Genomic DNA, 51,818 nt, shown 5'->3' with positions numbered 1-51,818 from the left:
ATCATATAATGAAGAATAGGGACTAAACTGAATTTGTTGCTGTTGAATTAACATCTAAAAAGCCTTATGATTACACCCAAAAGATACAAAAAAAAGAGTAGAAAACTTTTATCTTCTACTCCTTTAATTAACAATTATTCCTGAAAAGGACTTTTTCAGTGCCCTCATTTATTTAGTGAGGCTTTTTTTGCTCAAAATCCTAAAATCTGTATGTTAAATTTTTTAAGGGACAAAGTATTTAATTTGTTAAAAAAAAATTTAAATTAAATGGTAATTTAATCTTACAAAAATAACTATTAACAAAAAACTAAAATATTTTTTTTATCGCTTCAATCCGCAGTAAGTCAATAAACAGTGACTGTTCCTGATGTTAGGAAACCATCTTTTTTATGTAAAAAAATTTGTTTTATATATTTGCTTTTATATATTTATCGCACAGAAATAAAGGATAATGTTAAAAAACCGTATTCTTTATGTTAAAACCAAGTGCTTATTTTTAAGAATTCTACCCAAAATTAATATGAAGGCCAAAACTTTACAATTCAAGACTTTTGATGATAATACACTTTGGAATAACTTGAAAGATGGAGATGAAAAATCATTCTCAATTTTATTTGAGAAATATTATACAGATTTAGTTCGTTACGGAAATTCACTTTCACCATTTGCAGAGAAAGTACAAGATTGTGTACAGGACGTCTTTACAGACATCTGGGTTTATCGTAACGGATTGCAAAATTCGGTTGTAGTAAAAGCTTATTTATTATCAAGTGTACGTAAGCGAATTGCAAGATTGCACGAACGTGATCGTATTTTTCGTAAAGCGACTAGTACAGATACAATAGCATTCCTTTTAGAATTTTCAGTAGAAAATGACCTTGTAGATGATGATTATGCAACGAGAGAGAAAGTTGTTCATTTGAATAAATTATTAAATGATTTGCCATCGCGCCAAAAGGAGGCTTTGTATTTACGCTACCATCAAGGTTTGACAGTAGAACAAATTGCCGAAATGTTAGAAGTTAATTATCAATCAGCAAGCAACCTCTTACACCGGGGTCTGCTTACATTACGTAAGGAATGGAAGGGGAGTTTTTCGTTAATTTTTCTACTATCTTTAACTGCATGTTAAATTTGTTTTAAAAAAAATAAAAAAAAATCACAATTTAGTGAGTATATAATAAGAAAAGTGTCCTCTATGTTTTTGTAACCTTATTTTTAAATGCAAAAACGTAACAAATATACCGAAATTGAAGATTTTTTATCTGACGAATCATTCCAGTCATGGGTTTTATTTAAAACTGATGAGAATGGTTGGGAAGAATGGACTTTAGAAAGTCGCCAACGTGCTAAGTTGGTAGAAGACGCAAGATTATTATTGTTGGCTATGAAAGTGCCAGATTCAAATTTGACTGCGTCTGATATCCACAATGCGTTACAAACTACATGGATTAAAATTGAAGAGAAAGAAAATCAAAACAGTTCAATTCAGGATTCCAAAATAAATTTTTTTAGAAAATATTTCCTTAGTGGTGCTGCAGCTATTTTAGTTTTTGGCCTGATATCAGTTTGGTTTTATCAAAATCAAATTAGTCCCAAAAGTAATGTAATTACGTATAAAGAACTTATAGATGAAAATAGCGAAGGATTAGTTGAGCAGACTAATAATTCAAATAAACCACAAATCATCACATTGTCTGACGGCAGTTCTGTTTTATTACAACCAAATAGTAAATTAAGTTATCCTAAAATCTTTACCGGAAACGAAAGAAAGGTGTATTTATCCGGCGAAGGTTTCTTTGAAATTAGTAAAAATCCTAAAAAGCCTTTTTTTGTTTATGCAAACGAAATCGTTACAAAGGTAGTTGGAACTAGTTTTAGAGTTAAAGCTTATTCTGATCAGCCTGATGTAGAAGTTCTTGTGCGCACCGGTAAAGTTAGGGTAAAATCTAATGATTTATTAGCTAAATCTAATCAGAAAGAAGTGGTTTTACTACCCAATCAGGCACTTCGTTTTTTACGAAGTGATTTGAGTTTTAACAAAATCACAAACATTACCCAAGATGTCGCCTTGACTCGTAATGTTGGTAATATTGAGCAGTTGAGTTTCGAATTTACTGATATTCCTGTATCTCAGATTTTTCAAACAATTGAACAGGCTTATCTGGTAGATATTGATTATCCTAAAAATAAATTAAAAGATTGTCACCTTACCACTTCGCTTAGTGATCAGCCATTGACAGAAAAACTAAAAATTGTCTGTAATAGCATAGGCAATAATACCAGTTTTGAAATGAATGGCAACCAGATTATTATAACATCTGAAGGATGTAACTAATCCTGCTATATAACTGTAATTATATAGATTGGATTTTAATTTCGAAAAAAAAACAACCAAAAACACTCTCAACTAAAAAAGACTATATGCCTATGTAAAAGATGATAATGCAGAAAAAAAAAGTGCCGAAATGCTGTAACATTATCGACACTTAAATTGAATTGAGTTACTCTCTGTAAAGAGTAATTCATAATGTTTCTTAAAATACACTCGAATCAGTATTAATCAAAACAATCCAAAATTATGAAAAAACCAGTTGTTAAACAACGATTACTCCATCGAATCATGAAAATAACACTATTTCAGTTTGTCTTGGCGCTTGTATTTTCAAGTGTTGCCATGGCAAATAATGTAAATGGGCAAAAAAAATTAGATACAAAGGTTACTATTAATGTTGATAATTTAACATTAGACAATGCGCTATCTAAGTTGGAGAAGTCTGCCCACGTAAAATTTTCTTATAACTCAAGGTTGCCTCAGCTTGCTCAAAAGGTAAGTATAGATGCAGATCAGGAAGTGCTGTCAAGCATTCTTAACCGAATTTTAATACCTTTTAATATAACCTATACTGAAGTAAGCAATCAAATTGTTTTACAAAAAAATACCGCTGATTCTTTTACAAGTTCAGACGCCAGTAATTCACTGTTTGCAATATTAACTGCAGGTCCAATTATCAAAGGTGTGGTTACAGATGCTAATGGTAGCCCATTACCAGGAGCTACGGTTTCTGTAAAAGGTACAAAAAATGCAGTTCTTACTGATTTTGATGGTAGGTTTACTATCGAAGTACCTTCTAATAGTGATAAACTTGTAATTTCTTATGTTGGAATGGAGTCCAAAGAAATTGGAATATCGAACACTAGTCCAACTATTGTCTTAAATGATGAAGGACAAAATTTAAAAGAAGTTGTAGTAACTACAGGTTACGAAAAAACATCTAAGAGAACCTTTACTGGAGCTATCAGCAAAATTTCTGGTGCAGAATTAAAAGTTGATGGTGTAGTAGATGTAAGCAGAATGATCGAGGGTAAAGCTGCCGGTGTAACTGTGCAAAATGTAACAGGTACTTTTGGTACAGCTCCTAAAATTACAGTGCGTGGATCTTCATCTATTTTTGGGGACACAAAACCTTTATGGGTTATTGATGGAGTTGTTCAGGAAGATATCATAAATGTTTCATTTGCTGATTTGGCTTCTGGAAATTCATCAACATTATTAAGTTCATCTGTAGCGGGTTTAAATGCTAACGATATCCAAAGTATTGAAATTCTTAAAGACGCATCAGCAACATCTATCTATGGTTCAAGATCGTTAAACGGAGTTGTGGTTGTTACAACTAAACAAGGACGTAGAGATTCACCATTAAAAGTGAGTTATTCACTTGAAAACACAGTGAGAACAGTACCAAGTTATACACAATATGACATCTTGAACTCTCAGGAATCTATGAGTGTTTTTCAGGAAATGAAACAAAAAGGATATCTTGATTTAAGTTCTTCTTACACAGGAAGATTTGGAGGAGCATATAATATCCTTGCAAAAGAGATCAACCGTTATAATGAAACAAATGGTCAGTACGGTGTTAGAAATGAACAATCAAATATTAATCAGTTCTTAAAAAAATACGAACTAGCTAATACAGATTGGTTTAGTGTTTTATTTAGACCTTCGATTACTCAAAATCACTCTTTAAGCTTTTCTGGTGGTGGAAAAAATAATACATTTTATGCTTCTTTAGGTTATTATACAGATCCAGGATGGACTATTGCTGATAACGTAAAGCAGTTAACATCAAATATTAAAGGAACATTTTTTATAAATGATAGATTGAACATTACGTTATCTACGATGGGATCTATTCGTGACCAAGAAGCTCCTGGAGCTTATGATAGTAAAAAAGATGTTGTATTTGGAAAAACAGCCAGAGATTTTGATATTAATCCGTTCAACTATGTTTTAAGTACTAGCAGAACATTAAGACCTTATGATGATAATGGTAATCTGGAATATTATCAAAACAACTGGGCACCAATGAACATTGTGAATGAATTAGAAAATAACACTTTAGGAATTAAAGTAAATGATATTCGTTTTCAGGTAGATTTAGATTATAAAATCAATAAACATTTAACTTATAACCTTACCGGTTCTGCGCGTTATGCAAATACATCAAGAGAGCACAAGATTTTAGAAGGCTCGAATGTAGTAGCAGCATACAATGCAGGCGTTGGAGATAACGTAAATACACAAATACAAAAAGATAATGTATTCTTGTATCAGGATCCTACGGATTTAACTATACCAAAAGTTTCCGTATTGCCAAGTGGTGGTTTTCTAAGAAAATACACTAATGATATGACTTCTTATAACGTTAGAAATAGTGTTACTTATAGAAATATTTTTAAAGAAAAACATGAAGTAGAAGGTTTCTTTGGTACAGAATTAAGATCAGTGGATCGAAACAATGATAATTTTACAGCTGTAGGTATTCAATATGATAAAGGACTTACTTCTTTTATTGATCCTAAAATGATCGAGAAAATTGTAAATGGAGGTGATTCATATTACGAATTTGGCGCAGAAAGAGAAAGGACTGTTGGTTTCTTTGGTAAAGTTGGATATACTTATGATCGTCGTTATACAGCTTCGTTGACTGGTCGTTATGATGGATCTAACAGACAAGGAGATACAGGGTCTTCAAGATGGTTGCCTACTTACACAGTTAGTGGAAAATGGAACGTTGCTGAAGAAAAATTCATGAAAAACGTTGAATCAATCAATACTTTAGCTTTGAGAGCTTCTTATGGACTTACAGCAACAGCTGGACCTGCAACAAATTCATTAGCAATTTATAAAAGTTTTATTACAGACCGTTTTAATCTTTCAGATAGAGAAAATGCGATAAAAATCGAAGATTTACAAAACAAAGATTTGACTTGGGAAAAACAATATGAAACTAATATTGGTTTAGATCTTGGAATGTTTAATAACAGAGTGCAGTTAACTACAGACGTTTACAGCCGTAAGGCATTTGACTTAATTGACTATGTAATTACGTCTGGTGTTGGCGGACAATCTGTCAAACAAGGTAACAATGCTGATATGGAAACTAAAGGTATTGAGTTGGGGTTTACTACTCAAAATATTGTAACTAATAACTTTAAGTGGTCAACAACATTAAACTTTTCTGTTTACAATCAAAAAATCACAAAATTAGCAAACAAACCTTCAGTTTATGATCTGGTAGATTCCAATGGAGGTAATACAGTAGGACACCCTAGAAATTCAATATATTCTTATCAGTTTACCGGATTGAATAATCAAGGATTACCTACTTTTATTTTACAGGACGGAGCAGAAAATAATATTACAAAAGCTAATTTTCAAGATACTAAAGACGTTGCAAATTACTTAAAATATGAAGGATCTATTGAACCTAATAAATCAGTTGGTTTAGCCAATACATTTTCTTATAAAAGCTGGTCGTTATATGTATTTATTGTTGGATCCGGAGGAAATAAAGTTCGTCTAAATCCTGTTTACAGTAACGAGTATAACGATTTGACAGTTTTTACAAAAGAATTTAAAAATAGGTGGATAAGTCCAGGAGATGAAAATAGTACAAATGTTCCTGTTATTGCAGATAAATTATTAAATAGAAATTATGGGGAAAGCGATTTACAAATAGCTTATAATACTTATAATTATTCTGATGTAAGAGTTGCTGATGGTGATTTTTTGCGATTAAAGAATATTTCGCTTAGTTGGGAATTTCCTAAAGATTTTAAAAGAAAGTTAGGTGTTAGTGCATTCACCTTAAAAGGTTCAGCAGTAAATCCCTGGTTGATTTATTCAGATAAAAGATTACACGGCCAGGACCCTGAGTTTCGTAATACAGGAGGAGTTGCATTTCCAATAACTTCTCAATATACATTTACTTTAAATGTTTCATTCTAATATAGTTAATTATGAAAAATATAAAAATAGCACTTTCATTAGTATTACTTGTTAGTATTAGTAGTTGTGATGAATTTCTTTCAGAAGTGCCAGATAACAGAACACAAATAAATACACCAGAAAAGATCTCAGAATTATTAGTAACCGCTTATCCTAACAGGACGTATATGGCGATTGCAGAAACAATGTCTGATAATGTATTCGATAGTGCATTACCAGGGTCAGACTTGGACAATAAACAAAGTTACAACTGGGAAATGCAGACTCAATTTGCAGAAGATACAGAGGCAGCATTTTGGAATTCTTCCTATAAGGCTATAGCAGCTGCAAATCAAGCCTTAGAAGCTATCGATCAATTGGGTAACCTAACTAGTTTGAATCCTCAAAAGGGAGAGGCATTAATAGCAAGAGCTTATTCTCATTTTATGTTGGTTCAATTATGGGCAAATAGATACAACCCTGCGACAGCTGCTACGGATTTAGGGGTTCCGTATATAACAGAGCCGGAAGGAGCTTTATTAGTAAAATACAAACGAAACACAGTTAAGGAAGTATTTGATTTTATCGAGAAAGACATTAATGAAGGATTGAAATATGTTACTAGTAATTATAAAGAACCAAAGTACCATTTTAATGTAGAGGCTACAAAAGCTTTTGCCAGTCGTTTTTATTTAGTAAAAGGAGATTGGGATAAGGTACTTGAGTTTTCAAATGGATTGGGCTCAAAACCGACTACTCTTAGAGATTATGCAGCTTTTAATGCAGTTGCTTTTGCTCAGATGCCTATTGAATATTCTAAGGTAGAGCAAGCAACAAATTTATTAGTAGCTTATCCGGAATCAATCTGGAGTAGAAGCTTTACAAATAGATTTACTCTGGCAGGAAACAAAGTAGATTTAATTTTAGGAAAAGAAACTAGTCTTTTTAATAAAGCCTGGTTAATACGTGCAGCAGGCCAATACAAAGGGGGGCAAACGGTTTTGGTACCTAAGCTTTATGAGTATTTTAAATATACAAATTTAACAGCAGGTGTTGGTGATCCTTATACCAGTACAGTTCTTTTAAGTAATGATGAGTTTTTCCTGAATAGAATTGAAGCACATGTAATGAAAAATCAAATTACAGAAGCGAATGCTGAATTAGAATACTTTTTAGCAACAAGAACTTCAGGATACAATCCAGCGACAGATAAGTTAACACAAGCAAAAGTGATAGAAAAATTTCCAGTAATAGCAGATGAGTTTACACCGTTTTATCCGCTAACTCCTGTACAGGCTTCTTATATAAAAGCTATTGCAGAAGCAAGAAGAAGAGATTTTTTGCATGAGGGTGTTAGGTGGTTTGATATCAAGCGTTTTAATCTTGTTGTAGAACACGATACTTTTGAGTTTGGGCAAGTATCAAGACATAATGTTTTAGTAAAAGATGACAAACGTAGAGCATTACAGATACCAGTTAGAGCTTCTGATAATGGAATCGAACTAAATCCTAGATAAAAATTTAATTTAATTTATTATGAAAATATTAAAAAGATATAAAACGATTTTAATGATTACAGGGACAATATTATTTATTTCTTGTGCACATGAAGATCAGCCTACAGAAAGTCAATTAGATTTTTCACAGTCTACTAAAACGGAATTAGACAAATGGATTGATACTGGTTTCTTGGATCCTTATAATATCAAAGTATATTATGAATGGAATCAAAATCTGGTAGATAATACTCGTTATTTATTTCCACCAACTATAGAAAAGGTAAAGCCAGCTCTTGAGATTGTTAAAACAATATGGATAGACAGTTACACGACTATAGGAGGTGCGAATTTTGTAAAGAAAATTGCACCAAGAGAATTTGTTTTAGTAGGAGGGGTAAACTTAAATACAACTGGTACAAGAACATTAGGTTTAGCAGAAGGAGGACAAAGAGTTACACTTTTTCAGGTAGATTATTTAAATAAAAATAGCAGACCGGATGTTACTGAGTTTATTCATACTATTCAGCACGAGTATGTGCACATTCTAAATCAAACTAAACCTTTTGATGAACAGGCCTGGTCTAAATTAACACCGTCAGGATATACTACCAGTTGGTATGTTGAAGAAATTGAAGATTCAAGAGAATTAGGTTTTATAACAAGTTATGCAAGATTAAATATTTATGAAGATTTTGCAGAAACCGCTTCTACAATATTAACAAGCTCTAAAGCAGAATATGCTGCAATTCTTGCAAGTATTACAGATCCTGCAGGTAAAGCAAGTATTCAAAAGAAAGAAGCTATTGTAGTACAATATTATAAAGATGCCTTTAATATGGATTTCTATGCTTTAAGAGATGAGGCACAAAAAAATACAGATGCAGTTCTTAAAAAGTAATTATAAATAATAATGAGCAATAATTAATAAAAATCAATATTATGAAAATAAAATATATATATAAGTATTTATTAGTTGCTTTTGCGGCAATACTACTAGGTTCTTGTACGAGTACAGAAGCTGATTCGAAATTTGATCAGAACCCTATAGATAGATTAAATGCTAGGGAAAAAGAATTAAATGATTTATTGCTTTCTTCCGCAGATGGGTGGAAAGCGGTTTATTATACAGATAGTACACAATTAGGAGGATTTACACATTTATTCAAATTTCTGCCTGACGGAAAAGTAGATATGGCATCAGATTTCGATGGAGATACCGGTGTTAAAAGAAGTCAGTATGATATTCAATTAGGAAGTACAGTAAGTTTAGTTTTCACAACAGCTAGTAGAATACATCTGTTATCAGAGTCAGATAATTATCCTACCGCGGCCCTTAGAGGTAAAGGATATTTGGGTGATTTCCAATTTTTCTATTACGGTCAGGAGAATGGAGATATTATTTTTAAAACAAACAGGAATTTTAAGGAATTAAGATTTGTAAAAGCGAAACCACAGGACTGGACAGATTTACCTAAAAACACTCCAATAATTGAAAAGATTACAGGAGGAATAACTAGCCCCTTGTTTAGATTGTTAGAAATTAATGATGGTAGTGCAGTGAAGTTATTCGATTTTGATTTCAATCCAAAAGCGCGTTTTGGTATTGCAACATCTTTAGATGCCTCTACAAATCAAATTTATAATCTGGCTCTTTCCTATACTCCAACAGGTGCTATTGTTAAACCAGCTTTAGTGGTAAAAGGACAAAAATTATCAAATTTTGTTTATGATAGTGTCAGCAATAATTTTATCGCTACAGGTACCGGAGGAGTTAGTGCTACTATTAGATTCTCAAATGCACCGCCAAGATTAACTGATGATTATAAAATATTACTCCCGGGTAAAATATTTACTAACTTTGGTTATTATGTTGGTGATTTTACGGAAAGCGCACCTACAAATTCACAATTATTTAAAAAGGAACTTGCTGGAATTAACGCTGCTTTACCAGCAGGCGTATCAGTATCATCTATACAGATTTATACAAATCATTCCCTTGGAAATTTCATCTATTATACATTTGTAGGAAGAGCAGCTATCTTCCATTACGTAGATGTTGTAGAAGATGCGACTGGTAAAAAAATTATCCTGAAACATAAATCTTGGTCAACAGGTACAGTTCCAGCATTTCTTAAGAATTTCGATAGTTATCTAACAGATCCTAGTGGAATCTATGTAAAAAAAGAAAGTTACAAATTAACTTATTCAAATACTGTTTACACCTTTACTGGTGCTTCAAGTTCATTTAGAATGAACACTTGGCAACTTAATTAATTATTTTTGATAAAAGGCAGTTCAATTGAATTGCCTTTTTTTAAGCTAAATCATAGAAAGAAAGTTAGACGCTTAATTTGTGAAAAAAATTAAAAATAGTAATTTAATAAAATATGATGAAGAAGGTTTTTATCCCAATAAATATTGTTGTTTTTTATGAGGCTTAGCGTTGGTAACTATTTCAGGAATATATCCGGAATACAACAGATATTATTTATAGCTTTTAATTTTAGTCTTGATTTTAATAATTACTATTGATCTAAAAAAAAAGAGAAAAGAGGACAAACTTAATAATACTGAAAATTTTAAATTTTCAATGTATAGCATATTAATTTCAGCAGTTATACTTGGAATTTTATTTTTCGCCATAAGCCAAAATTAAATATTCAATTTTACATGAAAAGAAAAAGCAACTCAAAAATGAGTTGCTTTTTTCTTTTCATGTAATTAGAGTTAAATCTTATAAAAAATCATTTTAATAGATGTTTTTTCGTATTTTTATATTGAAAATCAAATAGTTGTGTTTGGTTTTTTGTCTGAAACTCAACAGATAAAAGGATTGAGTATATAAACATCAAACAATTTAATCATTATGTTAAAAACAATTTTGAATTTTAAAGGAGTAGAGATTTTGAGTCGTAACGAGCAAAAAAATATTGCAGGTGGCGGAAACACCTTAACTTATGATTGTGAAAAGGGAGACGGTGCGGTAATGGGACAATATCTAACACCCTGTATAAATCAGCCAGTACCTAAGTGCTTTGAAACAGTAGATGGAGATGGCCCACTGTGTCCATAATTTTATAAGACATTTTTAATAATTAAACCGTTTCACAATCTGAAGCGGTTTTTTTTATCTACATTATTTTTAAAGAAACTTCCAAATTCATAATTTATACTATTGTTATTTTTTTAAAAAGGGAATTATCATATATTTGACAAGTCATTCATAGCTTTGATAAATGCAATATACTTTTCTGTTTTTTAGCAAGGAAAAAAATATAGTGGATATCGAGATTAAGCTACAAATAAATATTAAATTAATTTTGAATATGAAATTACTAGAAGGAAAAGTTGCCATTATTACAGGCGCTAGTCGTGGAATTGGAAGAGGAATTGCAGAAGTTTTTGCTAAACATGGTGCAAATGTGGCGTTTACATATAGCTCATCTGTAGAATCTGCTCAGGCTCTAGAAGCTGAGTTAAACGGTTTAGGAATAAAAGCAAAAGGATACCAGTCGAATGCCGCCGATTTTAATGAATCACAAACTTTTGTTGATGCTGTTTTAGCTGATTTTGGAACAGTTGATATTTTAATTAATAACGCAGGAATTACAAAAGATAATTTATTAATGCGTATGTCTGAAGCTGATTTTGATCAGGTTATTGATGTAAACCTGAAGTCAGTATTTAATATGACAAAAGCGATTCAGAAGACTTTCCTAAAACAACGCGCAGGTTCAATCATTAATATTAGTTCTGTTGTTGGGGTTTCCGGAAACGCAGGACAAACAAATTACGCCGCTTCTAAAGCAGGTGCAATTGGTTTTACAAAATCTGTAGCATTAGAGTTAGGTTCCCGTAATATTCGTTGCAATGCAATTGCTCCTGGATTTATTGAAACTGAAATGACTGCAAAATTACCGGAAGACGTAGTAAAAGGATGGAGAGACGGAATTCCGTTAAAACGTGGCGGAACTGTTGAAGATGTTGCAAATGCATGTCTTTTCCTAGCGTCAGATATGAGTGCTTATGTTACAGGGCAAGTGCTTAATGTTTGCGGAGGAATGCTTACTTAAAAAGTTAATTGTTTATGGCTTGTTGTTTATTGTTCTGCAACCATAAACTAAAAACTATAATCTACAAACTACATAAAATATGACTACAAACACGATTCTATTATTATTACTTTCTTTAGTAATAGCGGGTGGGTTATCGTATTTTCAATATTTTTTTAAAGCCAAAAACAAATCCAATGTGATTTGGTTTTTGGCTTTTTTACGTTTTTTAGCTATTTTCGGCCTGTTGGTTTTGTTGATAAACCCAATAATGACTAAAAATTCGCTGCAAATCACTAAAACACCTTTGGCTATTGCGGTAGATAATTCGAGTTCGATTGAAGTTTTAAAATCAGATAAAAAAGTTGCCGAATTATATCAAAAACTAATTTCGAATCCTGCACTTAAGGAAAAATTTGAAATTCAATCGTATCAATTTGATGCAGATTTTAAACCTTCGGACAAATTTGATTTCAAAGGAAAACAAACAAATCTTGACGAAGTTGCCAAAAATCTAAAAAGCATCAATAAAAACCTGATTTTCCCGACGGTTATAATTACTGACGGAAATCAAACTACAGGAAACGATTACGTATATCGCTTTGATCCTGCTAATAAAGTTTATCCTTTGGTTGTGGGAGATACAACCACTTTTCTTGATTTAAAAATCAATCAGCTTAACGTTAACAAATACGCCTTTCATAAAAATAAATTTCCGGTTGAAGTTTTTCTGCAATATTCCGGAGATAAAAATGTAAATGCCGATTTTAACATTACACAGGGAAATAATGTTGTTGCCAAAGAAAAAATTTCTTTTTCAGCCTCAAAAAAAACAGCTGCTTTAAATTTGTTATTGCCTGCAGATAAAGTAGGATTACAAATTTTTAAAGCCAGTATTTCTTCTGGTTCAAAAGAAAAGAATAGTTATAATAATGTCAAAAATTTTGCTGTTGAAATTATTGATCAAAAGTCGACCATCGCCATAGTTTCTTCTATAAATCATCCTGATATCGCAGCGTTAAAACGTTCTATTGAAGTTAATGCACAGCGTAAAGTGATATTGGCTAAACCTAATGATATTAATCAGTTACAAGAAGCTTCTGTTTTAGTTTTATATCAACCAAATTCAAGTTTTAAAGCAATTTTTGATAATAATAAATTAGCAGGAACCAATACCTTTATTATTACAGGAACCAGTACTGATTTTAATTTTTTGAACCAGCAACAGAACAGTCTGGTTTTTAAAATGAGCAATCAAAGAGAAGATTATTTATGTGAGTTTCAATCGCAATTTAATCTGTTTGCGATCGATAATATTGGTTTCGAAAATTTCCCACCATTGCAAAATTTATTCGGAACGATTACTACAAACGGAAATGTCTCCGTTTTGCTTTCTTCTAAAATCAGAAATGTCGCTACCAACGCGCCTTTATTAGCTTTTACCGAAAATCAGGGCAAAAGAACTTCTTTTCTTCTAGGAGAAAACAGCTGGAAATGGCGTTTGCAAAGTCATGTTGATAATCAGTCATTTGAAAAATACGATATTTTTATAGACAAGATAATTCAGTATTTGGTTTCGACAACTTCTAAAAAATCACTCGTAGTAACACACGAAAGTTTTTATAATTCAGGAGAAGCAATTGTGATCAATGCGCAGTACTTTAATAAAAATTATGAATTTGACGAAAAAGCCAGATTGACCATTGCAGTTACAAATGCAGAAACAAAACAAGCCAAAAACTACGATTTATTAAAAGGGAATAATTCGTTCTCAGTAAATTTAGACGGATTGTCTACAGGAAAATATAATTTTACAGTAAAAGAGTTAAACACGAACACGTTATATTCAAGTCATTTTGAGATTTTAGATTTTGATATTGAAAAACAATTTGTAAATCCTGATGTTTTAAAGCTAAAACAATTGGCGCTGCAAACAAACGGAAAAGCTTTTTTCGAAGATCAGGCCGATGATTTGATTCAGCAACTTCTGGAAAATAAAGAATATAAATCGATAGAAAAAAATGTTTCAACCAAGACTCCGCTAATTGATTGGGTTTGGTTATTGATTTTAATTGCTGCGGTATTGACTACGGAATGGTTTGTTAGGAAATATAATGGAATGTTGTGATGAAATATAATCGCATTCTCTCTAGCTTTTTGTGATCTTGTGGTTATGAATTAAAAGTATAAATTATGAAAGTTAAATTCTTATTTATTGTAGTAATTTTGATGGTTATTTTTTGTTTTTTTTCATTTTCAAAGACAAACAATACTAACCAAAGCAACCTTTTGGGAAATACGATTCAGCAACGTTTTCAACCACCTCCAGGATTTGTGAGAGAAGAGGAATCTAAAACTTCGTTTGGATCTTTTTTACGAAATCTTCCATTAAAGGCTTCAGGTTCAAGTGTTTTGTATTTTAACGGAACTGTAAAATCAAATCGAAACGTTTATGAAGCGGTTGTTGATTTACCCATTGGAAAACAAGATTTGCATCAATGTGCTGATGCTGTGATGCGTTTGCGAGCGGATTATTTTTATAGCCAAAAACAGTACGATAAAATACATTTTAATTTTACAAATGGTTTTCGAGTTGATTTTAGTAAATGGGCTGAAGGTTACAGAATTGCAATTAAAGGCAACAAAACCAGTTGGGTTAAAACTGCAAAGCCATCTGATAGTTATCAAACCTATTGGAAATATTTAGAGACGGTTTTTATGTATGCCGGAACTGCTTCGTTAGAAAAAGAACTGAAATCAATTAATGTTACAGACGTAAAAATTGGAGATGTCTTTATAAAAGGTGGCTTTCCAGGTCACGCTGTTATTGTGGTTGATATAGCCGTGAATCCAAAAAATAACCAAAAAATTATGCTATTAGCACAAAGCTATATGCCAGCACAGGAAATCCAAATATTAAAAAATCCAAATAATAGTTCGTTGAGTCCCTGGTATACTGTCGATTTTGGAACCACTCTGAAAACGCCTGAATGGACTTTTAGTTCTTCACAATTAAAACGTTTTTAAATGAAACGATTCCTTTTTTTAGTCCTTATATTCCAAAATGTTTTTTCGCAGGAAATCCCATTGAATGTTCAAAAATTAATTAAAGCATATCCAGATCAAGTTGTTGGTTATAAAGATAATAAAATTATTTTTAGTGATAAATCTAGTTTGATTTACGATGATTTTAAAAATAAAACGAATCAGGAATTGTTGGAAAATCCAGATATTGAAGATCAATTTAAGTTTGTTTATAATAAAGTAAATAAGAATTTAATTCCAAAGGAAGATGCAGGAAGAATTCGAAATGAAGCTTTTTTTAAGAAAATTTACGGAAATTCAAAATCAGAAGTTGAATCAAAAATGACTGAAATTATTTGGTGCCCAAAATTAGTCAATCAAAAAATAAAAGTCACAACAGTGAATGGAATTGATAAAATAGTAAAAAAACTCTCGGCAGAATTAGATAATAATCCAGAATTTAAAAAATATATTAATGCTATTGGAGGTACATTTAGTTGGAGAAAAATTTCAGGAACAAACCGATTGAGTACGCATAGTTATGGAATGACTATAGATATTAATGTCAAAAATTCCAATTATTGGCAATGGGATTGTAAATGTAAAAATGAAGAAGCTATTCTTTCGTATAGAAATCAAATTCCTGTAAAGCTAATTTCAATTTTTGAAAAATATGGCTTTATTTGGGGAGGAAATTGGAAACATTACGACACAATGCATTTTGAGTATCGACCTGAACTTTTTTTATAAATTTTAGAATATTTTATTTCAAAAAAATATTGTGGAGGAAAGTGGGTTACGAATTATAAATTTATGATTATGGATTTCAGGCTAAAAGTTTTCTACACCGTTGCGCTCCGCCTTAATTTTACTAAAGCAGCTCAGGAATTATATATATCGCAGCCGGCAGTTTCTAAACATATCCAGGAACTCGAGGAAACCTATAAAATCAAGCTTTTTGAACGTAATGGTTCTAAAATTGCATTAACTCCTGCCGGAGAAATTCTACTAAAACATACCAAAAACATCTTCGAAATCTATCGCAAGATCGACTTTGATATGAGTTCTTTTATCAACGAGCGTAAAGGTTTATTAAGATTGGGAGCCAGCACTACAATTTCGCAATATATTATTTCCCCAGTTTTGGCCCGCTTTCATCAAAAGCAAAAAGACATTAAAGTCAATTTACTAAACGGAAATACAGAACAAATAGAAAATGCTTTAATCAGCAAAGAAATAGAAATAGGAATTGTCGAAGGGCAATCTAAAAATCAGTTGATTAAATATATTCCGTTTTTAAAAGACGAATTGGTTTTGGTTTGTAATATCAAAAATCCTTTTGTAAAACAAAACGAAATTTCATTAGAAGATTTAAAAGCGATGAAATTTATAACCCGGGAGCGTGGTTCCGGAACACTTGAAGTTATTGAATTTGCTTTGAAACAAGTCAATGTAAAAATAACAGATTTACAAATCGAGATGCAGTTAGGATCTACAGAAAGCATAAAATCATATTTATTAAACTCTGATTGTTTTGCTTTTATGTCAATACACGCGGTAGGCAAGGAGCTTAAAAATAATGAATTAATAGTGTTAGACGTCACTAATCTTTCTATTGAACGTTATTTTTATATTATAACTTTATTGGGTAAATCAGATTCTTTATCAGAATTATTTATACAGAATATGTCTTCTTATTATAACTTAGAGTTATAGTCGATTGCAATTTGCGATTAGTGATTGCGGTGTAAAGAGCAGACCTTTGTAGAGAAATATTAAAATTATTATTTTGAAAACAAAACAACATACATCGACACATTTATTCCAGGTCAATCTTTACATACAACAAGCTATTTTTGCTTTAATAATCCTATTGTGTTTATTTTCTATTATTTCTGCACCGGTCGCTTTATTACTGGGAGTCGTAATGGTTAATGTTTTTGGTAATCCTTTTGTCGAATTCAATCATGTCGCTATTACTTATTTATTACAATTTTCAGTAGTTGGTTTAGGTTTCGGAATGAATGCTACAGCTGCAATTTCAGCAGGAAAAGAAGGTTTTTTGCTAACTGTATTCTCGATTTTTAGTACTTTACTATTAGGTACATTTTTAGGGAAATGGCTTAAAACTGATAAAAAAACATCACACTTAATTTCTTGCGGAACTGCTATTTGCGGAGGAAGTGCTATTGCCGCGATTTCACCGGTAATTAAATCAAACGAAAATCAAACATCAATTGCTTTGGGAGTTATTTTTATCCTTAATTCAATAGCATTATTCGTTTTTCCATTTATCGGACATCAACTAGATTTGTCACAAAAAGAATTTGGCTTATGGTGCGCCATTGCTATTCATGATACCAGTTCTGTTGTAGGTGCAGCTAATAAATACGGTGCCGAAGCATTGCAAATCGCAACAACTGTAAAATTAGCACGAGCATTATGGATTATTCCTATTTCTCTCATCACGGCTGCAATTTTTAAAAATAAATCCCAAAAAATCAAGATTCCTTATTTTATAGGTTTATTTATTCTTGCAATGCTTTTTAACACCTATGTTCCCGCTACTGCAGTTATTGCGCCGTTTATTGTGAATGTAGCTAAGATTGGTCTAACAATTACCTTGTTTTTAATTGGAGCTACTTTAAACATTAATACACTACGATCAGTAGGAGTGAAGCCTTTGTTACAGGGAGTTATTCTGTGGGTATTTATTGCCGGTCTGGGTTTAGCTTCAATTTTATATTTGAATTAATCAAAATACTATTTTACGTTAGAATACTTTACAATAGGTTTGCCTACAATATTATACCATTTCCCTTTAAAAGAAAAATGTCTTTCTATTGAAAAATTAAATTGTTTTTTTGTTTTAGCCATCTCACTTACTTCTTTCGGCATATCGACTTCATATTCTTCATCTCCGCCTTTTGACTTACGGTAAAATCCCGTTGTTGTAATGACAAAATCCCTGAAATATTTTTTATCCGAATCATTTACAACTTTATATGAACTTGACCAATTTGTGCCGCCTCCGGTATTTGACAGCGCATAATTGTCTACTTCCATCAAAGGCTGATACTTTCCATTAAAACCAACTATTAAATATAGATAATCGTAATACGGTGCACCAGCACCTCCATTTGAATGTACTAATGTAAAAGCGTACTGATCATCACCAATTTCGATCAATTTAGGAGAAGGAGCTCTTGAGAAAGCACCAAAAGCAGCAATTGCCGGCTGAAAAGATCTCATTTGCCAAACATTATCATTTTTTGCAAACTTGGCAACACCCACCAAACCTCCGGAAAATCTTCCTGTTTGTCCTCCGTCCCCATCATAAACGGAGTGATTAAAAAACAACAATTTAAATTGATTGCCCTTTGAATCCGTGTAATTTATATTTTCAAGAAGTCTTGTCGCAACACCTTCTTTATAGGGAAATAGTTGATCGCCTTCAGTACCATTAACATCTTTATAAGCCACCGGTTTACAGCTTTTGCATTTCCAACTCAAAAAAGTATTGTCGTCAGAAAGCTTGTATAATTTACCGGGAAACAATTTTTGCATCGTTTTAACGCCATCAAGCTGATCAGATAATTGTAAAGTTCTCTTGGTATTGAGAATAGTATCACTGACATTTTTTAATTGTATATCATCCTGAGCGGAACAAATTGAAGTAAATAATAAAAAAAGAACACTAAAACGAATCAGAGACATATATTAATATTTTTATGTAAAACAAAAACGAATTTACAAAGAAACTTTTAATATGAACTTACTGCCGATAAGGTTCGTAAAATTAAATTATAACAATATTATCTACTATTGTTTTGAATTCACTTTAAATGAAATAAATTTGCACCTCAAACAAAAAACAAATGAAAAACTTTAGAATGAAACCAAAGTTAATCGCATTTTTTGCATTAGCTATTGGATTTTTGACATTATCATGGGGAATCGTTGGCCATGAGCGTATTAATAAAGCTGCAGTAATGGCATTGCCACGTCCGCTTCAGATCTTCTTCTACAATCACATCGATTTTATTACACAAGAAGCTTCTGTTCCGGATATTCGTAAATATGCTTTAAATTATAAAGATGAAAATCCGAGACATTATTTTGACATGGAGAATTTTGGTGCTTTAGACAGTATTCCAAAAACTATGGAGCAAGCAAAGAAAAAATACGATGCTAAATTTCTGAATGACAATGGGATATTGCCTTGGTACATAGAAGATATGATGGTAAAGTTAACCAAAGCCTTTAAAGATAAAAACAGAGCAGAAATTTTATTTCTTGCTGCAGATTTAGGTCATTATATAGGAGATGCACATATGCCATTACACACTTCTGCCAATCATGACGGGCAATTAAGTGAGCAAAAAGGAATTCACTCTCTTTGGGAAAGCAGACTTCCTGAATTATTTGCTAAAAATTACAAATTAAATGTTCCTGAGGCACATTATTATGAAGATGTTCATAAAGCAACCTGGGACATGATAAACGATACACATAGTTTAGTTCAGCCGTTATTAGACATTGATAAAAAATTAAGAACTGCGACTCCTGAAAATCAAGTTTTTAAAATGGATGCAGACGGAAAAGTATTGAAAAGCAAATACAATTCAGCTGTTTTCTCTGATGAATATGCTAAGAAATTGCATAAAGATTTAAATGGAATGGTTGAAAATCAAATGAAAAAAGCCATTACTGCAACAGCGAGTTTCTGGTATACTGCGTGGGTAAATGCAGGAAAACCTGATTTAAGCGATCTGGATGCGCCAGCGGTTACACAAAGAAACAACCAGGCTCTAAAAGATGATTTAAAACTGTTTCAGCAAGGTGACTTGTTCGGAATGAAGAATCAGAACGACTAGAGAAAGTTTTCAGTCTCAGTTAATAGTTTACATATTTTAAGCAATAAAAAAGTCTCAAATTCATCTGAATTTGAGACTTTTTTATTTTTTAGACAATCTTCATCTCGACCAAAGGGAGAGATCGCACGCGGGGAAAACGCACTGTTGCCGGGCTACTTTATGTGATTTCTCCCTTGGGTCGAAATGACAACCATGAACTATATCCAGCGGAAATCGGCTTAAATCAGTGTCATCCACTTGCTATTATATTTTCTCTTATTTCTGATATTTCTTATGTTTCAACATGTCCGAAGCTGTTTGATAAAAAGAAATTGTTTCGTTGACCAAATCAGTTCTTTCAGTTTTCATTGGAATTTCGTTATAATCAATTTGATATTCGGGAGCAATACCTGGTTTTGTATTAATTTTCAAATCAAATTGCTTTACCTGCTGTTTAGGAGATAAAACTGTTAGAACATTATCTTTTATTAAACCTAAATCCTGATAAGTTGCAATAAAAGCTCTTGGTTTATAATCAGGTTTTAGTACATCCTGACCAAAAAACTTGCTTTCATAGCTAAAATGTAATAATCCAAAAAGCGTAGGCATCAAATCAATTTGCGACATTAACTGATTGTATTGTGTTGGTTTAGCGGTTGGATCATAAATAAAAGCAGGAATCCTGTATTTATCCAACGGAAGCTCTGTTTTTCCTGCACTTGAAGCACAATGATCAGCAACAATCACAAAAACAGTATTCTTGAACCAAGGTTGCTTACTTGCCATCTCGAAGAATTTTTTTAACGAATAATCAGTATATTTTACACCGCCATCACGAGATTTAATATCTCCCGGAATGTCAATTTTATTATTAGGATATGTAAAAGGCCTGTGGTTGCTTACTGTCATGATATGATTAAAGAAAGGCTTATTTTGTTTTGCCTCAACATTCATAATCTTAATTGCTTTATTGTACATATCTTCATCACAAACTCCCCAAACGTTTGAAAATGCAATTTCTTCAGGAGAAAAGCTTGATTTATCTACAATCTCATAACCATTACCAGAATAAAAATCCTGCATATTATCAAAGAAGGCATCTCCACCATACATAAATTTCACATTATAGCCTTTTTGTTTAAAAATTGCTCCTGTCGAAAACTTGTTTTTGTTGTCCTCTCTTTTTAAAACACTTTCTCCTGCAGTTGGAGGTAAGCACAAAGTTACAGCTTCAAGTCCGCGAACAGTTCTGTTTCCTGCTGCATATAAATTTGTAAATTGTAAACTTTGCTGAGCCAGACTGTCCAGAAAAGGAGTTATGTTTTGTTTATTCCCATATGCTTTCATGAACTCTGCACTGTAACTTTCTATTGTAATTAAAACAACATTTTTATGATTTTCAACAGAATCAGCAGTTATTGTTCGAGTAGTGGTTTGCCCCGAAATAGTTGGCAATTGCTGCTTTAAGAGTTCAAATGCCTCGCTATCCGGAAGCGTTTTGTAAAATTTGAAATAATCGAGTTTATTGTTCTGAAACGCCAAATAAAATTTATACAATCCATTTGCTTGTAATTCATTAACAAAAACATTCTTAGAATTTTCTGTCTTTGCCAATAGAGGTATAGCAATCAAAGACATAATAAACAAAAGAATATAGATTCCGCTAATTTTTATTTTTTCAACTAAAGATGGAATATTATCAATATAGTTTCTGGATTTTTTTAAAATAAAATAAGTGAAAATTCCAGTGATTAAAAACAAAGCAGAAAATATAGGAACAACAGGATAAGATTGCATGATGTTCCCGATCACTTCATTAGTATAAATTAAATAGTTTACTGCAATAAAATTGTATTTTACACCAAATTCATTCCAGAAGAAATATTCACTTAATCCATTTTGCAGAATTAATAAAACGTAAAGGAAAATTACGAAAGCAAATAACCAATATCTGATTTTATCCCTTAAACGCGGAAGAAAAAGTAAAAGCGCAAAAAGAGCCGTTTTGATTCCAATAAAAATTAATACAATATTAGGTAAAGCCCCGCCATATTCAGTAATTACACTTTTACCGGAAGCAACATAAACAAACAGAAGCAATAAAACACCCAAAATTATATATCCTGAAGGTTTATTGTATTTAGAATTAGATATAAAAATAAGATAAAGCCATAAAAAAACACTCGCTACTGTAAAAACAAAAAAGTCAGAAATGAGTCCTAAAACGAAAATTTTCAGACTTTCAAGTAAAGTAAAAGAACTTTGAGTTATAGGATGAAAAAATAAAACTATTCGTAATATAAAGCTTACGGCAAAATAAAATAAAGCAAGATTGTAAAAAGGCGACAGTTTCTTGTAAATATTCATCTAATTATTTTTTTTTAGCAAAATTACATCCAATAGATTAGTTCCTGATTAAGTTATACTTTAACCTTACTTAACTTTGTCTTAATGTTGTCTTAAGATAGTAATTTTTATTCTATTCTTACAAATCTAATTCATTTCTGACTTCAAAATTTTTATCTTTGAAAACCAATTTTCCAATTTTTAATCTTAATCCCAAAATTTAATGCACATTCTAATAGTTGAAGACGAGTTAGGTATTGTTCAGTTTTTACAACAAGGCCTGCAAGAAGAAGGATACCAGATTACTACTGCAAATGATGGATCAAAAGGTTTTGAATTGATTCAGAATCAACACTTTGATTTGATTTTACTGGACTGGATGCTGCCCAAGATTAATGGTTTGGATTTATGTAAAGCAATTCGGGTAAAAGATCAAACCACACCAATAATCTTTCTAACGGCAAAAGATACAGTTCAGGAAACTATAGAGGGATTAAAAGCAGGAGCAAACGATTATATCAAAAAGCCATTTAGTTTTGAAGAATTGGTAGAACGCATTAAAATTCATTTTAGGAATCAAAAAGAATCAGAACTTTTAACTCTGGGAACTATTAAGATCGATTTGTTGAAACATATTGTTTATAAGAACGATGAAGAAATTGCCCTTACGCAACGTGAGTTTGAATTGTTAAAATATTTAATTCAAAATAAAGGAAAAGTGTGTACCAGAAATCAAATTTTAAAAGATGTCTGGGAGATTAATTTTGAATATGACACCGGAGTTATCGATGTTTTTATGAATGCAATAAGAAAAAAACTCAATTTAAAAATTGAAGAAGATTACATTAAAACAATTCGCGGTATTGGTTATATCGCCAACGACATATAAATGATACAGCTTTCTTTTAAAAATAGAATTGCATTAAACTATATTATCACCACAGGATTGTTGATTGTAGTAGTTTTTTCAGTTATTTATTCTATTGTAAAACACACCGTTTACAGTCATATTGATGAAAAAATTAAAGTTGAGATTGAAAATCATCTTGAAGAAATCAAAGAAGTTGACGGAAAAGTAATTCTTATTGATGAAGAAGAATGGAAAGAACGCGAACATAATACCGTAGATGTAAACCCGGTATTTGTTGAATTTCTTGATGTGAATAAGAAAATTATCGAAAAAGCACCAAATCTAAAAACGGAAACACTCGTATTTAACGATTCAGTTAAAGATTTTGAGTTATTTGATACTATAATGGGGGATCATGCTATTAGGCAAATTCAGGTTCCACTTCATCTAAAAGGTAAAAAAATAGGTTATGTAATTGTAGCAATGTCTTTGGCAGATTCAAAAATGGTATTAAATAATTTGTTTGATATTATGTGCCTGTCTTTCTTGGGAATTTTGTTATTACTGTTCTTTATTGCCCGCTTTTTTGCTGGCAGAAGCATAAAACCAATAAATGCCATCATTAATACTTCGAAGATTATCACGAAGGACAATCTGAAAACACGGATTCCGCTGCCCAAAACCCGGGATGAATTGTACACACTCTCTAAGACTATCAATAATCTTTTAAATAGAATTGAAGATGCTATTGAACGTGAAAAACAATTTACGTCTGACGCTTCTCATGAATTAAGAACGCCTCTCACGGTTATCAAAGGTACTCTTGAAGTTTTGATTCGTAAACCGCGTGATAATAAAGAATATGAAGAGAAAATAAATTATTGTATAAAAGAAGTCGATCATCTCAATATGTTAGTAGATCAGCTATTATTAATGGCACGTTTCGAGAACCAAAGCAAAAATATAAAAACAGAATCAGTTTACTTAAACGCAGTAATTTTAGATGTTTTGCAATTGAATTTGGAGAAGATAAATACAAAAAGAATAAAGATTAAATTTGATACAAAAGAAGATTATTATATTCAGTCGGATAATTTTTTAGTAATTACGATTTTGAGAAATATTATTTCAAATGCGATTAAATACACCAATACTGACGGAGAAGTCAAAATTTCATTTGCTAAACAAAACGACAAAATAATCTGTAAAATTTCAGACAATGGAATTGGAATCGCAAAACAGGATTTAGAATCAATCTTTAATCCCTTTTTCAGATCCAATTCAACAGATCATCCTGAGATAAAAGGAAACGGACTAGGTTTGTCGATTGTAAAAAGAATTACAGAATTGCTGCATATTAAGTTTAAAATTGAGAGCGAAATAGAAGTAGGAACTACTGTTGTTTTAAGTTTTGATGAAAATATGAAAACCGTATTATAAATTTAAAGAATTCAATAAAAACAGGGTCCCAGTTTTTTTTCTAACAATAAACTATCGTTAAGTTAAATTAAAAATTGCTTTTTTATGAAATTAACTAGTATATTTGCAACCGAATCAAAGAATTATAAAATAAACCAAGTCATGATTTCTATTCAATTACATCATCATCATTTTCATTATTGCCCTCAAGCGATGTGTTAATGGTATGCGTGTAAATCATCATATTTTAAAACCCGTTTGAGTACATCAAGCGGGTTTTTTAATTCCAATTCTTTGTACTCAAACTATTAATCCAACAAAAACTAAAAAAATGAGTACGTTAAAAATTGCAATTCAAAAATCAGGTCGTTTAAACGAAGAAAGCATTCAAATTCTAAGAGATTGCGGTATTTCGATTAACAACGGAAACGATCAGCTAAAAGCAGAAGCTTCAAATTTTCCTTTAGAAGTTTTATACTTAAGAAATTCAGATATTCCACAATATTTGATTGATGGCGTTGTAGATCTGGCCATTGTAGGAGATAATCTTTTAGTAGAAAAAGGAAAACACATTGAAGTGATTCAGAAATTAGGATTTTCAAAATGCAAAGTATCTGTTGCAGTTCCTAAAACTTTCGAGTACAACTCTATTCAGGATTTAGCAGGTTTGCGCATCGCGACGTCTTACCCAAATACAGTTAACGAATATTTCAATTCTTTTGGCTTAAGTGTAGATATTCACCAAATCTCAGGGTCTGTAGAAATCGCTCCAAACATTGGTCTTGCAGATGCTATTGTAGATATTGTTTCAAGCGGAAGTACTTTATTCAAGAATAATTTAAGAGAAGTTGAAGTTATTCTAAAAAGTGAAGCTGTTTTAGCAGTGTCCCCAAAAGTTTCTCCTGAAATTCAAAAACACATTGATACTTTAAAATTTAGAATACAATCAGTTTTAAGAGCCAGAAATTCAAAATATATTTTGATGAATGTTCCAAACGCTAAAATTGATCAAATCGGAAAAATTTTGCCGGTTTTACGCAGCTTAACAGTTTTGCCATTGGCTCAGGAAGGTTGGAGCAGTGTACACTCCGTAATTGACAAAGATACTTTTTGGGATGTAATTGATAAACTAAAAGAAGCCGGAGCCGAAGGAATTTTAGTTTGTCCAATTGAGAAAATGGTTCTTTAAGAGCTTCGCTCGCTTTAGGCTATAAGCGCTATGCTTTACGCCAGGAAAAACACAAAGTTAAAAAGCTTAAAGCCTACAGCTTATAGCATAAAGCAGAAAACAATGAATAAAATAGACAATCCAAAACCAGATACCTGGTCAGAAATACTAAAAAGACCAACCAAAACTATCGATGATATCGAAGTTACGGTTAAAGAAATTTTTAAAGAAGTACAGAAAAAAGGAGATGAAGCTGTTGCAAAATATACTTCGATCTTTGACGGAATCGCTTTAGAAAACTATGAAGTTTCGGGAGAAGAGATTCAGGAAGCTGTTAATTCAATTTCTACAGAATTAAAAGACGCTATTCAATTAGCAAAAGCAAATATTTTAAAGTTTCATACTGCTCAAAAAACCGATAAAATTTCGATTGAAACCATTGAAGGAGTAAATTGCTGGCAGGAAAAAAGACCTATTCAAAAAATTGGGTTGTATATTCCAGGAGGAACTGCACCTTTATTCTCAACAGTTTTAATGTTAGCAGTTCCTGCCGAAATTGCAGGTTGCAAAGAAATCGTTTTGTGTTCACCACCGGATAAAACCGGAAAAATAAATCCCGCTATTTTATATGCTGCTAATTTATGTGGCGTTACAAAGATCTTAAAAGTAGGAGGGATTCAGGCTATTGCAGGAATGACATTTGGAACAAAATCGATCCCGAAAGTATATAAAATTTTCGGACCCGGAAACCAATTTGTAACTGTTGCAAAACAATTAGCAACGCAATTTGGAGTTGCAATAGATATGCCGGCCGGACCTTCAGAATTGTTGGTTGTGGCAGATGATACTGCTGTTCCCGCATTTGTAGCTTCAGATTTATTGTCGCAGGCAGAACACGGAACAGACAGTCAGGTCATTCTGGTTTCGACTTCTAAAAAGTTAATTGATGCTGTAGAAAAAGAAGTTCAAAGACAAATTGAAGAACTGCCAAGAAAAGATATTGCTAAAAAAGCCATCGAAAATTCAAAATTGATTTATGTTAAAAATGATCAGATCGCTCTGGATTTAATCAACGAATACGGACCGGAGCACTTTATCGTTTGTTCTGAATTTGATGATTTTTATTGTAATGGGGTTTTGAACGCAGGTTCGGTTTTTATTGGAAATTATACTCCGGAAAGTGCCGGGGATTATGCTTCAGGAACCAATCATACTTTGCCAACAAATGGTTATGCAAAGAATTACAGCGGAGTAAATCTGGATAGTTTTTTGAAATCAATGACATTTCAGAAAATATCTGAAAAAGGAATTCAGAATATAGGAAAAGCGATTGAAATTATGGCTGATGCCGAAGGTTTGCAAGCACATAAAAATGCTGTGACTTTGAGATTGGCTAGTTTAGAGAAAAGAAAATAGAATAAAGAGAATAGAGAAAAGAATATAGATTGTAGAAAAACGGTAAAAATCTTTCTAATTAAGGTTAAGTCTATGCTCTATTTTCTATAATCTATACTCTTCTAAAAATTAAGATAATGAAATTCGATATAAATAACATAATCCGGGAAAACGTAAAAACATTAAAACCGTATTCTTCGGCTCGTGATGAGTTTGAAGATTTTGATACGGCTCAAATGATTTTTTTGGATGCTAATGAAAACCCTTTTCAAAATGGAGTAAATCGTTATCCGGATCCGCAACAGGCTTCGGTTAAAGCGATTTTGGCGAAGAATAATAGCGTAAAACCAAGTCAGATTTTATTAGGAAATGGAAGTGATGAAGTTTTGGATTTACTTTTCAGAGCGTTCTGTGAGCCAAAATTTGATAATATTATTTCGCTGCCACCAACTTACGGAATGTACAGTGTTTTGGCAAATATTAATGCGGTCGAAAATAGAGAAGTTTTACTTTCGACAGATTTTCAGCCACAGGTAGAAAAGATTTTGGATACCGTCGACGAGAATACAAAAATCATCTTTTTATGCTCGCCAAATAATCCAACCGGAAATTCTTTTTCAGACGAAAGTGTAGTGAAGTTACTTCAAAACTTTAAGGGTCTGGTAGTGATTGACGAAGCTTATATTGACTTTTCAGACAAGGAAAGCTGGTTGACAGAAATTGATGAATATCCAAATTTGGTAATCACGCAGACACTTTCAAAAGCATATGGTCTGGCAGGAATTCGTTTAGGAATCTGTTATGGTTCGGATGCTGTGATTTCAGTTTTGAACAAAATTAAACCTCCCTATAATGTAAACGAATTAACGCAACAAAGAGCAACACTTCGTTTGAATGATTCAGACAAAATAAAACAGGAAATAGCTTCAATTATTGAGCAAAGGGAAGAATTACTTAAAGTTTTACTTGAAGTAAGCTTCGTTGAGAAAGTATATCCTACAGAAGCAAATTTTGTACTTGTAAAGGTCGATGACGCAAACAAAAGATACGATCAATTAATAGCAGAAGGAATTGTAATTCGTAACAGAACAACTCAGCCATTATGCGAAAATTGCCTGCGTTTTACAATTGGAATTCCAGAGGAAAATGCAGTTTTGATTAAGGAATTGAAGTTGTTGAAATAGAAGAAAGAATATAGAAGAAATATAAGAACTTTAGTAGTAGGATGAAAAATCTATTCTCTTTACTCTATTCTCTTTACTCTTTACTCTCAAAAAATAAAATATATGAAAAAAGTACTTTTTATCGATCGTGATGGAACGATTGTTTTAGAACCTGAAAATTATCAATTAGATGCTTTGGAGAAAGTAGAATTTTATCCAAAAGCATTTCAATATTTGGCTAAAATTGCCAGTGAATTAGATTACGAATTGGCGATGGTAACCAATCAGGATGGCTTGGGCACAGATAGCTTTCCGGAAGATACGTTTTGGCCAACGCAGAATTTTATTTTGAGAGCCTTTGAAAATGAAGGTGTTTTATTTGATGATATTTTTATCGACAGGTCTTTTCCGGAAGATAATGCACCAACGCGCAAGCCAAGAACCGGAATGTTAACTAAATACATTGATAATCCCGAGTATGATTTGGTTAATTCATTTGTTTTGGGAGATCGTCTGACAGACATTGAACTGGCTAAAAACTTAGGTGCAAAAGCAATTTTCATCAATGATAATGACGGAATAGGAAGCAATGAAATCTCGTCGAAACGTGAAGAATTAGGTGAAACAATTATTCTTCAAACGATGAGTTGGAAAGAAATTTATGAGTTTTTGAAATTAGAGGCACGTTCGGCTTCGATTACGCGCAAAACAAATGAGACTGATATCTTCATCGATTTAAATCTGGACGGAACTGGAAAAAGTAAAATCGAAACCGGAATTGCATTTTTTGATCATATGTTGGACCAAATTGCACGTCATGGTCAAATGGATTTAGAAATTCTGGTAAAAGGCGATCTTGAAGTTGATGAACATCACACGATTGAAGATACGGCAATTGCTTTGGGAGAAGTTTTTGCAAAAGCGTTAGGAAATAAATTAGGAATTGAGCGTTATGGTTTCTGTTTGCCTATGGATGATTGTCTGGCGCAGGTAGCAATTGATTTTGGCGGAAGAAACTGGTTAGTTTGGGAAACCGAATTTAAGCGTGAAATGGTGGGTAAAATGCCAACAGAAATGTTTTATCATTTCTTTAAATCCTTCTCTGATGGTGCAAAAGCCAACATCAACATTAAGGCAGAAGGAATAAACGAACACCACAAAATTGAAGCAATTTTTAAAGCTTTTGCAAAAGCCATAAAAGTAGCGGTGAAAAGAGATACAGAAAAAATGATTTTGCCTTCGACGAAAGGAATGCTTTAAGATCGTTAAAAATTGTTTCAAATTTCAGGTTTCAAGTTCTGCAGAGCAACGTGAAACCTGAAACCTGAAACTTGAAACCTGAAACAAAAAAAATGAAAATAGTAATTATAAATTACGGGGCAGGAAATATTCAGAGCATTATGTTTGCCATTGAAAGACTTGGTTTTAAAGCTGTTTTGAGTAATGATCCCGAAGAAATACAAGCTGCAGATAAAGTTATTTTTCCGGGAGTAGGGGAAGCAAGCTCTGCGATGAAAAAGCTAAAAGAAAGCGGTTTGGATAGCCTGATACCAGCTTTGAAACAACCTGTTTTAGGAATTTGCCTCGGAATGCAATTGATGTGTAATTCATCTGAAGAAGGAAATACTAAAGGTTTAGGTATTTTTGATGTAGATGTGATTAAATTTACCTCAAAAGTAAAAGTGCCACAAATGGGATGGAATCAGATTTACGATTTAAAATCAGATTTGTTTAAAGGAATTTCTGAGAATGAATTTATGTATTTAGTGCATAGTTTTTACGCTCCTGATTGCACTGAGAGCATTGCAACAACGAATTATGAATTAGAATATGCATCGGCTTTGCAAAAAGATAATTTTTACGGAACTCAGTTTCATCCTGAGAAAAGCGGCGCTGTTGGGGAGAAAATTCTTGAGAACTTTCTTAAATTAAACTCCAATTTTTAAAATTCCAAATTCCAATTGTAAAATCAATATCAATCAAAATGTCAATTTAGAGAAATCGTTTTTTAATAATCGGAACTCTAAAATCTAAAATATCAAAAAATGAGAATAATACCAGCTATAGATATCATCGACGGAAAATGTGTTCGTTTGTCAAAAGGCGATTATGATACTAAAATAATTTACAACGAAAATCCGCTTGAAGTGGCGAAATCATTTGAAGCACACGGAATAGAATATTTACATTTAGTAGATTTAGACGGAGCAAAATCGAGCAAAATTGTCAATTATAAAATCCTGGAACAGATTGCCACACAAACGAGCTTGCAAATTGATTTTGGTGGCGGTTTAAAATCAGATGAAGATTTGAAGATAGCTTTTGAAAGCGGTGCAAGCCAGATTACAGGCGGAAGTATTGCTGTAAAAAACAGAGCAATTTTCGAAAAATGGATTGCAGAGTATGGTTCCGAAAAGATTATCCTGGGTGCTGATGCAAAAGAGGAAAAAGTTGCAATTTCAGGTTGGCTAGAAGACTCAGATGAAGATTTGGTGCCGTTTATTCAGGAATATCAAACTAAAGGAATTCAGTATGTTATTTGTACTGATATTGCAAAAGACGGAATGCTTGAAGGCCCTAGTTTTGATTTGTATGCTAAAATTTTGAAAGAAGCTCATGGTGTAAAGTTAATCGCTTCCGGGGGAATTTCAACTTTTGATGAATTGCCAAAATTGGCGCATTTGGGCTGTGAAGGAACAATTATTGGAAAAGCGATTTACGAAGGAAGAATTACTTTAAAACAACTGGAAAACTATATAATTAGAAAATGAGATAATTAGATAATTTTACTTGTTGTGTAAAAAAATAGCTAATTATCAAATTCCAAATAACTCATTAAAAATATGATAACTTGTCATTTAAAATATATTATAGATCCTTATCAATTAGAGGCGTTTGAAGAGTATGGTAAAAGGTGGATTAAAATCGTAAATCGCTTAGGAGGACAGCATCATGGCTATTTTATGCCTTCGGAAGGAGCTAATAATATTGCATATGCATTGTTTTCTTTTCCAAGTTTAACAGCTTATGAAGATTATAGAAAACAAATGTTTTCAAAGGACGATCAGGAATGTTTAGAAGCTTTTAAAATTGCCGAAGATACAAGATGTATCGTAAGTTATGAGAGAACGTTTTTAAGTCCTGTATTTAAATAAATTAGATAATGAGAAAATTAGATAATTCTACGTATTGTGTGAAAAATTAGCTAATTCTCAAATTCTCACATTGACACATTAAAAGAAATGTTAGCAAAAAGAATCATTCCATGTTTGGATATAAAAAACGGAAGAACCGTAAAAGGCGTTAATTTTGTGGACTTACGCGATGCGGGAGATCCTGTTGAACTGGCAGAAATTTACTCGGCTGAAGGAGCTGACGAATTGGTTTTTCTTGATATTTCAGCTACCGAAGAACGTCGCAAAACGTTAGTAAATATGGTGCGAAGTGTTGCGGGAAAAATTAACATTCCATTTACTGTTGGCGGCGGAATTTCGTCTGTTGAAGATGTTGAAATTCTCTTGAATAATGGTGCTGATAAAGTTTCGATCAATTCATCGGCAGTAAAAAATCCGCAATTAATCAATGATTTGGCTCAGAGGTTCGGAAGTCAATGCGTTGTGGTTGCTATTGACGCTAAACAAATTAACGGACAATGGATTGTACATTTGGTTGGTGGCAAAGTTCCAACAGAACTGAATTTATTTGATTGGGCTGTAGAAGTGGCAGAGCGCGGAGCAGGAGAAATTCTATTTACATCAATGGATAACGATGGGACAAAAAATGGTTTTGCCAATGAAGCTTTAGCTAAATTGTCAGAATTGATTAATATTCCGATTATTGCTTCCGGAGGAGCTGGAAATATTCAGCATTTTGTAGATTCATTTAAAGTAGGAAAAGCAGATGCTGCTTTGGCGGCCAGTGTTTTTCACTTTAAGGAAATTGAGATTAAAGCTTTGAAACAGGAATTGAGAAATAATGGTATCGAAGTTAGACTATAAAAACTGAGTCAAGAAAAAAAACAAGATTTAATCTATAAATTAAAGATTTCGGAAAATCTAAAATCTGAAGTCAAAAAATCTAAAATAATATGGACATCAATATAAAAAGCTCACACGGATTGATTCCGGCAATTATTCAGGATTCAGAAACTAAAAATGTTCTGATGCTGGGATATATGAACGAAGAATCACTGCAAAAAACAGTAGAAACACAAAAAGTAACTTTTTTTAGCCGCTCAAAACAAAGGCTTTGGACAAAAGGCGAGGAGAGTGGGAACTTTTTAAATCTTGTAAGCATTAAAAATGATTGCGATGGCGACACACTTTTAATTCAGGCAAAACCAGAAGGACCTACATGTCACACAGGAGCAGATACTTGTTGGCAGGAAGGAAATAAAGAAAGCTATGGTTTTCTTTCAAATCTTGAAAATACAATCAAAATCAGAAGAGAAAATGCCGATTCTGAGAAGAGTTATGTTGCTTCATTATTTGAAAAAGGGATCAATAAAATTGCTCAAAAGGTTGGTGAAGAAGCTGTAGAAGTTGTGATCGAAGCCAAAGATGATAATGATGATTTGTTCTTAAGCGAAAGCGCTGATTTGTTGTTTCATTATTTGATTTTATTGCAAGCAAAAGGTTTTCAGCTGAATGATGTTGTAGATGTTTTGAAGAAACGTCAGAAATAAATAAGAATTAATTTTCGGCTCAATTGTCAGACTGAGGGAACTCGAAGTTCCGCAAAGTGATTTAGTAAACGGAACTTCGACTTCCCTCAGTCTCACAAAAATGGTATCGCGCTAAAAAATAATGCATTTATGAAATTGTTTGTTTGTCTATTTTTATTTCTAAGTCCAACTTTAAATTTCGATTTTAAGAAAAATATTTTATCATATTCGATAGTTATTTCTAAAGCAGATTTAATTGTTGACGGTACAATTTCGAATGTTTCAAAGGATAGGTATGAATTTACAATAAGTCAATTTATTAAAGGAAAATCTGATTCAAAAATTAATGTTACAATCTGGAAAGAATGGATGTGTGACGGTCGGGTTAGCGATTTGAAAAAAGGACAAAAGTTACTTCTTTTTTTAGAAAAGACCTCTAAAAGTGTTTATTATCCCATAAATGAAAGTACGGGAGAATTATTTCTTGAAAAAGATAATTCGCCTTCTCCATCAATGTACAGGTTAGAACGATTTCCAAACGGAACTGTAATAAAAAAAGGCATAAAAATGTTTCTTGAAACCTATCAGGCTTATGGGAATTTAAATGATAGATTTTTGCAAAATGTATATTTTCAATCAAACAAATCTATCTTTGAAATTTATAAAATGAAGGAAGATAATAAGTTTTTTAAATATTTAGTTGATAATGAAATGCAATATTACACCGTTAAGTAACTTGCATCGTAGCTTTTTAAAATTTAAAGCAATCAGAATTAAGTTTCTTGTGGAGATCCCTCGTTCCTTGGGATGACAAGATTGCGGATAAAAAAAAAGAAAAAATCCGCGTTAATCTGCGTTTTCGCTTTAGCGAATCCGTGTCATCCGCGTACCATCTTATCGCTATTCCAGAAACTCGAAAACAGCAAATTCTTCCGGTTGGTGAAAACCATATTTTAAGCTCTTATAATATTGTAATGCAAGATATTCGGTTGTATTACCGTAATCAATTCTAAAAGTATTTCCCCTCCATTTTATTCCGGCTTTCGGTTTATTGAAATTGCCGTTTTTAATAGTTTCTAAACTCGAAAACGGAATCTTAATTTCAGTATCAAAACCTTCGGGCGTTATTTTACTTTTTGCTTCAAGGCCTGCGATATCAAAAGCCATAGAAGTGTTCCAGCCACCACAATCCGGCGAAATACATTTAAGCAATAAATCATAGTTAGATGAAAAAGCATTTACCCCAATTTCGATATAATTTTGACCATCTCCGTCAGGATCGATAAAAATCTCTACTAAATCATCGGTACTAAAAATTTGAGAATCTTTTTTCTGAGCTGATCCAATTATTTTAGAATCTGTTGAATGATAGGCGATATACAGGTTCTCATCATTCCACGAAAGTGAAACAAAAGTATTCTGAGTACCTTTTTTTCCTGAATCATGAATTACAAAAGGTCCAAGAAAAGGGGTTTTCCAATCGGATAAATCTCCATCAATTGTTATTTTTTCAGCTGTTTTATAAATTGGTATGCTTTGCGAATAATTTGTTATTGAGCACATGAAACATAAAACAGTAGTGATTGCACTAATTTTCATAAATAGTATAAATGAATTTGATTTGCTAAAATACAGAAGAATAAATAACTTTTAATAATAATTTTTCTGATTAGCATTTCTAAAATCATTTAAAACTTAAATCGAATGTTTACATTTGTTGAAGTTTAAGCGGGTTGAAATACCTTTCTTATTTCGGTTAAAAGAAAATATTTACTTCATATGAAAAAATACTTCGGTGGCGCTTTAATCGCCTTTTTGTTTGGTTTTACAACCAATGCCCAGGGACTTTTGAATAAGTCAGAAACGGTTTTTACACATCAGGATACTTTACGCGGAAGCATTACAAAAGAAAGAGCCTGGTGGGATTTGAAATATTATCATTTAGATGTAAAAGTAAATCCAAAAGACAAAACTATTACGGGTTCAAACACTGTTCGTTATACGGTCCTAAAGGATTATAACAAAATGCAGATTGATTTGCAGGAACCTATGCAGATTTATAAAGTAACGCAAGACGGAAAAGAATTGAAATTCGAAAGGGACGGAAATGCTTTTTTTATTCAATTAACGGCTGCTCAAAAAGTAGGCGATACAAAGGAAATTATAATTTCATTTGGAGGTAAACCTAAAGAAGCTGTAAATCCGCCTTGGGATGGTGGAATTACATGGAAAAAAGATAAAAACGGAAAGGATTTTATCGCATCATCATGTCAGGGATTGGGTGCTAGTGTTTGGTGGCCAAACAAGGATCATATGTATGATGAAGTCGAAAACATGTTGATTACTGTAAATGTTCCCGGAGATCTAACTGATGTCTCAAACGGAAGATTGAAAAGTGTTAAAAAAGAAAAAGACGGTACTAAAACCTTCAATTGGTATGTTGCCAATCCAATTAATAATTATGGTGTAAACATAAATATTGGGGATTATGTGAATTTTACAGAGAAATATAAAGGAGAAAAAGGCGATTTAGATTGCAGTTATTATGTTCTGAGAGACAATCTGGAAATTGCAAAAGAGCATTTTAAAGATGCTCCAAGAATGCTAAAAGCTTTTGAAAACTGGTTTGGACCTTATCCGTTTTACGAAGACAGCTATAAATTGGTTGAAGCACCTTATTTAGGAATGGAACACCAAAGTAGTGTGACTTACGGGAATGGTTACAAAATGGGATACCGAGGGAAAGATTTAAGCGGAACCGGATGGGGATTAAAATTCGATTTTATCATTATTCACGAATCCGGACACGAATGGTTTGCTAATAATATTACCTATAAAGATATTGCAGATATGTGGGTTCATGAAAGTTTTACGAATTATTCTGAAAGCCTTTTTGTTGAATATTATTACGGAAAAGATGCAGGTGCAGAATATGTAATTGGGTGCAGAAGAAACATTCATAATGATAAGCCTATTATTGGTAATTATGATGTCAATAATGAAGGATCTGGAGATATGTATCCAAAAGGGGCGAATATGCTGCATATGATTCGTCAGGTCATTAACGATGATGCAAAATGGAAATCTATTTTAAGAGGTTTAAACAGCACTTTTTATCACCAAACGGTTACTGGTAAACAAATTCAGGAATATATCAATACGCAATCTGGAATTAATTTCAACAGGGTTTTTACACAGTATTTAAACACAACTCAGATTCCGGTTTTTGAATATATTTTTAAAAACGGATCTTTTGGATATCACTGGACTAATTGTGTAGCTAAGTTTGATATGCCGGTTAAAGTAAAATTAAACGGTGAAGAGATATGGCTTAAACCAACCACAGAATGGAAATCAGAGAAAACAACAAACGAGAAACGTACGCTTGAAGTTGATAAAGATTTCTACGTAACAAGTTCTAATATTGTAGAATAAAGATTAAATAAATTCCAATTTTTTAAAATTCCAAATTCCAATTCCGAGGTTTCGGGAGGGATTTGGGATTTTTTTTGCGTCTAGTAAACCCGACAGGTTTTAAAAACCTGTCGGGTTTGTTGGTTTTAAAGGGATTTTGGCAGGGCTTGTCATTTCGATCGGAGAGAGAAATCGCACTAGAAATTCGTCAAAGATTTTCGACTTAAGATTGGAGACTTTCAGGGAGGAGTTTCTTACGGAGATTTTTCCTCACGTCAGAAATGACAAAAAGCGTGAAAGATCTTAATCCTTCACGCTTTTTGTCTGTACTAATCTTTGTCAAAGTTTTAAACTTTGACAAAGACCCGTGCGCAAACCATTGGAATTTGGAATTTTAAAAAATTGAAAATTTCGTCCTTAACGACTATTCAACTTCGCTTTTTCCTTAATTATATCAGCAATTTTGCGATTTTCAATTTTACTTTCAAGCCATGAAATGATATCCAGATATAAGAAAGCTCTTTTTTCGTAGGTATTTTTTTCAAGTTCTACAAAACGCGCATGCATTTTTTTAAATTCTTTCTTAATATCGGCTGGATAAAAGTTATTTAAGTTTCTCAGGAACTTAATAATTTCCTTTTGAACTTCGTGTAAGTCGTTCATTTTTAATAGAAACTTATAAGTGTTTTTAAGGTGGTTCTCCATGTAATAATCTTTCCCTAATTCATAATGCGCAATTAAAGACAATAGTCTCGCAAAACACATTAAGTCCTCACGCATGCTTAAATTTCTGTTATTAATAATTTTATCCAGATAAAAAATGCATTCATTATACTTCTCATTTCCAAAATAAATGGAGGCGATCTTATAGAAAAATAACATCTCGTGATGCTCATCAAGATGTTCGCTATGAATTTTTATTTTCTCTAAGATCTCGGGAATCAAATATTCGCTTTCTGCAAAAGTTCCTTCCAGGATATGATAATTCAGCTTATTATTATATAAATATAGAAATGATAGCGATGCAATGTTGTCATTTACAGGAAACTTAGGATCTTTAATTGTTTCTTCTAAAAGCGTTAAATACTTCTTGAAATTCGATTTGTACTTCAACATATATAAAGACTCCAAAAAGTAATGATTCCCTTTTAAAAAAAACACCGGATTCTGATAGATCATGTTTGGGTTGTCGTAAAATAATCTCACCCACTTATAAGCAAATTTATAACTCGCAAGAAAGTCCTGAACCAGAAAACTTCGCCATAAATTGGCGTTATAGAACCAATATTTCTCTCTGAATCCAAACTTGCTTTCGTCTAATTTAGCAATATGTTTATTGAAATAGTCATCAATATAAGTATACTCTTCATCATTTTTTACATAACCGGTCTTAAGCATGATTCCGTAAAGCTGAAGCGACAAATTAGATAACTTACTTGAAATTGTATTTCTATAGTTTAATTCTTTAGCCTGAATAACCAATTCATCGGCTCGACCCTGAATACTTCGGGTAATATATTGCGATTCGATTAGTTTTTCGAATTCTACAATCTCATACGCCATATATTTCTCATCATTTTCAAGCGCAATGATTTTTGTCTTGTCCAGAATTTTTAAACTTTGTTTATACAGTCCTTTATTGTATAAAATACCCGCAAAATCTATTTGTTCACGCAGTTGATAACGAATGTTCTGACTCGGAATATTCAACCTGATGCTGACCAGAATCTGTTTGTATAAGTATGATTTTAAATTAGATAGCTGTACTTTTTTAATGATCCCGCTTTTTAGAATAAGCTTTTCATCGTAGGTTTCAGACTTATCTAAAATATTAAATAATTCGATGAATTTCGTATTTGAACTCGTCTCTAAACGGCTTGCAAAAATCTTAAACTGTCTTTTTTCGGATTTAGAAAGCGATTTAATCAATACAAATAAGAAATCTTTTTGATGGTTAGCCATTGTAAAATATAATAATATAACTTATTGGTTTTTAATAGATTAACGCGTTATAAATTGTGTTATGAACAGTATAATTTCATTAAAATGAATTTCATACTGAGGAAGTACAATATATATTTGTTATCAAGATGTGAAATTACATTAAATAAATGAATATGAATAGAGAGAAAGTTCAAATTTTTGACACCACTTTGCGCGACGGCGAACAAGTTCCAGGATGTAAGTTAGATACTAAACAAAAGTTAGTTATCGCAGAACGACTTGATAAAATGGGAGTTGACGTTATCGAAGCAGGTTTTCCTGTGTCAAGTCCGGGCGATTTTTTATCGGTCTCTGAGATTTGTAAAATTGTAGAAAACGCTACCGTCTGCGGACTGACAAGAGCTGTAAAAAACGACATTGATGTTGCCGCAGCTGCTTTAAAGCATGCTAAAAGACCTAGAATCCACACAGGAATCGGAACATCTGAATCTCACATTCTCCATAAATTAAATACCACAAGAGAAGACATTATTGCCAGAGCAAAATACGCTGTATCACACGCAAAATCTTATGTAGAAGATGTTGAGTTTTATGCAGAAGATGCCGGTAGAACTGATAACGCTTTCCTTGCAAAAGTTTGTGAAGAAGTGATCAAATCCGGAGCTACGGTATTAAATATCCCAGATACAACAGGGTATTGTTTACCAGATGAATACGGTGCAAAAATCAAATATTTAAGAGAAAACGTAAAAGGTATCGAAAATGTGATCCTTTCATGTCACTGTCATAATGATTTAGGAATGGCAACTGCAAACTCTATTGCAGGAGCTATAAATGGAGCAAGACAAATAGAATGTACTATAAATGGTATTGGTGAAAGAGCCGGAAATACGGCACTTGAAGAAGTAGTGATGATTTTTAAACAACATCCTTACCTTAATCTTGACACTAATATCAATACAAGAGAATTAAATGAAATGAGCCGATTGGTTTCTGAAAGTATGGGAATGATCGTTCAGCCAAATAAAGCTATTGTTGGTGCTAATGCCTTTGCGCACAGTTCAGGGATTCATCAGGATGGTGTAATCAAAAACAGAGCAACTTACGAAATCATGGATCCGCTTGATGTGGGTGTTAATGAATCTTCGATTATTTTGACAGCAAGAAGCGGAAGAGCTGCTTTGGCTTACCGTGCAAAAAAGGTAGGTTACGAGTTGACAAAAGTACAATTGGATATCGTATACATTGAATTTTTGAAATTTGCTGATATCAAAAAAGAAGTTATCGATGCAGATATTCACCAGATTATTGAGGCTTCGACAATTGAAGGAGATTTAGTTAGAAGTTAGTTGGAAAGAGAATAGAATAAAGAGAATAGAATAAAGAGAAAGATAAAAGGGTTTAAATACATAAAGAACGAGGCATTATGAATTTGAAAATAGCAGTTTTACCGGGAGACGGAATCGGACCAGAGGTAATTGCACAGGCCAAAAAAGCATTATATGCTATTGGCGAAGTGTACAATCATGAATTTGTTTTTGAAGAAGCTCTCATGGGAGCAATTGCTATTGACAAAACAGGAAATCCGTTGCCGGAGCAAACACTTAATCTTTGTTTAAACACAGATGCAGTTTTGTTTGGAGCGATTGGAGATCCTAAATATGACAATAATCCTAATGCAAAAGTTCGTCCGGAGCAGGGGTTACTGAAGCTTCGTAAGGAATTAGGTTTGTTTGCTAACATTCGTCCTATAAAACCGTACAAAGCATTAATTGATTCCTCTCCTTTAAAAAGAGAGATTATTGATGGTGCTGACTTTACTATTTTCAGAGAATTAACCGGTGGTGCTTATTTTGGAGCTAAGACATTAAACGAAGAAGGTACACATGCTTCGGATTTATGTGAATATTCAGAAGAAGAAATTACCAGAATTTCACATTTAGCTTTTAAATCAGCACAAAACCGACGCAAAAAGTTAACTATGGTAGACAAAGCAAATGTTTTGGAAACCTCAAGATTATGGAGAAAAGTTGTTCAGAAAGTGAGTTTGAATTATCCTGATGTAGTGTTAGATTTTTTATTTGTGGACAATGCAGCAATGCAGATTATTCTAAATCCAAAACAATTCGACGTGATTTTAACCGAGAATTTATTTGGAGATATCTTATCTGATGAAGCAAGTGTAATTACAGGATCTATCGGGCTATTGGCTTCGGCATCTTTAGGAGAAAAAAATGCGCTTTTCGAACCAATTCACGGTTCTTATCCACAGGCAAAAGGAAAAAATATTGCCAATCCAATTGCTTCGATTTTATCTGCTGCAATGTTGTTAGAACATTTTGGCTTATTCAAAGAAGCAAATGTAATTTATCAGGCAGTCGAAAAAGCAATTGAATATAAAGTGGTTACAATTGATTTAAAAGCAGATTCAAAATTCGGTACAAATGAAGTAGGAGAGTTTGTCTCAAATTTTATTTTTAGCAAAGATGACCTATTGTATTTTAATAATGACAATGTACATATTGGTCAGTCAACAATTGTTTAAGGTTTTTATTAAAATAATGAAATAAATAACAAGAAGTATGTGAAATGTTGAGATTTTATTTTTTTAGTCCTATAAGTTTTCATACTTTTGTGACACTAAAAAATAAATGATGCAAATCTCAATTATTATTACTTCTGTCGTTGTTGTCAATGTGATTCACACATATGCATCGGGAATGGTATAAATATAATTGAAAAACTATATTACAAACCTTCCAAATACTGGAAGGTTTTTTTTTGAACAAAAATTAAAATAAAATAATACATAATGGAATTAAATAAGTACAGCAAAACCATCACTCAAGATCAAACACAACCTGCAGCGCAAGCGATGTTGTACGGGATTGGTTTAACTGAAGAAGATTTGAAGAAAGCACAAGTTGGTATTGTAAGCATGGGTTACGATGGTAACACTTGTAACATGCATCTGAATGATTTGGCAAAAGACGTCAAAAAAGGTGTTTGGGATGCAAATCTGGTCGGACTTATTTTTAATACTATTGGTGTTAGTGACGGAATTTCAAACGGTACTGAAGGAATGCGTTTTTCATTGGTTTCCCGTGATGTAATCGCAGATTCTATCGAAACAGTTGTGGGAGCACAATGGTACGATGGTATTATTGCAATTCCTGGTTGTGATAAAAATATGCCTGGAGCTTTAATCGCAATGGGAAGAGTAAATCGTCCATCGATTATGGTTTACGGAGGTTCAATTCATTCCGGAAAATGGAAAGGAGAATCATTAAATATTGTTTCTGCTTTTGAAGCTTTAGGAAAAAAGGTGAAAAACGAAATTACTCCGGAAGATTTTAAAGGTGTTATTCAAAATGCATGCCCGGGAGCTGGTGCTTGCGGCGGAATGTACACTGCAAATACAATGTCGTCTGCAATTGAAGCATTAGGAATGAGTTTGCCATACAGCTCTTCTAATCCTGCTTTGAGTCAGGATAAAAGAGACGAATGTCTTGCTGCCGGAGAAGCGATTAAAATATTATTAGAAAAAGATATTAAGCCAAGAGATATTATGACTCGTAAAGCTTTTGAAAACGCAATTACAATCGTTGCAGTTTTAGGAGGTTCTACAAATGCGGTTATGCACTTAATTGCAATGGCGCACGCTGTTGATATCGAAATCACATTAGATGATTTTCAGGCAATCAATGATAAAACACCAGTATTGGCGGATATGAAACCAAGTGGTAAATACATGATGGAGGATATTCACGAAGTTGGAGGTATTCCTTCTATAATGAAATATTTACTAAAAGTAGGATTGATTCATGGGGATTGTTTGACCGTAACCGGAAAAACTGTAGCAGAGAATTTAGCCAATACTCCGGATTTACAAGATGGACAACAGGTTATTCATGAAATACAAAAAGCATTAAAACCAACAGGAAATATTCAGGTTTTATACGGAAATCTTGCTTCTGAAGGTGCTGTTGCAAAAATTAGCGGAAAAGAAGGAGAATATTTTGAAGGTCCTGCTGTTGTTTTTGAAGGAGAATTTGAAGTAATCCCGGGACTTGAGGCCGGAAAAATTAAACCAGGTAATGTAGTAGTCATCAGGTATTGTGGACCAAAAGGTGGTCCGGGAATGCCTGAAATGCTAAAACCAACATCGGCAATTATTGGTGCCGGATTAGGCAGCAGTTGTGCTCTTATTACAGACGGTAGATTCTCTGGAGGTTCACATGGATTTGTGGTAGGTCACATAACACCAGAAGCTTATGATGGTGGTGGTATTGCTTTAGTAAAAGATGGTGATTTAATTGCTATCGATGCTGTAAATAATACAATCAACCTGAAGATATCTGACGAGGAATTTGCAACTCGTGCAGCAGCGTGGGTTCAGCCTCCGTTAAAAGTTACGAAAGGAGTTTTGCTTAAATACGCAAGATCAGTTTCAAGCGCTTCTACAGGTTGCGTTACCGATAAATAATAAAGTCAAAACCTAATATTAAAACCAACTTATTAAATAAAAAATGCTGAAAACAATTTACATGTTTTTCTTATTTGTATTGCCTTTAATTTCATTTTCGCAAAGTAGCAAAATAGAGGATCTAAAGAAAGATTACAATTTAGAGATAAAAAAAGGTGGTTTTATTCTTTTAAAAGATAAAAAAAGTGCTGATAATATTAAGATAGCGAATGCTGCCGGCGAAATTATTTATTCTTTTAAAGGAGATAACAAAAAAGGTTTTTTAAGCGGATTAAATTGCGGGAAGTTTTTCACGTCAAAAGTACGTGGCAGCGGAAATGATGGTGGCGGTTATATGATTTTTGAATATGTAGACGTTGAAATACACGATGTTAAAAATCCAGAAGTCGGAATCAAAACCAATTTCAATTTTACAAATGGATCATGGAATCAGCCTTTTGAAGTTTATAGTTTTTTTGATAATACAGAAAAGGTAGGGATTGTTAATTCTTGTGGCGAGATAATAGTGCCTGCGCAATATAATAGTATTGGTAATTTTAACAAGTCCGGACAAGCTTTAGCTTTTACTAATACAGATTTTACAGTTCTGGATACATTAGGTAAATCATTGCTCAAACAGCCATTTAAGCATGCACGCGGACAAGTATTCAAATATGATTATGATGTTTTTGTAAAAGACAATCGCGTTAGATCAAGTCTGGATGGCAAGCAGTTTGGAATTTATGACTTTAAAGAAAATAAACAATTAATACCAAACAACTATGATAAAATCTATTCATTAGATAAAATGTATTATCATGTTAAAGGAGAGAAAAAAGATGTTGCTTATTTAGCTCAAAAGAATGATATCATTGAGCTTATTGATTATTCAAATCTCAAGAATATCTTTCCTATATCAGTAGGAGCAAATGATGTTAGCTCATTGCTTGAATTTAAGGATAAATACATGGTTATTTTTTCTAAAACAAGAAAAATAATTAAACAATTAGGGGCAAATTCCAGCAGGGACGAATCAATGTATCTTAAGAATATCTATTATGATGGAAAAGTGTTATTTGATCCGAAATTAGAAATAAAAGAAATTAAGATATATAAAGATCGTTTTTTTACGCTTCAGCTTTATAATGGAGGATCAAAAATTTATGATTTTGAGAAATCCAAATTTATTGCGGATTTTCCGAATGATTTAATAGCAGTGAGCGATTATAGAACATTTTCACATGTGATTAGTAATGAGCAATACGTATATAACGGGCAAGATGGCTTTTTTAATGTAAGTATTCCTTGCAAAGGGGCCAATTGCCAAACAAGTTCATCAAGTAAAGGGGCAATTTGTGATTATAATGGAAGATTAAGGACAGATTTCCTGCAAGATGTAAGTTACACAGTTCTAAAACCTGACACGACTCAGGATAAGTTTCTTTTTTTAACTTATAGCAGACCAGATGGTTTTATGATGAATTACGATTTATACGATAATGACGGTAAACTAAAATTAGAACATTTTGAAATAAGTGATAATCAAAAGGAGTATAGCTTAATTGTGAAAAACAACATATTAGTTCTTAATGAAAAAATAGAAAAGACAGCTGTTTATGGCAAAACTGCTTTTGATGTTGATGGAAAAATGATAGGAGAACGATATATGTTTATAAGCGATCCGTCTAAGAAAGAGGAAGTAAAGAGTAATTATACAAAAGAGCAGCTAGAGTCGCAAAAGAACAATAGATTTCTAAAAAAATAAAATATGAATTTGAAAATTACAATAGGATATTTTGTTATACTTTTTCTTTCTTTCAAATCCTTTTCGCAGGTAAAACCACAAAAGGTCGATTTAGATAAGTTTTCGTTTAATGTCAATTATCAAATACTGCCTAAAAAGTTTGTGCCATTAGAGAAAAGAACTTTTAGCAGTGAAGCGATTATAAACAAAGATTTTGTTTCTTTTTACCCTAATAAGGAGACTCTGAACGGTAGAATAAATGTGTATGGCTGGAAAAAAAGTGTAAGATATTCAAATATTGATGTAGAAATAAATTTGAAAAGTTTTACTATGGGGGAGCCAAAGCTTGAATCAAGAATTGATGAATCTAAAGATAAAAATGGGGTAATGGTAAAGACTACCTACTATTTTGTAATTGCGAAAATTGAAGCAAAAGGTTCGGGAGTCGTCAAGATAAAATCAGCAATAAGTGATTCAGGGAAAGATGAGGAAAACACATATGCGTTTGATGAAGACTATATTTATAAATCTAATAATGACAATGTAAATCCTGAAGCGGTAAAAGAATTGTTTAAAAAACAAAAGGATGATTTTTATAATGAAAAAATCAAAACTTATGTTGAATTAGTTCTTAATCAAACGAATCGTAAAGTCAATAAAATGTACGGTTTAGAGGCTACAAGTTATAGAGATAATTTATGGATTATCGACTCTAAAGACGAAGAAGGCGCTATTCAAAAAGAGGCGCTCGAAGCTGTTAAGGTAATTTTTTCTAAGATGACAGCGACTAGTCCAATTGATGGGATAGTAAGTGAAATGAGTCCATTAATAGAGTATTTTGATTCACTTAAAACAAAATATACAGAAAATGATAAGTCGAGTAAAAAGATAAGATATTCAGCTTATTATAATTTAGGAAGAATTTATATTCATTTAGATCAACCTGAAAAAGCTATTAAAGAAGGTGAGGGACTAATTGCTAATGATTATGATAAAAAAGACGGACAAAGAATTATTGATGATGCAAATTATGATCTGGAAGTTTTTAAAAGCACCGCATTCAAATCAAAGCATAATCCTGCATTCTATTAAAATATACATTAAAGCAGTATTTTTAAATACTAGTAATTGTTAAGTTGTAAAAATAATAAAAAATGAAAATATCAGGGGCAGAAGCCGTTATTAGATGTTTATTAGCAGAAGGAGTAGACTTGGTTTACGGATATCCGGGAGGAGCCATAATGCCAGTTTATGACGAATTATATAAATTTCAAGATCAATTACACCATGTCTTGGTACGCCACGAACAAGGTGCAACACATGCAGCGCAAGGTTATGCAAGAGCTACAGGAAAAGTTGGGGTGGCAATTGCTACTTCAGGACCCGGAGCTACAAACTTAGTTACAGGAATTGCAGATGCTCAGATCGATTCAACACCAATGGTTTGCATTACAGGACAGGTTGGGAAGCATTTACTGGGTTCTGATGCTTTTCAGGAAACAGATATTATCGGGATTTCGACTCCGGTAACCAAATGGAATTATCAGGTTACTGAAGCTTCAGAAATTCCTGAAATCATTGCTAAAGCATTTTATATTGCACGTTCAGGTCGTCCGGGTCCCGTATTGATCGATATTACTAAAAACGCTCAGTTTGATGAGTTAGATTTTAGTTATGAAAAATGTACTGCAATCAGAAGTTATGTTCCCGTTCCGAAATTAAAACTGGATAAAGTGGCTGAAGCTGCTGCCTTAATTAATAGCGCTAAGAAACCTTTTATTGTTTTTGGTCAGGGAATTATTCTTGGTCAGGCCGAAGAACAATTAAAAGCTTTAATCGAAAAAACAGGAATTCCTGCTGGCTGGACAATCTTAGGGCTTTCGGCTTTGCCAACAGATCATCCGTTAAACGTGGGTATGTTAGGTATGCACGGAAACTACGGACCAAACATGCTAACTAACCAATGTGATGTTCTAATTGCATTAGGAATGCGTTTTGATGATCGTGTTACAGGAAGTTTGAAAACTTATGCAAAACAAGCAAAAGTGATTCACTTTGAAATTGATCCTGCAGAAGTAGATAAAAACGTAAAAACTGAAGTTGCCGTTTTAGGAGATGTAAGGGAAGCGCTAGATGCGTTATTGCCTTTAATTGAGAAAAATTCTCATGAAGCATGGCATAACGAGTTCAAAGAACTACATAAAATAGAGGTAGAAACGGTTATAAACGAAGAGTTAAACCCAACAAATAATAAAGGAATTTCTATGGGTGAGACTATGGAAATGATCAACAAACACTCAAAAGGTGATGCTATTATTGTTTCAGATGTTGGACAACACCAGATGTTTGCGTGTCGTTATGCCAAGTTTAATTCTACCAAAAGCAATATTACTTCAGGAGGTTTAGGAACTATGGGATTTGCTTTGCCAGCTGCTATTGGAGCTAAAATGGGAAGACCGGATCGTGAAGTAGTGGCTATTATAGGTGATGGTGGATTCCAGATGACAATTCAGGAATTAGGAACTATTTTCCAGACAAAAGTACCAGTGAAAATTGTTATTTTGAATAATGAGTTTTTAGGAATGGTGCGTCAATGGCAGGAATTGTTTTTTGACAATAGATATGCTTCAACAAAAATGATCAATCCAAATTTTGTTGCAATCGCCGAAGGATATTATATTAAATCTAAAAAAGTAACACAAAGAGAAGATTTAGATGCAGCCGTTGCAGAAATGATGGCTTCAAAAGATTCTTATTTTCTGGAGGTTATGGTAGAAAAAGAAAACAATGTTTTCCCAATGATCCCAACAGGAGCATGTGTTTCTGAAATTAGATTAAGCTAAAGAAAAAAAAGTTTCAAGTTTTAAGTTTCACGTTGCAGAACCTGAAACTTGAAACAAGAAAAACTTTAAACAAAAATTACATGGAAGATAAAACATTTACCATATCGGTATATTCAGAAAATAACGTGGGTTTGTTAAATAGAATATCAGGAATATTCTTAAAGCGTCACATTAATATATTAAGTCTAAACGTTTCAGAATCAGAAATAGAGAATGTTTCAAGATTCATTATTGTTGTAGATACAACAGAGAAATGGGTTAAGAACATTGTAGGGCAAATTGAAAAACAAATTGAAGTAATAAAAGCTTTTTATCACACAGATGAAGAGACTATTTATTTAGAAAATGCAATATTCAAAATTGCTTCAAGTTTGTTATTTGACGAAAAACAGATTCAAAATATCATCAAAGAAAGCCAGTCGACAATTGTCACAGTTTCTCGCGACTTCTTTGTGATTTCAAAATCAGGAAGACGTTCTGAAATTGAAGAATTGTATGCAAAATTCAAACCGTACGGCATTATGCAATTTGTACGTTCAGGCAGAATATCAGTTTCTAAAGAAAAAATGGAAATTTCAACATTATTAGAAACATTCAAATAGTATCATCTTAGTTACATATTAATCAATTATTAAATTACAACACATTAAATATAAAAACAAAATGGCAAATTATTTCAATACATTACCACTTAGATTACAATTAGAACAATTAGGAGTTTGCGAATTTATGGAGCAATCAGAATTTGCAGACGGAATTTCGGCATTAGCAGGAAAAAAAGTTGTCATCGTAGGTTGTGGTGCACAAGGTTTAAATCAAGGTTTAAACATGAGAGATTCTGGTTTAGACATTTCATATGCATTACGTGCAGATGCAATTGCTGAAAAAAGACCTTCTTATAAAAATGCTACTGAAAACGGATTTAAAGTAGGTACTTATGAAGAATTAATTCCAACTGCTGACTTAGTTTGTAACTTAACGCCAGACAAGCAACATACTGCTGTAGTTACCGCCATTATGCCATTAATGAAAAACGGTTCAACTTTATCATACTCTCACGGATTTAATATCGTAGAGGAAGGAATGCAGATTCGTAAAGATATTACAGTAATTATGTGTGCTCCTAAATGTCCTGGTTCTGAGGTTCGTGAAGAATACAAAAGAGGATTTGGTGTTCCAACACTTATCGCTGTTCACCCGGAGAATGATCCAAACGGTTTTGGTTTAGATCAGGCAAAAGCTTACGCAGTTGCAACTGGAGGACACAAAGCGGGAGTTTTAAAATCTTCTTTCGTAGCTGAAGTAAAATCAGATTTAATGGGTGAGCAAACAATCCTTTGCGGATTATTGCAAACCGGATCTATTTTATGTTTTGATAAAATGATTGAAAAAGGAATTGATCCTGCATATGCTTCAAAATTAATTCAATATGGATGGGAAACTATCACAGAAGCTTTGAAACATGGTGGTATCACAAATATGATGGACCGTCTTTCAAATCCTGCAAAAATTGAAGCTTACGAAATCGCAGAAGAATTAAAAGACATCATGCGTCCGTTATTCCAAAAACATCAGGATGATATTATTTCTGGAGAATTCTCTAGAACTATGATGATTGACTGGGCTAATGATGATAAAAACTTATTGACTTGGAGAGCTGCTACAGGAGAAACTAATTTTGAGAAAACAGCACCACAAGATGCTCCAATTTCAGAACAAGAATATTTTGACAATGGAGTATTGATGATTGCAATGGTAAAAGCTGGTGTAGAATTAGCTTTTGAGACTATGACTGAAGCTGGAATTATTGAAGAATCAGCTTATTATGAGTCGTTACACGAATTGCCATTGATCGCCAATACAATTGCAAGAAAAAAATTATTTGAAATGAACCGTGTTATTTCGGATACAGCAGAATATGGTTGTTATTTATTCGATCATGCTTGTAAGCCGTTATTGACTGAGTACATGAAAACTGTCGAAACTAACATTATAGGAAAACCATTTTCAACTTCTAACGGAGTAGATAATGCTATTTTAATTGCAGTAAACAAAGAAATTCGTCAACATCCTATAGAAGAAGTAGGTACATGGTTGAGGGAATCTATGACTGCAATGAAAAAAATTGGATAATAAATTGGGAATTACCACACATTTGATTGTGGGATTTGCGCTGTATCTCTGTTTTATGTAATATTTTGAATTAGTAAGCACTTATTAAGAAAAATGGATATAGATGCATATTGCATTCACTTAACTTCTGCTAGTAAGTAAGTTAAGTGAAGCTAATCCCTGATGAAGGGGTATGTTTAGTGATAAATATACTTGTTGAAGTTTCATTTTGATTAATAAAGATGCTGCTATTTTCAGAATAGACCTGAGCATTGTAATGCAGAATTACAGAATTAATTGTTATTGAAATTGTTAAAAATAAAGGCATGATATTCATTTATCGTGCCTTTTTTGTGACATGCTTTTTTCCTCAAAAAAGTAAAATTTTATAGTATATATAGAAAAAGGCGATATTTTTTTTAATATGTGTTTTTTTTTGATAAAATTTATGAATTAAATAATTTTAAGAATACGCTGATATTTAATACATTTATAAAAAAATTCCAAAATCATATGAGTTATTATAAAATTGAAAATTTAGAACAATATTTTAAACATTACAATAAGTCAATAAGGGAACCGAGGAAGTTTTGGGGGAAGATAGCTGAAGAGAATTTTACCTGGTACCAACAATGGGAAAAAGTGGTTGATTTTAATATGGCTGATGCCGAAGTGAAATGGTTTACTGAAGCGAAAGTTAATATTACCAAGAATTGCATTGATAGACACTTAAGCAAAAGAGGAGAAAAAACGGCTATTATTTTTGAACCGAACGATCCTTCTGAAAGTGCTTTACATATAACGTATAACGAACTTTACGAAAGAGTTTCAAAAATGGCGAATGTGTTGCGTGAGCAAGGTGTTCGTAAAGGAGACAGAGTTTGTATTTATTTACCAATGATTCCTGAATTAGCAGTTTCTGTTTTGGCATGTGCCAGAATTGGAGCAATTCATTCCGTTATTTTTGCAGGATTCTCAGCTTCGGCAGTTTCAGCAAGAATCAATGATTGCGAATGTAAAATGGTAATTACTTCTGATGGAGGTTACAGAGGAAATAAAAACATTGATTTAAAAGGAATTGTAGATGAAGCATTAGATTCATGTCCAACAGTTTCTAAAGTATTGGTTGTAAAAAGAACCAATACTCAGATTAAAATGAAAGAAGGACGTGACGAATGGTTACAGCCTTTGTTAGATGTAGCTCTTGATAATAGTGTTGCTGAGATTATGGATGCTGAAGATCCTTTATTTATTTTATATACTTCAGGTTCAACTGGAAAACCAAAAGGAATGGTACATACCACAGCCGGTTATATGGTGTATACTGCTTATACTTTTAAAAATGTTTTTAGTCACGAAGAAAATGATATTTTTTGGTGTACTGCAGATATTGGTTGGATTACTGGTCACTCTTATATATTATACGGACCATTATTGAATGGTGGAACAACTGTAATTTTTGAAGGTGTTCCGTCTTATCCTGATTTCAGCCGTTTTTGGGAAATTATCGAAAAACACAAAGTAACCCAATTTTATACAGCACCGACAGCTATTCGTTCTTTAGCAAAAGAAAGTTTAGATTATATCCAGAAGTATCCTTTAAAATCACTTAAAGTAATTGGATCAGTAGGAGAGCCTATCAATGAAGAAGCATGGCACTGGTTCAATGATCATGTAGGAGATAAAAGATGTCCTGTTGTTGATACCTGGTGGCAAACAGAAACTGGTGGAATCATGATTTCTCCAATCGCTTTTGTTACGCCTACAAAACCAACTTATGCAACTTTGCCATTACCGGGAATTCAGCCTGTTTTAATGGATGAAAAACGTAATGAGATCGAAGGAAATCAAGTTGTAGGTAGTTTGTGTATCAAATTTCCATGGCCGGGAATTGCCAGAACTATCTGGGGAGATCACCAACGTTATAAAGACACTTATTTCTCTGCTTTTCCAGGTAAATATTTTACAGGAGATGGCGCCTTAAGAGACGAAGTAGGATATTACAGAATCACAGGTAGGGTAGATGACGTGGTTATTGTTTCAGGACATAATCTGGGAACAGCACCAATTGAAGATGCAATTAATGAGCATCCTGCTGTAGCTGAATCTGCTATTGTTGGATTCCCACATGATATTAAAGGAAATGCTTTATATGGTTTTGTAATTCTTAAAGAAACAGGAGAATATAGAGACAGAGCAAATTTGACAAAAGAAATTAATCAATATATTTCTGATCATATCGGGCCAATTGCAAAATTGGATAAAATTCAGTTTGTTTCCGGTTTACCAAAAACACGTTCAGGAAAAATTATGCGTAGAATTTTACGTAAAATAGCCGAAGGAGATTTTTCTAATTTTGGAGATACTTCAACGTTATTAAATCCTGAAGTTGTAGACGAAATTTCGAAAGAAAGAATTTCTTAATTCTTATACAGATAAAACTAAAAGAGGCTGTCCGAAAAGTAATTTCGGGCAGTTTTTTTTGTTTTACACATTGATTTTTCTTATATTTAAGTACTAAAATCAATGATTATGCAGCCAGTTTTTAAGCCTCATTCGGTTCACCAGCAAGATCTTTTTCCATTGA

The 51,818-nt window shown here is 32.6% G+C and carries 40 protein-coding genes; 36 read left to right on the top strand and 4 right to left on the bottom strand.

Going from position 1 to position 51,818, the window contains the following annotated elements:
- Nucleotides 1-520: 520 nt before the first annotated feature.
- From NJT12_RS19345 to NJT12_RS19285, 13 genes are all read left to right on the top strand, one after another.
- Entirely contained in the window at nt 521-1,132 is a 612-nt protein-coding gene (locus NJT12_RS19345) for an RNA polymerase sigma factor (protein WP_271337571.1), read from the top strand.
- 90 nt (nt 1,133-1,222) lie between these two features.
- Nucleotides 1,223-2,338, top strand: a complete 1,116-nt coding sequence (locus tag NJT12_RS19340) for a FecR family protein (RefSeq protein WP_271337570.1) — start codon at nt 1,223-1,225, stop codon at nt 2,336-2,338.
- A 243-nt stretch (nt 2,339-2,581) separates the two neighbouring features.
- A complete protein-coding gene (locus NJT12_RS19335) occupies nt 2,582-6,295 on the top strand; it encodes a SusC/RagA family TonB-linked outer membrane protein (RefSeq protein ID WP_271337569.1) in 3,714 nt (1,237 codons plus the stop codon).
- Nucleotides 6,296-6,306: 11 nt separating this feature from the next.
- A complete protein-coding gene (locus NJT12_RS19330) occupies nt 6,307-7,791 on the top strand; it encodes a RagB/SusD family nutrient uptake outer membrane protein (RefSeq protein WP_271337568.1) in 1,485 nt (494 codons plus the stop codon).
- 19 nt (nt 7,792-7,810) lie between these two features.
- Nucleotides 7,811-8,671 (top strand): zinc-binding metallopeptidase, encoded by an 861-nt coding sequence (locus NJT12_RS19325; RefSeq protein WP_271337567.1) that lies wholly within the window; start codon nt 7,811-7,813, stop codon nt 8,669-8,671.
- A 41-nt stretch (nt 8,672-8,712) separates the two neighbouring features.
- Complete coding sequence (locus NJT12_RS19320; protein WP_271337566.1) at nt 8,713-10,047, top strand: DUF4302 domain-containing protein; 1,335 nt, start codon at nt 8,713-8,715, stop codon at nt 10,045-10,047.
- A 592-nt stretch (nt 10,048-10,639) separates the two neighbouring features.
- Nucleotides 10,640-10,846, top strand: a complete 207-nt coding sequence (locus NJT12_RS19315; RefSeq protein ID WP_271337565.1) for a hypothetical protein — start codon at nt 10,640-10,642, stop codon at nt 10,844-10,846.
- A gap of 253 nt (nt 10,847-11,099) precedes the next feature.
- Complete coding sequence (gene fabG / locus NJT12_RS19310) at nt 11,100-11,846, top strand: 3-oxoacyl-[acyl-carrier-protein] reductase (RefSeq protein WP_271337564.1); 747 nt, start codon at nt 11,100-11,102, stop codon at nt 11,844-11,846.
- Nucleotides 11,847-11,925: 79 nt separating this feature from the next.
- On the top strand, nt 11,926-13,953 hold the full coding sequence (locus tag NJT12_RS19305; protein ID WP_271337563.1) for a hypothetical protein: 2,028 nt from the start codon (nt 11,926-11,928) through the stop codon (nt 13,951-13,953).
- Nucleotides 13,954-14,018: 65 nt separating this feature from the next.
- A complete protein-coding gene (locus tag NJT12_RS19300; protein WP_271337562.1) occupies nt 14,019-14,852 on the top strand; it encodes a DUF4846 domain-containing protein in 834 nt (277 codons plus the stop codon).
- Between the two features lie 60 nt (nt 14,853-14,912).
- Nucleotides 14,913-15,599, top strand: a complete 687-nt coding sequence (locus tag NJT12_RS19295; protein WP_271337561.1) for a M15 family metallopeptidase — start codon at nt 14,913-14,915, stop codon at nt 15,597-15,599.
- Between the two features lie 69 nt (nt 15,600-15,668).
- The gene (locus NJT12_RS19290; RefSeq protein WP_271337560.1) at nt 15,669-16,565 is read left to right on the top strand and encodes a LysR family transcriptional regulator; all 897 of its coding nucleotides are present in this window, start codon (nt 15,669-15,671) and stop codon (nt 16,563-16,565) included.
- Nucleotides 16,566-16,638: 73 nt separating this feature from the next.
- A complete protein-coding gene (locus tag NJT12_RS19285; RefSeq protein ID WP_271337559.1) occupies nt 16,639-17,604 on the top strand; it encodes a YeiH family protein in 966 nt (321 codons plus the stop codon).
- An 8-nt stretch (nt 17,605-17,612) separates the two neighbouring features.
- Here the strand turns inward: NJT12_RS19285 and NJT12_RS19280 are convergent, their stop codons facing one another.
- The gene (locus NJT12_RS19280) at nt 17,613-18,566 is read right to left on the bottom strand and encodes a hypothetical protein (protein ID WP_271337558.1); all 954 of its coding nucleotides are present in this window, start codon (nt 18,564-18,566) and stop codon (nt 17,613-17,615) included.
- 161 nt (nt 18,567-18,727) lie between these two features.
- Between NJT12_RS19280 and NJT12_RS19275 the strand changes: the two genes are divergently transcribed.
- Complete coding sequence (locus NJT12_RS19275) at nt 18,728-19,726, top strand: zinc dependent phospholipase C family protein (protein WP_271337557.1); 999 nt, start codon at nt 18,728-18,730, stop codon at nt 19,724-19,726.
- Between the two features lie 255 nt (nt 19,727-19,981).
- Here NJT12_RS19275 and NJT12_RS19270 read toward each other — a convergent pair whose 3' ends face one another.
- A complete protein-coding gene (locus tag NJT12_RS19270) occupies nt 19,982-22,072 on the bottom strand; it encodes an LTA synthase family protein (RefSeq protein ID WP_271337556.1) in 2,091 nt (696 codons plus the stop codon).
- Nucleotides 22,073-22,274: 202 nt separating this feature from the next.
- On the opposite strand from NJT12_RS19270, the gene NJT12_RS19265 reads away from it, so the two are divergent.
- The 12 genes from NJT12_RS19265 (at nt 22,275) to NJT12_RS19210 (ending at nt 33,444) form a co-directional block, all read left to right on the top strand.
- On the top strand, nt 22,275-22,940 hold the full coding sequence (locus NJT12_RS19265) for a response regulator transcription factor (protein WP_271337555.1): 666 nt from the start codon (nt 22,275-22,277) through the stop codon (nt 22,938-22,940).
- Nucleotides 22,941-24,341 carry a sensor histidine kinase gene (locus NJT12_RS19260; RefSeq protein ID WP_271337554.1) on the top strand — a complete coding sequence of 467 codons (1,401 nt, stop codon included), beginning with the start codon at nt 22,941-22,943 and terminating at the stop codon, nt 24,339-24,341.
- Between the two features lie 310 nt (nt 24,342-24,651).
- On the top strand, nt 24,652-25,509 hold the full coding sequence (gene hisG / locus NJT12_RS19255; protein ID WP_271337553.1) for an ATP phosphoribosyltransferase: 858 nt from the start codon (nt 24,652-24,654) through the stop codon (nt 25,507-25,509).
- 102 nt (nt 25,510-25,611) lie between these two features.
- Nucleotides 25,612-26,904 (top strand): histidinol dehydrogenase, encoded by a 1,293-nt coding sequence (gene hisD / locus NJT12_RS19250; RefSeq protein ID WP_271337552.1) that lies wholly within the window; start codon nt 25,612-25,614, stop codon nt 26,902-26,904.
- 116 nt (nt 26,905-27,020) lie between these two features.
- On the top strand, nt 27,021-28,067 hold the full coding sequence (hisC, locus tag NJT12_RS19245) for a histidinol-phosphate transaminase (RefSeq protein WP_271337551.1): 1,047 nt from the start codon (nt 27,021-27,023) through the stop codon (nt 28,065-28,067).
- Between the two features lie 102 nt (nt 28,068-28,169).
- The gene (gene hisB, locus NJT12_RS19240; RefSeq protein WP_271337550.1) at nt 28,170-29,306 is read left to right on the top strand and encodes a bifunctional histidinol-phosphatase/imidazoleglycerol-phosphate dehydratase HisB; all 1,137 of its coding nucleotides are present in this window, start codon (nt 28,170-28,172) and stop codon (nt 29,304-29,306) included.
- A 92-nt stretch (nt 29,307-29,398) separates the two neighbouring features.
- The gene (gene hisH / locus NJT12_RS19235) at nt 29,399-29,992 is read left to right on the top strand and encodes an imidazole glycerol phosphate synthase subunit HisH (RefSeq protein ID WP_271337549.1); all 594 of its coding nucleotides are present in this window, start codon (nt 29,399-29,401) and stop codon (nt 29,990-29,992) included.
- A 99-nt stretch (nt 29,993-30,091) separates the two neighbouring features.
- Complete coding sequence (hisA, locus tag NJT12_RS19230) at nt 30,092-30,817, top strand: 1-(5-phosphoribosyl)-5-[(5-phosphoribosylamino)methylideneamino]imidazole-4-carboxamide isomerase (RefSeq protein WP_271337548.1); 726 nt, start codon at nt 30,092-30,094, stop codon at nt 30,815-30,817.
- Nucleotides 30,818-30,889: 72 nt separating this feature from the next.
- Nucleotides 30,890-31,201, top strand: a complete 312-nt coding sequence (locus tag NJT12_RS19225) for an NIPSNAP family protein (RefSeq protein WP_271337547.1) — start codon at nt 30,890-30,892, stop codon at nt 31,199-31,201.
- A gap of 87 nt (nt 31,202-31,288) precedes the next feature.
- Nucleotides 31,289-32,044 (top strand): imidazole glycerol phosphate synthase subunit HisF, encoded by a 756-nt coding sequence (hisF, locus tag NJT12_RS19220; protein ID WP_271337546.1) that lies wholly within the window; start codon nt 31,289-31,291, stop codon nt 32,042-32,044.
- A gap of 89 nt (nt 32,045-32,133) precedes the next feature.
- Nucleotides 32,134-32,730 (top strand): bifunctional phosphoribosyl-AMP cyclohydrolase/phosphoribosyl-ATP diphosphatase HisIE, encoded by a 597-nt coding sequence (gene hisIE, locus NJT12_RS19215; protein ID WP_271337545.1) that lies wholly within the window; start codon nt 32,134-32,136, stop codon nt 32,728-32,730.
- A 129-nt stretch (nt 32,731-32,859) separates the two neighbouring features.
- A complete protein-coding gene (locus NJT12_RS19210) occupies nt 32,860-33,444 on the top strand; it encodes a hypothetical protein (RefSeq protein ID WP_271337544.1) in 585 nt (194 codons plus the stop codon).
- A 165-nt stretch (nt 33,445-33,609) separates the two neighbouring features.
- Here the strand turns inward: NJT12_RS19210 and NJT12_RS19205 are convergent, their stop codons facing one another.
- Complete coding sequence (locus tag NJT12_RS19205) at nt 33,610-34,308, bottom strand: carbohydrate-binding family 9-like protein (protein ID WP_271337543.1); 699 nt, start codon at nt 34,306-34,308, stop codon at nt 33,610-33,612.
- Between the two features lie 180 nt (nt 34,309-34,488).
- Here NJT12_RS19205 and NJT12_RS19200 point away from each other — a divergent pair, with 180 nt between their 5' ends.
- Nucleotides 34,489-36,144: a M1 family metallopeptidase gene (locus NJT12_RS19200; protein ID WP_271337542.1), complete on the top strand. Its 1,656-nt coding sequence runs from the start codon at nt 34,489-34,491 to the stop codon at nt 36,142-36,144.
- 396 nt (nt 36,145-36,540) lie between these two features.
- Here the strand turns inward: NJT12_RS19200 and NJT12_RS19195 are convergent, their stop codons facing one another.
- The gene (locus tag NJT12_RS19195) at nt 36,541-38,085 is read right to left on the bottom strand and encodes a hypothetical protein (RefSeq protein WP_271337541.1); all 1,545 of its coding nucleotides are present in this window, start codon (nt 38,083-38,085) and stop codon (nt 36,541-36,543) included.
- A gap of 155 nt (nt 38,086-38,240) precedes the next feature.
- Here NJT12_RS19195 and NJT12_RS19190 point away from each other — a divergent pair, with 155 nt between their 5' ends.
- The 9 genes from NJT12_RS19190 to acs all read left to right on the top strand — a co-directional run bounded on the left by NJT12_RS19190 (nt 38,241) and on the right by acs (nt 51,655).
- Entirely contained in the window at nt 38,241-39,416 is a 1,176-nt protein-coding gene (locus NJT12_RS19190) for a 2-isopropylmalate synthase (RefSeq protein ID WP_271337540.1), read from the top strand.
- A 77-nt stretch (nt 39,417-39,493) separates the two neighbouring features.
- The gene (leuB, locus tag NJT12_RS19185) at nt 39,494-40,612 is read left to right on the top strand and encodes a 3-isopropylmalate dehydrogenase (protein WP_271337539.1); all 1,119 of its coding nucleotides are present in this window, start codon (nt 39,494-39,496) and stop codon (nt 40,610-40,612) included.
- A 267-nt stretch (nt 40,613-40,879) separates the two neighbouring features.
- Nucleotides 40,880-42,553 (top strand): dihydroxy-acid dehydratase, encoded by a 1,674-nt coding sequence (gene ilvD, locus NJT12_RS19180; RefSeq protein WP_271337538.1) that lies wholly within the window; start codon nt 40,880-40,882, stop codon nt 42,551-42,553.
- A gap of 43 nt (nt 42,554-42,596) precedes the next feature.
- The gene (locus tag NJT12_RS19175; protein ID WP_271337537.1) at nt 42,597-44,297 is read left to right on the top strand and encodes a hypothetical protein; all 1,701 of its coding nucleotides are present in this window, start codon (nt 42,597-42,599) and stop codon (nt 44,295-44,297) included.
- A 3-nt stretch (nt 44,298-44,300) separates the two neighbouring features.
- A complete protein-coding gene (locus NJT12_RS19170; RefSeq protein ID WP_271337536.1) occupies nt 44,301-45,368 on the top strand; it encodes a hypothetical protein in 1,068 nt (355 codons plus the stop codon).
- A 62-nt stretch (nt 45,369-45,430) separates the two neighbouring features.
- Complete coding sequence (gene ilvB, locus NJT12_RS19165) at nt 45,431-47,119, top strand: biosynthetic-type acetolactate synthase large subunit (RefSeq protein ID WP_271337535.1); 1,689 nt, start codon at nt 45,431-45,433, stop codon at nt 47,117-47,119.
- An 80-nt stretch (nt 47,120-47,199) separates the two neighbouring features.
- Nucleotides 47,200-47,721 (top strand): acetolactate synthase small subunit, encoded by a 522-nt coding sequence (ilvN, locus tag NJT12_RS19160; RefSeq protein WP_271337534.1) that lies wholly within the window; start codon nt 47,200-47,202, stop codon nt 47,719-47,721.
- 61 nt (nt 47,722-47,782) lie between these two features.
- On the top strand, nt 47,783-49,252 hold the full coding sequence (gene ilvC, locus NJT12_RS19155) for a ketol-acid reductoisomerase (protein WP_271337533.1): 1,470 nt from the start codon (nt 47,783-47,785) through the stop codon (nt 49,250-49,252).
- Between the two features lie 492 nt (nt 49,253-49,744).
- Nucleotides 49,745-51,655, top strand: a complete 1,911-nt coding sequence (gene acs, locus NJT12_RS19150) for an acetate--CoA ligase (RefSeq protein ID WP_271337532.1) — start codon at nt 49,745-49,747, stop codon at nt 51,653-51,655.
- Nucleotides 51,656-51,818 lie beyond the last annotated feature (163 nt).

Source organism: Flavobacterium azizsancarii, assembly GCF_027980145.1.
Taxonomy (GTDB): Bacteria; Bacteroidota; Bacteroidia; order Flavobacteriales; family Flavobacteriaceae; genus Flavobacterium; species Flavobacterium azizsancarii.
Note: the sequence above shows the minus strand (reverse complement) of the source record. Positions and strands in the feature narration are given on the sequence as shown.

Bases quoted from the DNA above. Each gene is read 5' to 3' on its own strand.
- NJT12_RS19345 (WP_271337571.1), top strand. From the start codon at position 521: ATGAAGGCCAAAACTTTACAATTCAAGACTTTTGATGATAATACACTT.
- NJT12_RS19340 (WP_271337570.1), top strand. From the start codon at position 1,223: ATGCAAAAACGTAACAAATATACCGAAATTGAAGATTTTTTATCTGAC.
- NJT12_RS19335 (WP_271337569.1), top strand. From the start codon at position 2,582: ATGAAAAAACCAGTTGTTAAACAACGATTACTCCATCGAATCATGAAA.
- NJT12_RS19330 (WP_271337568.1), top strand. From the start codon at position 6,307: ATGAAAAATATAAAAATAGCACTTTCATTAGTATTACTTGTTAGTATT.
- NJT12_RS19325 (WP_271337567.1), top strand. From the start codon at position 7,811: ATGAAAATATTAAAAAGATATAAAACGATTTTAATGATTACAGGGACA.
- NJT12_RS19320 (WP_271337566.1), top strand. From the start codon at position 8,713: ATGAAAATAAAATATATATATAAGTATTTATTAGTTGCTTTTGCGGCA.
- NJT12_RS19315 (WP_271337565.1), top strand. From the start codon at position 10,640: ATGTTAAAAACAATTTTGAATTTTAAAGGAGTAGAGATTTTGAGTCGT.
- fabG (WP_271337564.1), top strand. From the start codon at position 11,100: ATGAAATTACTAGAAGGAAAAGTTGCCATTATTACAGGCGCTAGTCGT.
- NJT12_RS19305 (WP_271337563.1), top strand. From the start codon at position 11,926: ATGACTACAAACACGATTCTATTATTATTACTTTCTTTAGTAATAGCG.
- NJT12_RS19300 (WP_271337562.1), top strand. From the start codon at position 14,019: ATGAAAGTTAAATTCTTATTTATTGTAGTAATTTTGATGGTTATTTTT.
- NJT12_RS19290 (WP_271337560.1), top strand. From the start codon at position 15,669: ATGGATTTCAGGCTAAAAGTTTTCTACACCGTTGCGCTCCGCCTTAAT.
- NJT12_RS19280 (WP_271337558.1), bottom strand. From the start codon at position 18,566: ATGTCTCTGATTCGTTTTAGTGTTCTTTTTTTATTATTTACTTCAATT.
- NJT12_RS19275 (WP_271337557.1), top strand. From the start codon at position 18,728: ATGAAAAACTTTAGAATGAAACCAAAGTTAATCGCATTTTTTGCATTA.
- NJT12_RS19270 (WP_271337556.1), bottom strand. From the start codon at position 22,072: ATGAATATTTACAAGAAACTGTCGCCTTTTTACAATCTTGCTTTATTT.
- NJT12_RS19265 (WP_271337555.1), top strand. From the start codon at position 22,275: ATGCACATTCTAATAGTTGAAGACGAGTTAGGTATTGTTCAGTTTTTA.
- NJT12_RS19260 (WP_271337554.1), top strand. From the start codon at position 22,941: ATGATACAGCTTTCTTTTAAAAATAGAATTGCATTAAACTATATTATC.
- hisG (WP_271337553.1), top strand. From the start codon at position 24,652: ATGAGTACGTTAAAAATTGCAATTCAAAAATCAGGTCGTTTAAACGAA.
- hisD (WP_271337552.1), top strand. From the start codon at position 25,612: ATGAATAAAATAGACAATCCAAAACCAGATACCTGGTCAGAAATACTA.
- hisC (WP_271337551.1), top strand. From the start codon at position 27,021: ATGAAATTCGATATAAATAACATAATCCGGGAAAACGTAAAAACATTA.
- hisB (WP_271337550.1), top strand. From the start codon at position 28,170: ATGAAAAAAGTACTTTTTATCGATCGTGATGGAACGATTGTTTTAGAA.
- hisH (WP_271337549.1), top strand. From the start codon at position 29,399: ATGAAAATAGTAATTATAAATTACGGGGCAGGAAATATTCAGAGCATT.
- hisA (WP_271337548.1), top strand. From the start codon at position 30,092: ATGAGAATAATACCAGCTATAGATATCATCGACGGAAAATGTGTTCGT.
- NJT12_RS19225 (WP_271337547.1), top strand. From the start codon at position 30,890: ATGATAACTTGTCATTTAAAATATATTATAGATCCTTATCAATTAGAG.
- hisF (WP_271337546.1), top strand. From the start codon at position 31,289: ATGTTAGCAAAAAGAATCATTCCATGTTTGGATATAAAAAACGGAAGA.
- hisIE (WP_271337545.1), top strand. From the start codon at position 32,134: ATGGACATCAATATAAAAAGCTCACACGGATTGATTCCGGCAATTATT.
- NJT12_RS19210 (WP_271337544.1), top strand. From the start codon at position 32,860: ATGAAATTGTTTGTTTGTCTATTTTTATTTCTAAGTCCAACTTTAAAT.
- NJT12_RS19205 (WP_271337543.1), bottom strand. From the start codon at position 34,308: ATGAAAATTAGTGCAATCACTACTGTTTTATGTTTCATGTGCTCAATA.
- NJT12_RS19200 (WP_271337542.1), top strand. From the start codon at position 34,489: ATGAAAAAATACTTCGGTGGCGCTTTAATCGCCTTTTTGTTTGGTTTT.
- NJT12_RS19195 (WP_271337541.1), bottom strand. From the start codon at position 38,085: ATGGCTAACCATCAAAAAGATTTCTTATTTGTATTGATTAAATCGCTT.
- NJT12_RS19190 (WP_271337540.1), top strand. From the start codon at position 38,241: ATGAATAGAGAGAAAGTTCAAATTTTTGACACCACTTTGCGCGACGGC.
- leuB (WP_271337539.1), top strand. From the start codon at position 39,494: ATGAATTTGAAAATAGCAGTTTTACCGGGAGACGGAATCGGACCAGAG.
- ilvD (WP_271337538.1), top strand. From the start codon at position 40,880: ATGGAATTAAATAAGTACAGCAAAACCATCACTCAAGATCAAACACAA.
- NJT12_RS19175 (WP_271337537.1), top strand. From the start codon at position 42,597: ATGCTGAAAACAATTTACATGTTTTTCTTATTTGTATTGCCTTTAATT.
- NJT12_RS19170 (WP_271337536.1), top strand. From the start codon at position 44,301: ATGAATTTGAAAATTACAATAGGATATTTTGTTATACTTTTTCTTTCT.
- ilvB (WP_271337535.1), top strand. From the start codon at position 45,431: ATGAAAATATCAGGGGCAGAAGCCGTTATTAGATGTTTATTAGCAGAA.
- ilvN (WP_271337534.1), top strand. From the start codon at position 47,200: ATGGAAGATAAAACATTTACCATATCGGTATATTCAGAAAATAACGTG.
- ilvC (WP_271337533.1), top strand. From the start codon at position 47,783: ATGGCAAATTATTTCAATACATTACCACTTAGATTACAATTAGAACAA.
- acs (WP_271337532.1), top strand. From the start codon at position 49,745: ATGAGTTATTATAAAATTGAAAATTTAGAACAATATTTTAAACATTAC.